Here is a 42,948-nt window from a genome sequence, read left to right as displayed (position 1 = left end):
ACCAGTTTGTCGTTTCAAATCAGCGACTTAATAGTTATATCATAACTCTCAAGTTGGTGTCAAGAACTTTTTTGAAGAAGTTCTTTCGCTGAAGCTCAGCGACAACTCTTATATATTACCAAGAACTCAAATCTTTGTCAACAACAATTTTGAGTTCTTGGCGTCGCCACCGTAGCGCTGAAGCTTTATCGCGGTGACAACGATTAATTACTATACACGTCTCGCCTTAATTGTGCAAGAGCTAATTACTAATTTTACAAATCAAACATTTTTGTAAACCCTTCCTTTGTTGCTACAACAAGCAAAAGAAATTTACACTTTTTTATCCTCGCCCCCTGTCCCCCCTCGGGGCAATCAACTATAATGAAGCGTGAAGACAAAATAATGATACAAAGGAATGAGCATTATGTACAAAAACCGGGTTTACCTGGCCAGTCCTTTTTTCTCACCAGAGCAAAAGGCACGGATTGAAAAAGTCGTGGCCGCCCTCAAGCAAAATCCCACGATTGATCCAGACGGAATTTATAATCCACAAGAACACCAAGAAGAAAGCTTAGAATTTGGTTCGCGCGACTGGCAAGATTCCGTGTTTAACACCGACATGCGACAAGTCAAACGGGCCGATGTCGTCGTGGCAATCACTGACTATAAGTATGAAGAGGGCAACTACGAACCCGACAGCGGGACAATCTTTGAAATCGGGGCGGCTTGGGCCTGGCACATCCCCGTCATCATGGTGCAATTCCATCCCGACAATGAATTGAACCTGATGTTGGCCCGCTCCCACACGGCCATGTTCACCGGCGATAAAATTGCAGCTGGACTGGCGGAATACGACTTTAACAACCTACCGACCCACTGGACTGACATGAAAGTCTTTTAACCCCACCATTACGAGAGAGGAGCCTCAGTTATGACTAAGTACAACATTCACGACCACCGGATCATCACGACCCACCGGATCTTAAACCGCGACTTGAACGAACACCAAACCCTCTTTGGCGGGCGGTTGCTCGAAATCGTCGACGCCGAACCATCCATCATCGCTTCGCACCTGTCCTTGCGCAAGGTTGCCACCGTCGGGATGGAAGACATTCACTTCTATCACCCCTTTGGTCTGCACGACGCTTTGACGATGACGGCCTACCTGACCGGGCTGGGCAATCGTTCCGCCGAAGTCTTTGTGAAGGTCACCGGCCAAAGCTTGGAAACCGGCGAACGTTTCCTGGGTTACACCGGCTTTAACACCTACGTGGTCGTTGATAAAAACTTCTCCTTCCCAGCCTTTGAACTGGTCGGCGAAACTGATGAAGAACGTTACCTGCTCAGCACCTACCAAGAACGGGTCGCCAAGCGCAAGCTGGCCCGCCCAGAAAATCAGGCGCTACTTGACCACATCAGTCTCGATTAACAGCTTAACCAACCAAAAAGGTGATGACCGTCCCCACTTGGTGTGGGAGGATCATCACCTTTTTCATTTACCGTTCATTGACTAATGGTACCCGGTTTAATAAGACCGAGCTGGTAACCACGGACAGCGAACTAAAGGCCATGGCCAAGCCGGCCAGTTCTGGGCTCAGGGTCAGCCCAACGCCGGCAAAGAGGCCGGCCGCAATTGGCAACCCGAGCACGTTGTAGATAAAGGCCCAAAATAAGTTGAGCTTAATCCGCCGGAAGGTCTTTTGACTGAGTTCAATCGCCAAGGGGACGTCGCGCAGATCATTTTTAACCAGGACGATGCCACCGGCATCAATTGCAATGTCGGTGCCACTGCCCATCGCAATCCCAACGTCAGCTGTGGTCAAAGCCGGCGCATCATTGATTCCATCCCCCACAAATGCGACCGGGCCGTGGGCTTGCAAGTTTTGCACGACCGTTGCTTTCTCGGCGGGTAAAACTTGCGCGACAACTTGGTCAATCCCGACTTGATGGGCAATCGCTTCTGCGACCGCTTGGTTGTCCCCGGTAATCATTACCGGCGTCAATCCCTGGGCTTTCAGCGCCGCAATCGCTGGAGCGGTCGTTTTCTTGGGGGTATCTTGCAGAGCAATTAACCCCACTACCTGGGACCCTTGCCCCACGGCAACGACCGTTTTGGCTTCCTTTTCCAGCCGTTGCCAGGCCATTTGTTGCTCAGCCGATAGGGTGGCAGGTCCCAGCGCCGGTTGGCCAACCCAACTAGCCTGCCCGGCAATCTGACCGGTCACCCCCTGCCCCTGGACCGCCGTGAAGTCCGTCACCGGGGGTAACGCCCCGGGGGCCGCCGCCACGATGGCCTGGGCCAACGGGTGCTCCGAGGCCTGCTCTAACGCGGCTGCCAGCCGCAACACTGCCTGCCGATTGCCCACCACGTCGGTAACGATCGGCTGCCCGTTCGTCAACGTCCCGGTCTTATCAAAGGCAACCGTTTTAAGCCGGTTCACTTGCTCCAAGACTTCGCCATCTTTGATCAGGATCCCCAACTTGGCACTACGCCCGGTCCCAACCATTAAAGCCGTGGGCGTTGCTAACCCTAAGGCACACGGGCAGGCAATCACCACGACCGCGACCGCATAAATTAACGCCGTAGCAAACGGGGCAGCTAATACTACATACCAGGCCAAGAAAGTTAAGATCGCCACGATCAAGACCACGGGCACAAAAATATCCGCCACCTGATCAGTTAACTTTTGGATTGGCGCATGACTGGTCTGCGCCTTTTTCACCAGGGCCACGATCTGGGCCAGCAGAGTGTCATCCCCCACCTTTTCCGCCCGAAAGGTCAACGTCCCGGTTTGGTTGACGGTTGCCCCAATGACCGTATCACCAGCTTGCTTGGTCACCGGCAGACTTTCCCCGGTGACCATCGCTTCGTTAACGGTCGAGGTCCCCGCCACCACTGTCCCGTCGACGGCGATTTTTTCCCCTGGTTTGACCTGAATCAAATCACCAACGCGCACTTGAGCCAACGCCACCGCCACGGGTTGGCCATTGCGCAGGACCGTGGCTGTTTTGGCCTGCAACTGACCGAGTTTGCTAACGGCATCGGAGGCCCGGTTGCGCATTCGTTCTTCAAAAACCTGCCCTAAAAGCACAAAGGTCACCACCAGCGCGGCACTTTCGAAAAAGACCGGGCGGTGCGTCGCCAGGGCGTAAAGACTGTAAAGGTAGGCCGTCAACGTGCCAATCGCCACCAAGGTATCCATATTAGCGTGGTGGTGCTTAAAAGCCGCCCAGGCAGTATGCAAAAAGGGCCGGGCACTGAGCGCCATCACCAGCGTCGTCAAAATCAGTTGCCCCCAGGCTTCCCCGGGTAAATGCACCCCTAGCGGCATTAAGAGCATGTTGACTAACAAGGGGACGGAAAGCCCCAACGACCACCAAAAGCGCTTGGTCACCGTCATGATTCCACCACCACTTGGCCCTTGACCATGTCCATCCCGCAGGCAAAGCCGTACGTCCCCGGGGTCGTCGTATCAATTGTGAAGTGGACTTCTTCATTCAATGGCAATTCCTGCTTAAAGCCCAATGCCTTGGACTGAACGACTTGCACACACCCGCGGTCGCTGACCCGCTTAAAGACCAGTTCCGCTGGTTCACCTTGCTTGAAGGTAACCTGGTTTGGTTGGTAACCACCATCAACGATAATTGTTTGCTTGGCCATGCTTAAATCCTCCTACTTGATAATGACTTTGCCGTGAAACATATCCATCCCACAGGCCCATTCAAATTCCCCGGGCTGGGAAGTGTCGATTTCAATCGTTTCCAGCTGGTTCTCTGGCAAGGGCCGGTTGATCCCCCAAGCCGGAAAGACCACCCGATCCAAACAGGCCGACGGATCCTTGCGTAAAAACTGCAAGGTCGCCGGTACCCCTTGCTTTAGGGTTACGACTTCGGGTTGGTAGCCCCCATCGACAATTACTGAAGCAGTTTGCTGCTGGGCATCCGCCGCCAGGGTTGCTTCAGCGGCCGCGGCTTCGTGGCGACCGAAAAACCACCAGAGAATAAAGGCAATCAACCCTAGACCGATCACCGTTGCGATTACGTGTGCCATCCTTATCCCACCTTTCGTTGACGTTTGTAACTTTATTGATCGTTTTTAGTATAGGAATTAGATTTACATTTGTCAACGTTCGGCGGGAATTTAAGGTTTTTCCCGCAAATTATGGTAAGAAAAAACACCCCCGTTGGTTTCCCAACGAAGGTGTCAAAGTTTGCTAATCTTGGTAAGCTTCCCCAGTTAATTCGGCTACTGGAGTGAAGACATCCGTGTATAAAGCGTCGACTTGGACCTTGGTCCGCGTCTTTTCAAAGTACAGGGGGGCAATCATCGTCAGGTATGGCATCATTGCCGCAAACCCTAAGACCAACAGCACCGCACCGATCCAAATGCATGGGTTCGTCGCCGTATAAACCCCGTAGAAAATCAGGCCCCCGGTCAAACCACCCCAGACTAAGGATGGGACCCCAGCAAAGAGCAGGCTGATCAAGAAGTAGTTAAACTTAAAGCCAGCCATGTAGCGCTTGGAGACCGTCAAGGCGTGCCGCATGGATTGCCCCAAGAATGCCGGCTGCTTAGCCCGGTAGAGGTAGAGGGCTTGGGAATATTGCAGCCCCTTCCAGATGGCGATTATTTCGTTTAACACATCCAGGGTGTTAACCACGATCGCATTACCCGCGAAGAACCCCGCTAAAATCCGCAGGGGCAATTGCCACAAGAAGATGAACAAGGCTGAATAAGCTACCAGCCGCAACAGTTGGTTCTTGCGCAGGTGCTTGAAGCGATTCCAGATCGAGCTGGCCGATAAGACCTTCGCCGAATTTTGGATCCGGTCTTGGTAGCCAAATTGCACGCCCACTTGCAGGCAGTAGAACAAGAAGAAGATCACGACCACGGCCACCAGCAGCAGCAAGAATTCCCCGACCGCAAAGAGCAGGGACGTAATCGTCATCATTCCGTACATAATCATCATGATGCTCATCGACAACGAGGCCAGCAGGCTGTAAGCAAAGTACAGCCCCATCCCCGTCAGGGCCAGCCAGATGATAAAGTAACCGGCTAAGGGCCACATCGTCGTCAGGTATTCGCGTTTATTTAATAACGGCTTGAGGCTGGCCGCAAACTCTTTGATGCCCACCCCATCTAATTTGGCCGCTTTTTCGGGGGTACGACCCTTGTTTTTGAAAAATTTCAAATTTCTTCCTCCCAACATTTAATCAATCCCATTTATCTTACCACATTGCACGTGGTTGGTAATCGTCATTGTCCCATCATACCAAATTCTGGCGCCGCCGGTCGCGTCTTTACCAAACCTTAACCAAGGCTTGCCCTTCCCTTCAAATTTTAACCGTTGATCGTCAGGGGAGTGATGAACTGTAAGAAGGCCGTTGCCGCTGGGGAAAGGGGCCGGTGTTTTTTCCAGGCCAGCAGATGCCCACTGGTCGTTTTGGGGACCAGGGGCACAAAGGCCAGGGCCGGATCGTGATACTGCGTGGCAACCCCGCGGATGCCGAGGTGGTAGTAGTGACCGGTCTTGAGCAAGGTGGGCACGGCGCCCGGTAAATTGGTGACGACCTTGAGGTTTAACTCGGCGGGCGATAGTTGCAGGGTGTCCGCCAAGGCATCCCGGACAATCGGCCGGCGCCCCATCACCAACGGCAGGGTGGCCACTTCCGCCGGCTGCAGGCCCGCTCGCTGGGCCAGGGGGTCATCTGCGCGCATCAAGATCCCCCATTCTTCGCGCACCGGCAAGGCCAAGAAATGATACTTAGCTGCTTCAACTGGTTCGATCAGCGCCGCCAAATCATCCTGGCCCTGATCGAGGCGGGGCCGCAGGCTGTCACCATCACCGCTAAAGAGCTGAAACTTGACCGCCGGGTGGTGGTCCTGAAAGGCCGCAACTTGCTCCAACAGCCAGGGAGCCACGGCCGATTCCACCAGCCCCAGGTTAACCGTCCCGCTCAACCCCGTTGAACTGGTTTGGAGCTCTTGTTGGGCGTGCTCTAAAAGATCCAAGATCACCTTGACCCGCTGGCGAAATAAGACGCCGGCCGCATTTAAATGCAGTTGGTGGTGGTGGCGGTCAAATAGGGGCCGGCCCACCGTCCGTTCCAATTCTTGGATCTGACGGGACAGGGTCGGCTGGGTCAAGTGAAGCTGGCGGGCAGCCTGGGTAATGTTATTGGTTTCAGCGACCACTAAAAAGTAGCGCAAGACACGGGTTTCCATCGTAATTGCCCCCTTGGTTTTTCCTTTAGCTTACACCATTAATTCAATTTTTGCATGACTAACCACTAGTAATAAGTATTTTTCATCAACGGCAAAGCTAACTATACTGAACTTAAACCAATGAAAGAAGGTCAGGAACCATGCAAAACGAAACCGCCATCAAAAACAATCCCTTTGGCTTCGGCGATCCCAACGTCGCCTACGCGCAGTATTTTCAAGGCCAAAGTTTCCTTAACGGGCTGGTGACCCCGGCAGGGTTAGTCGACTTTTCCATCAGCAACGTCAGCTTTGAACCGGGCTGCCGCAACCACTGGCACATCCACCATGATGGCTACCAAATCCTGCTGGTCACGGCTGGGGAGGGCTGGTACCAAGCAGCCGGCCACCCCGCCCAACTGCTCCACGCCGGCGACGTGGTGGTAATCAAAGCCGGCATCAAGCACTGGCACGGGGCGACGAAGGACAGTTGGTTTACCCACCTGGCAATCACCAAGGGGACCAGTGAATGGCTGGCTCCCGTCAGTGACGCCGAATATGCTCAGTTGCCAGCTCGCAATTAAGAAGGGAAGGATCATAATGGCTAACAACCAAACTGCCGGGCATGATCAACTGGGGGCCTTTGCGCCCCAGTTTGCCCACTTTAACGATGACGTCTTGTTCGGCGAGGTCTGGGCCGATGAAGATAGCCTGAGCCCCCGCGACCGCAGCTTTTTAACGGTCACCGCCCTGATTACCAAGGGCGCCTTTGAACAGTTGCCTTACCACTTAAGGGTGGCCAAGCAAAATGGGATCACCCAGCCAGAAATTGCCGCGATGATTACCCAGCTGGCCTTTTACGTGGGCTGGCCTAACGCTTGGTCCGCGTTTAACCTGGCAAAAGAAATTTGGGCTGATTAACCTCATAACCGCTGACTTAAGGACGCCCCTTCGGTCAGCGGTTTTTTTGCACCAAAAAAGGAGCTGCGTTAACAGCCCCTGTGCTTGCTTGAGCCGGATTAGTCGATGTCGTACTTTTCCTTGCTCAATACGTTCAGCTTTTCGTCGAAGTCGTAAACGACTGGTTGACCAGTAGCCATTTCCAGCCCCATGATGTCTTCATCTGAAATTTGTTCAATGTACTTGGACAGCGCCCGCAGGGAGTTCCCGTGAGCGGCGATGATAACGTTCTTGCCGTCCAACAGCTTTGGTGCAATTTCGTCTTGCCACAGCGGAATTACCCGTTCCAAGGTTACCTTGAGGTTTTCCCCACCTGGAATGGCGCGTGGGTCCAAGTCAGCGTAACGACGGTCCTTAGCAGCTGAACCTTCGTCATCGGCACTCAGCAGCGGTGGTAAAACGTCGTAGGAACGACGCCAGATGTGCACTTGTTCGTCCCCGTACTTTTCAGCGGCCTTTTGCTTGTTGTGGCCTTGCAAAGCCCCGTAGTGACGTTCGTTCAAGCGCCACGTCTTGAATTCAGGGATCCAGAGTTGGTCACTTTCTTCCAATGCGTAGTGCAACGTCTTGATGGCCCGCTTCAAAACAGAAGTGAAGGCGTAGTCGAATTCAATCCCGTGTTCCTTGATGGCCTTCCCAGCCGCCTTGGCTTGAGCGACCCCTTTTTCGCTCAAGTCAACGTCAACCCAACCAGTAAATTGGTTGGACAGGTTCCATTCACTTTGCCCGTGACGAATTAAAACTAATTTAGCCATGTTCAATTGACCTCTTTCTTCTTAGATACTCGGTAATTTACCATACTTGTCCATTTTAAATCAGATTCCCCCGCTTGCCAACCATTAGTGAAGAATTGCACCAAAGTCCCTTGGACAGCCCGGTCAGTCGTTGAGCTCAGGCCGTTGATAATTAGTTGTCATAGCTTGATAGCGCCCGCCCATCACGCGAACGAAACGGATTTTCCATGTTTCACCTACGTTGTGTATCTTCTTAAAAATTATTTTACTGAAGTCCTACCGCATACATATCTTCATTGCTACCGCACAGATCCACTAGATCCGTGCGGTAGTAATGACCTTCCGGGCATTTAAAAAGCCAAGCGCCCCCCAGCGCTTGGCTTTCCTCCCCAGCGTAACTCCTTAGCCGCACAGGACTAAGTTTAAGAATTTTTGGACGATCGCATCGTCCACCCCAGCCGTAACCAAGACCCGCAACGGCAAGTTTTCCATGATCTTGACCGTCGCCGGGTTATCCAGCAGCGGCTGGACCGCGGCCTTTAAGCCCGATTGCTCAAAGGCAATTTGCACCACCGGATCGGCGCTGGCTTCGATGTCATCCAAGTAACTGTCGGCCGTAATGACCGGTTGGCGGGTTTGCCCCAGCGTCAACTCTAGCGGCGCTTGCAGCCGAATATCACGCGAGGAGCTCCCGACTTGGATTTCATAGTGGCCATTGTCAGCTTGCCACTGTTTGTTGGCCGCGTTGTACCAACTAAAGGCCCGCCGGTCGAGTTCAAAGGTTACCGTCGTCGCTTCCCCCGGGGCCAGACTGACCTTTTCAAAACCGCGCAGTTCATGGGCCGGCATGGCCACCCGGCTGGCTTCGTTGACCACATACAGTTGGACGACTTCTTTACCGGCCCGGTCGCCAATGTTCCTAACCGTCGCAGTTACCTTCACCGTATCGGCCAACTCTTCGACTTGCAAATCGTCATAAGCAAAGTCGGTGTAACTCATCCCATGCCCAAACGGGAAGCGCACTTCCAATTCCTTGGTGTCATAGTAACGGTACCCGACAAAGATTCCTTCCCGGTAATCTTCTTTTTCCGCGTCCGCGTTAAAGAAGAGGGTTGCCGGGTTATCCCCCAAGTAGACCGGAAAACTTTCGGCCAGTTTCCCAGACGGGTTGACCGCCCCGGTTAAGACATCCCAGGTTGCTTCGCCGACCGCTTCCCCCGCCAGGTAGCTTTCCAAGATCGCGGTTACGTCACCGGCCCACGGCATCGTGATGGCCGCCCCGTTTTGCAAGACGACGGTCACGTGATTGTGGATGGCCGCCAGTTGGGCGATCAATTCATTTTGATTGTCTGGCAAGTTGATATCGTCATGGTCGAGCCCCTCGCTTTCGTATCCGTCTGGGTAACCGGCAAAGATCACCACGTGGTCGCTGCGCTTGGCCAGGGCCACGGCTTCACCGACCAAAGTTGGATCGGCGGTCGTTTGGTCCAGCCGGTACCCCTGCGCATAGGTGGCCTGCTTGGGCATCGCCGCCAGCGGCGTCACCACGTGGGTCGGGTTGACCTGCGAACTCCCCCGCCCCATGAAGTGTGGGTGGGCCGCCAGTTCCCCGATCACGGCAATCGATTCGGCCGGCTGATCCAGCGGCAATTCCTCGTCCCAATTTTGCAACAGGACCATGCTTTGCGCCGCCAATTCGCGGGCAAACTGGTGCTTAGCGGCGAAGTCAACCGTTGGCGTTTGGGCGGGGCGGGCCCAGTCGTGCATGACTTGCAAGACCCGCAGGGCGGCCCGGTTTAAGGCCATTTCATCTAAGCGCCCTGCCTTAACGGCCTGCACAATCTCTGCAACTGATTGGGCACCCTTCCCCGGCATTTCCAAGTCCAAGCCGGCCTTTAGCGCCGTCACGTGGTCGACCACCGCGCCCCAATCCGACATCACCATCCCGGTAAAGCCCCATTCATCACGCAAAATCCGGTTAAGAGCCGTTGATTTTCAGACATTGGCACCCCGTTAAGACGATTGTAAGCACACATGATTGCCGCCGGGCGGGCTGTCTTGACAATCTTTTCAAATTGGGCCAGGTACAATTCCCGCAGGGCCCGCTCGTCAACGTTGGATGAGACCGTGTAGCGGTGACTTTCCCGGTTGGTCACGGCAAAGTGCTTCAGAGCGATCCCAACCCCGGCGCTTTGGACCCCCTTGACAAAGGCAGTCCCCAGCCGCCCGGTGACCAGCGGATCTTCCGACAGATACTCAAAGTTGCGCCCTGCCAAGGGATTGCGCTTTAAGTTCACTTCTGGCCCCAGCAAGACGCTGACTTGCTTGGCCGCGGCGGCGGCGCCTAGTTGTTGCCCATAGCGGTGCAACAAGTCCTCGTCAAAGGAACTGGCCAAGAGGGCCGCGCTCGGGAAGGCAACGGCCGGTTCGCTTTCCGTCAGCCCCATCGTGTCCTGGGCATTGTTAGGCTTGCGAATCCCAGCCGGCCCGTCAGCAAACATTACCCGCTCAACGCCCGGCACCTGAGCGGTATACCAAAAATCCGCCCCCGTCACCAACGCTGCTCGTTCGGCCAAGGTCAGCCCCTGCACAAAATGTATATCAATCGTTGTCATCGTTACATCCTCCTGTCTGGTTAAACTTCTCTCTTGAAAATTGTCCCGCTAAGCGGCCGATTACTTGTAAGGATTATTATAGGGTGAAGAACTAGCCAAACTTAACCAAAATTGTTTAAAATGATCATATCTTGTGATAAGCAATTTGCTAAAAGGGTTTACGAAACCGCGCCGTTATCAGCAAAGGAGGCACTAACGATGACGGATTTAACGCAATACTTAACTGAGTTACACCGGGCCACCAAAGTCGGCTTCTTTGTCGCCGACCACCAGGGGCATTTGACGGAGCGCTTTAAGGCCCCGGCGATGCCCGACCTGCCAAGTATCTACCTGACCCGCCTGATCAAACATTCCCTGGCGTCGGGGGTCTACCTCTACCTCGCCAACCCCAAGGAATGCTTTACCGTCATTGTCAGTTCGGCCCCCCAAGCTACCTTGATTATTGCTTGGATGAGCAGTACCACCTTGGAAGAAACGGAATTTTACCAGGAGCACTTCCCCACCCTGAGCAGCCAGCGCCTCGTCGCCCTCAGTAAGACGAGCTATTTTACCCTTTGTCATACCTGGCCGACCGTCTACGAAAATAACTTCGTCGGTGATTTCAGTTTCAACCGGGAAGCCCACGAAAACGAACCGCGGCCCCGCCACCACAACAGCTACCACTTGGAAAAATGCCTGCTGGCTGCCGTTAAAGATGGAGATTTAGATCGCTTTAACCAGGGACTGGATGCCTACTTGCGGTCGGGCTCCTTTGGCCGGACGGCAATGCAAGAGTTGCGCAACCAAAAAAACATCGCTATTATCGCCATCTCGCTGTGTGCCCGGGCCAGCATCGAAGGCGGTGTGCCCCCGGAAATCGCCTTCAGCCTGGTTGATAAGATGTGTTTGTACGTCGAGGGGATGACGTCTATCACCAGCGTGGGCAATCTGATTCAAACCATTGGCTCGCTGTTTACCACCCGGGTCCAGCACAGTCGTCAATTGACCCACGCCGGGCAAAATTACTGGGTCAACCAAATCGAACGCTACGTCCGGACCCACTTTGCCCACGGCTTGACCCTGGCCCAACTCGCCCAGGCCCTGGGGCGTGATAAGCACTACCTGGCCCACTTATACCGAGCCGAGACCGGCCGGACAATCCACCAGTATCTCCTCTTGTGCCAGATCAACGAATTTAAATCCGAACTGCTGTGGACCGACCACACGATTACCCAGATCAGTACCCAACTGGGCTTTAGCAGCCCCGGCGCCGCCACTAGGGTCTTTAAACGCGAAACCGGCCTGACTCCCCGCCAATACCGCCAACGCTATCATATCTAAAAAAGAGCCCGCCCCCAGGCCAGCTCTCCGGTTAATTTTCTTCATGTAAGTACTTGGTTAATAAAATTGTCCCACCAATCAACGCCAAGACGGCCAAGGAAATCAACAGGGCATCTAGCGCCTTGCCATGGTTGGCAATCAGCCACCGAATCAGGGCGGTGATCCCCAGCCCGATCAGGAAGTTAACCGAAATATGGCCGCCATTGCGCAAAATATTGATGACCATCGCGATAAATTCGAAGAAGAGGAAGAAGGTCACGACCGCTTCTAAGAGAACATAGTAGTTATCTAACGTCGATGGCAGCGTACTTAACCGGACGATGGCCACCAATTCATCGACCATAAAGTAAATCAGTGACAAGCCTAACAAACCAATGCAAACTAGGCTGATGACCTGCAAAAAGGTCGCCAGGTGATCGGCCCATCCGTAAAATTTTTTCATTCATCTCACCTCATCTTTTCTTTATTATACGCGGCGCGGTAGGGGGCTGACCACGGATTTCTCGGGCAAATTGGTCCCGACCACTGACAAAAACTGGTATCATGAAAGTAATACGCTACGTTGCCCCTCGGGGCGTCACTATATTAAAGGAGGAATTGCGATGTACGATTACCGCAATGATTTAATGACCATCATCCAAAATATCGGCGCCAGCCCAGCCGAACTGGCGCAAGGCCGCACGATTCTGCAAGCAGCGCTGAACTTGATCAACGCCCTGCCAGTCGATAGGACCAGCCGGCCAACTCACCGGCGCAACCACCAACCCCCGGCGCACCAATTCCAGATCAAGCGCCACGAAACGGCCCCGCGCCGCACCCCGGTCGCCCCACCCGCCAGTCAGGCCCCAGCAAAATCAGCTGCGGTCGCCAAACCGAAGGCCGCCCTGGCCCCAGCCGTGCCGAGCGGCCAACCGACCCCAGCTAGTGCAACCACGGTAAAGCCGGCGCCTGCCCCGGTCATCAGCCAACCAACCGCGCCGCTGCCACCGTTGAATGGTGATCAGTATGCCGCCTTGAACAAGCTCAAGGGCCTGGCGCAGGAATTAACCGGTTTTATTAACCAAACCAACACTGCTGTCCCTGCTTTTGTGAACCTGACCAAACGGCTAGCCAAGCTCGAAGCGGACTTAAGTGAAGCTGACCAAACCGTCCTGGCCAGCCGGCTCACCCCGGTGAAGCAATTGCTGGCCCAGGCCCAAGCGGTAATGGCCCCTCGCCTGCCCAAGCCGGCGCCCCAACCCAAACCGAAACCATCCCCGGCTAAGGCGACCAAGCCCGTGCCAAGTGCCAACCCCATGGCGGCGGCCCTGGCCAAGGAAGATGTTAAAAAGGCCCCGGCGCCCTTTAACAGTCAAAAGGGGCAATACGTCGTCCAACGGGAGCTGACCGGAGCCCAACTATTGACCGACAGCGGCCAAGCAGCTGGTCACATCAGCGAAACAATCGTCCGCAAGTTTAACCTGGTCTCCGGGACGATCGTCAAGGCCGACATCAACCCGACCGATATTTTCGTCCACAAGGCCCTGCGCCAAATTGATCACCTTGGTGACCTGAAGTTTGACGATGCCCAGCAGATTCAAACCTTTGACTTTGGGGTGGTAAACAAGCATAAGCGGCACTTGCGGGTCACCTTTAATTCCAACAACGAACCGCTATTGGTCAACGGCAAGAAGTACGCCTTCTTATTAGATGAAGACAACTTGCAAGCCACCAACGGCTCGATCGTTGAATTAGCTTGGTACACCAACGATCCGGACTCCATGCGGATTCGCTGGACCTACCCAACGACGGCTGAAAAAACGGCGGCCAAGCAAGCTGCCAAAAAGCGTGCTAAACCGGCGACCACGCTCAGTGTTCCCACGGAAAAACGCTACCCCGGCATTGATTTGAGCGGCCAAACCGTCGCCGTCTTAGTCGGCAACCGCCAAGAACACGAAGACTACGAAGCCACCATCCGCCTGTACGGTGGGGAACCAACCGTGATCGATGGCTTCAAGACTCAAAAGAGCTACCTCAAGAGCAAATTGCGCGGCGCGGACCTGGTCATCCTCGTCAAGAGTAAGGCCCACCACGGGACTTCGAAAGCCGTAGTGGACTTCCAAAACCAACTGGGTTACAACTTTGCCGTGGCCAACACCCTCTCAATGGGCCAATTTGAAGACGCCCTCTACCGGGCGGCCAACGGCTTCCCAGCCGACACCGCCAGCTTTGCCAACCAAGACTTGACCGATCAGATCGGCGCGGCTTTGGATAAGGTGAAGAAGTAAATCATATTTCTAATCCCGGCGTGCTTTGCCACGCGGGGATTTTTTAGCTTTCATGCGCACGGGCCGCCACCATTTTAGCTGCCAACACCGCCGGAGCTGAAGGCGCCAAAGCGGTTGCCAAGCCTCCCTGCTGCAAGACGGCTTTGATTGGGTCCACAGCCAGTGGGACACCACTGAGCGCTTTTTCCAGGGCCGTGGCCTGGCTTTGATCAACGGTCAACAAATCGCCAGCCAGGCTGACCTGACTTAAGCGTTGCGCTTGTACCGCAAAACCAATGCCAAAGTTCCCCACACCCGGAAAATAGGCATCAACGTAGTACGGGGTCCGGTTGTGACCATAAATCCAACTGGGTTGCCCATACTTTTGCTGAGCCAGGGTTTGCACCGCTGCCCACTCCGTAGAGGTCAGCTGAGTAGTTTGAAGGTCGTTTACCCTTGCCACTTGCCGCAAAATCGCCACTTGCAAATCCTTAACCGTAAACTCCGCTTGCTTCAAATACGGCTTGAGATTAATGACCCGTTGGTGGACCGAATGAATCCCCCGGTTGGCCAACTTGGCTGGTGACGGCGTCAAGACGTGACTGGCCGTTGCCGTATCAACGTCAAACATCAACGTTCCCCCGTACGACATTTGCTTGCCGACCTTGGCAAAGGACATCCCGGAAAATTTTCGTCCCCGATACGTTAAATCATTCCGGCCCGTCATTTGAGCATCAATCCCCAGCTCCCGTAAGGCCGCTAAAATTGGCTGCAGGTACTGTTTCAACTGCGCGTTTTTGTCTGCGCCAGCTGGGGCAATATAGACATAGGTTAAATCACCCGCATCAACATAAACGGCCCCACCACCAGAATTGCGCCGCACTAATGCAATTTCGTGCGCGCGCAAGTAGCTCAGATCCACTTCACGGTACACGTTTTGAAAGTGCCCACAAATCACCGTTGGCCGGGCTGGCGAATAAAAGTACAGCAACGTCTGCCCCACAAAGCGCGGGTGTTGCTGTAAAAATTCCGGTAACGCTTGAAAGGTCAACATGTCCTTTAACAATTCGCCCCCGTTTTGTAAATCCAAGTACAGCATTGCTTTCATCCCCTCAATAACTATTGCCATTATTGTAAGCGTTCCGCCGGCTGATTTGAACTAATTTAAAAAAATGAGCAATTTTGTGATTTTATATACAAAAAATCACTAACGGAACCCCGGGTATGCCCTTTCACTTGGCCCGCCTAGTTTAGCCAATCGTTAGCGGCTTGAACTTAGCAGGAATCTTATTGTTCGTTAATTGCACTGTAATTTATTTTTTTATCTCCGTTTCAGCAATGGTTAGACTAAACTTAGCTCGTCCCTGTTATGTTCGCCTTTCTAAGGACATTCGACGAAAAATTCATACAAGAAACTTTGTCACCCTAATTTTTCATATAATTTTCCATAAATTGCTGACCCGCCAACTCCTAGCCGACGGGTTTAAATAGACATTTATCTAGTTTTCGTCTATCAAACTGTGAAAATAATTACAAATCACCCGCCAAGCCAACTGTTGAAATCGTTTTCAACAAGATTAAAATTAAAGCAATAACCATTAAATTTTTAAAGGAGTCTTGATCATGCACTGGAATAAAAAACGTTTCTTCACCGCCTTAGCCGCAACGGCGGCAGTGGTCGGCTTTAGTTTGGCTGGAACCTTGGGCTGGCAACACTTAAAAGCCGCCCAAGCGGCAACCAACGATAAAAAGACCCTGGTCGTTGCAACTCCTGGGGATATGTATGCTTCTTCATTCCATGATAAGAAGGGGCACCTGACGGGCTATGAAGTTGAAATCGCCCGCCAAGTTGCCAAGGGATTAGGGATGAAAGTGGAATTCAAAGAGTTGAATGTCGCGGGTGAACTAACCGCCGTCGCGTCTGGGAAAGCCGATTTAGCTGCCGGGAACTTTAATCTGTCCTCCGTTTATGCCAAACGGTACCTCTTTTCAACCCCGTACAAATACTCCTTTGGGGGATTGCTGGTCCGGGCCAAAGACCAATCCGGCATCCACTCTTGGAGTGATCTAAAGGGTAAGAAGTCCGCAGGGGAAGCCGGGACTTCCAACCAACGTTTCGCTCAATTCATGGGTGCGAAATTGGTCAACTACGATAGTGCCAATGGGTTAATGAATGACGTGGCCAACGGCAAGACCGATTTCATTCCAAATGACTACTACGGCTTAAGCACTGGCATGAAGCGCAGTAAGATCCAAGGCTTGACCATGGCCAAGGGACTGTACTACCGGACCAACCTGATGGGCAAAGGGATCGGCTTTTTGATCAACAAGCATGAACCCGGCCTGCAAAAAAAGATCAACAAGGAACTGGCCAAACTCCAAAAAGATGGGACCCTCTCTAAGATTATGATTAAGTACTACGGCCACGATCTAACGAAAAAGCCGGCCGATAAGGACGTGAAGTACTTTAAGGTGCCAGCTTCGGTCAAGGGGGAATAACCTATGCAAATCCAACGGGTCGAAATCTATCAACTACACTGGGCCCGGCTGAAGAAGTACTGGCATCCCGTCGTTGTGCGCCTCATTACTGACACTGGGGTAAGTGGCTTTGGCGAAGCGGGGATTGCTTATGGCCATGGTCAAACCGCCGCAGTCGCCGCCCTCAAAGACCTTGGGCAAATGTTAATCCACCAGGATCCACTGCAAATTGAGCATCACTGGCAACGCTTCTATCAGCATACCTTTTGGGCCAAAAGCGGTGGGGCGATCTTTTATTCCGCCATCAGTGCCCTGGACTGCGCCCTTTGGGACTTGAAGGGGAAAGTCCTCGGGGTCCCGGTCTATGAATTGTTAGGTGGGCAAACCAATGCTAAACTACGCGCGTATGCCAGCCAATTACAGTACGGTTGGGAAGCTCAGTCTCGGCTGGTTAAAACCCCCGCTGAATTTGCTCAAGTGGCGAAAACGGCGGTGGAAGAAGGTTATACGGCTTTCAAACTGGATCCGCTCCAGTTTGAAGAAGAGCAACGCTTTGTGGCGAACCGTTACCTCTTATCCCAACACCAGCTCCAAGCAGCCGTTGAGCGGGTTGCTGCTGTGCGTGAAACGATTGGCCCTAATGCTGATCTGATCGTCGAATGTCACGGCAAATTAGAACCCCAGGCGGCCATTCAATTTGCTCAGCGCCTCGTTCCACTGAACATTTATTACTATGAAGAACCCTTTAGTTCTTTAGAGCAGCAAGAATTTGCGACCGTCGCTCAACATACGGCGATCCCCTTGGCGACTGGTGAACGCTTAACGACCCGGTGGCAGTTCAAACCCTTCTTAGAACACCAAAGTGTCGGCATCGTCCAACCCGATCTTGGCGTTTGCGGTGGAATTTCTGAAGCGGTAAAAATTGCCCACCTCGCCAGTGCCTACGGCGTCGGGGTGCAATTCCACACCTGTGGCGGGCCAATTGCGACCGCTGCAACGCTGCAAGTTGAAGCTGCCATTAGCAATTTCGTGATCCACGAAGAACACGAGATTAACTTAAAGCCTGACAACTACCAAAGCGGCCGCTTCCACTACCAACCCGTTGATGGTTACTACCACGTACCCGACCGTCCTGGGATCGGTCAAGCCCTCAGTGAACAAGCGATGGAAAAGGCCAAGCTAACCGTCGTGGAATAATAAATCGGTCACCTTGCCAGCAAGCAAAGTGACCGATTTTTACGTTCGATTATTCCGCAACTTCCGCGATCCGAATCACGAAATCTTTCGTCAAATAGGAGCGGGCGTTTTGCAAGAAGTCTTGCAAGTGCGCCGTCTTGTTGTGGGCATCAATGGCAGCTTGATCCGCCCAATTTTCAACGATCATAAACTTATTTTCGTCGAGGCCATCAATCAAGTAGGTGTAAAAGAGGTTTCCTTGATCCTGGCGCGACTTTTCGACTAGGTTCTTTAAGTAGTCCTTAAAGGCGTCGCGCTTAGCTGGATCAACATCGCAGTGCACATTAATCAAAATCATCGAAAGACCCCTTTCTGTTTACCGAGATATCGCTTACATTACCATTATACAAGCTCAATCTGGTCAAGCTCAACTGATTTGCCAAGCAGTCAATAGCCACGTTGAAAATCGGTACACCGATACTCGCCCGCCTCTTCTTCCACGACCGCTTCAAAATGCCGTAAATGTCCGCGCAACTTAAAGAAGCCGGTTACCTCATAGTCGCCATCATCATTCTGCTCAATTTCCCATTCCCGTTGGTATAGGGCGGGAAAACGGGCCCTTAGGTACCTAAGCTTCCCCTTCTTGACGACAGCCCGTTTGATGGCCGTTTCTTGGGACGTGTCGGATGCTGCAACTAGTAACGCAGTTTGACTAAGGCCAAATAATAATAACCCCAGTACCAATAAAACCATTAAGCCAAACCGAGACTTCATAATCTCATTTCCCCTTTAACAGTCATTTCTTCTAAGTGTATCAAATTATCCTGCTCACCAACCGCCTTTTTAGTCATTCCGGGTCGCATACAAGTAACTAAGCCGAATCACCCCTGCTTCGCGGCGCGGGTTGCGAAAAATTTGAACCTTACGACTGGTCGGCGCCAAGCTCGGCTGCGTCTTCGTATAATCAGTAATCGCGTGCGGGACGCTATCGATCAGAATAAAAACAAAGTCGGCCGCCTGCATTGCCGTAAAAATCGCCCGCGGTTGATCCTCATAACCATCCATCAGCTTTACTTCCACGTACGGTTTTAATTCATCCGCAAAGGCTTGGGCCGGCTTATTGCCCACCACCAAGACCTTCTGTTGAGCCAGCCAAGCTAGCTGGGCCGGCTGAGTTAATTTGATCCCCCCTTGCTCGCTTTGACCAGGCTGGCGCTTTCGTTTGACCGTCGCGCGCAACTTTTGTTGATGGTGGTCAACCTGATTGATTACTGGCAGCACCCGCACCAGGGCATACGTTCCCGTCGCCAAATCACGCCGGGCCTTAATTGCCACCCCATCCGCCAACTTAGGATTTTGCTGTTGGCTATCACTGACCAACAGCGGAAATTCTCGTTGATGATTAACATCATGAATAAAATACTGATCATCAACAATCTTTAAGTAACCATAAACAAACTTAAGCGCCGCCGGCTGGCCGCCGAGGGTCAATTGACTGGTCTCACTAAACGTTGCCAACATTTTTTCATTTAATTCCGCCAAACGATCATATTGACTTAGCGTTGTCGGATCAAGGTGATTAATCAAGCGCCCCAGCCACTCTTCGCCCCGAGTATTGGCATGTTGAGCACGCTCCCAAGCCATTTCCTGCTTCAAGCGCTTTAGTTGGTGACGGGTACCGTCACTATTTTACTTGGCAGCCTTATATTTCTTTTCCCATTCTTTCCGCTCACGCCGGTATCGTTCCTGGCGTGCCAAGCTATCGGCAACCAGCCGGCGTTGCTCATAAAAACACCGGGCGGATGCTTGGTAAGCCAAGATCCACCAAGTCGTCAGCGCTGCCTGCCGTTCGTGAAGCGAATGCATCGTTTCTGAGCCATCCCAACCACACGCCGCTAAAAATTCCCGTTCTTTTTGCACTTGCGCCAATGCCTCCTGGGCACGGGCCAATTCAGCAGCACTTTGAGCTTGTTGTCGAGCTAGCTCAGCGTCCGTTTGATGCCGTAGTTGGCGATTAGCCAAACGTAACTGGTGATTGGTTTGCCGCAGTTTACGCAGTTGACACGCTTGCTTTTGAACTTGCCGAGCGGCTTGGGCGGTCTGTTGATTTAGTCGTTGCTTTAAACTTGCGATTTGCCGCTCCAAGTGCTGGACCTGTTGGTTAGACTGCGGGGCCGCTTTAACTTGGGGGGCGTGATCAACTGACGGCTGAGCCTGTTTTTGTTTCGCCCGTTGTAATAATGCCACCCGGCGTTCCTTTGCTTGCGCCACTTGTTCTTTGCGATTCCCTTCAAACTTCGGCCGTTTCATCTTTATGTTTCGCGACACGTTCCCCACTCCTTCCAATAAAGCAAACTTTTATTCATCATATCAGAACTAGTGAGCGTTTTCAGTTAATTCATCCCTGTAAAACAAAAACTCGGTTACCACTCAACATTATAATGAGTTGGTAATCGAGCTTAGTTTATGTCAGTAACACAGTAAAAATATCATCACTTAAATAGCTTAAATTTGCGACTAGTTTCTGTTAAGCCTAACAGGCCCACCATACTTAAGGCTAAGGCTCCCACTAAGGTTAAGTTGAACCGGCTGATCAGCTGTATCAGCTTGAGCAGTCTGAACGCCAATCACCGTTGTTCCAGCTAAGGCAGCAGCGGCAATAATCGCTTGTTTCTTATCCATAATCGAACCTCACTTAAATTTCATAATTTCTTAAATTCTTCAGAGAAGTTTTACCAAATTATTTTTATCTAATCTACATACATTTTGGTTTATCAGTGGATTCGATCTTTTTTTCATTACATAATTTCTACTAAAATACCCTCACGTCAGTTATCTGACGTGAGGGTATTTATAAGATTATTTCAGCGCCTTATCACCAATATCATGACGGTATTCACAGGCTGGTTCATCCAATTGCGCTAAATAATCGTACACTTGCCGTTGCGCCGTAGCTAGCTTCGTGGCCGTGCCGATCACCATCAGCAGCCGGCCGCCAGCGCCCGTCAAGGCGTCCAAACTCCCGGCGACGTTGGCATAATCAATTGCGATCCCCGGCGCTTCAGGGAATGGGCCCAAGGCTTGGCCATGAACTGGGGCTTGTGGGTAACCCTTGGCCGCTAAGACCACGCCCAAGACCGCCTCCGCCTTTTCTTCGATCACCGGCATTTCACGATCGTTTAAGCAGGCGTCGACCAGATCAAAGAGATCGGTGGCCAGCCGTGGCAGAATCACCTGGGTTTCCGGATCACCGAGTCGGACGTTATATTCAATCACCTTCGGTCCCGTTGGCGTCAGCATCAGCCCAATATAGAGAATCCCGTGGTAGTGATAGCCCCCGGCAATCAGCCCCTGAATGGTGGGTTCAACGACTTCATCAATCATTCGTTGCCGATCAGCCGGCGCCAATTGGGGCAGCGGACTGTAAGCGCCCATCCCCCCGGTATTGGGGCCCTGGTCACCATCGTAAGCCCGCTTGTGATCCTGGGCCATCGGTAAGATCCGGTACTGGCCGTTTTCAATCAGGACAAAGAGGGAATATTCCGGCCCCGTCAAGCACTCCTCCAGCACCAGGCGGTCCTGGCCGGCGGCAAACATCTCCTTGATCGTCGTTTCCGCCTTGGCCTGATCCGGGGCGATTACGACCCCCTTGCCACCTTCCAGCCCGTTGGCTTTAATCACCAGGGGGAAGCCGTACTGGGCTACGGCCGCTAAAGCGGCGGTCGCATTATCGTAGGTAGTGTGCTTAGCCGTTGGCACCCCGTACTTATTCATAAAGTTCAGGGCATAATCCTTCGACCCTTCCAGTTGAGCGGCCCGTGCCGTTGGCCCCAAGATCTTTAAGCCGGCCTGGTGAAATTCATCGACAATCCCGTCCACCAGGGCGGTTTCCGGGCCGACAAAGGTCCAGGCGACTTGGTGGGTCTGGGCAAAATCAATTAAACCAGCAAAGTCATTTTCCGCCAGCGGCACGGTTTGGACACCGACGCTGGCCATTCCGACGTTACCCGGGGCACAGTAGACTTCTGCCACCTGGGGGCTTTGCTTTAAGGCCTTGGCGATCGCAAATTCGCGGCCCCCCGCGCCGATTACCAACACATTTTGTTTGTTCATGATCATTCCTCCAGCCCCAATTTTAGTGGCGGAAGTGGCGAATCCCGGTAAAGACCATCGCGATCCCGGTCGCGTTGGCCGCGTCGATTGATTCTTGGTCCCGGACCGAACCCCCTGGTTGGACGATCGCCTTGATACCGTGTTCGGCCGCGAACTTCACGCAGTCGTCAAACGGGAAGAAGGCATCTGAGGCCATCACGGCCGTGTCGTCAATCGCCTCCCCAGCGTGCTTAACGGCAATCTTAAGCGAATCAATCCGGTTCGGTTGGCCAGCCCCGACCCCGAGGGTCCGTTCACCGTTGGCCACCACGATCGCATTGGACTTGACGTGCTTAACCGCCTTCCAAGCAAAGGCCAGCGTCTGCAATTGTTCTGGCGTTGGCTGGGTCTCAGTGGCGACTTGCCAAGTGGTCGGGTCTTCAGCTAAGACGTCTTCATCTTGAACCAACAATCCGCCCATCACAGAGACTAATTCAGGTTCCGGCGTTTCGGGCGCCTTGAAGTCAACTTGCAACAAGCGCAGGTTCTTCTTTTTGGTCAAAACGGCCAGGGCGTCTTCATCAAAGCTTGGTGCAATGATGATTTCCAAGAAAATTTGGTGCATCTTTTCGGCGGTGGCCAAATCAACCGGCCGGTTGAGGGCAATTACCCCACCAAAAATGGAGACCGAATCTGCCTGGTAAGCCCGGTCCCACGCGGCCTCTAACGTTTCGGCCGTCCCGATCCCGCACGGGTTCATGTGCTTCATCGCCACGACGGTTGGCGCCGTAAATTCGCGCACCGTCCGCATCGCCGCGTCGGCATCCTTGATGTTGTTGTAAGACAGCTGCTTGCCGTGCAGTTGCTTGGCGCTAAGCAGGGAGAAGTTGGTGGTTGGGACCGCATCCCGGTAGAGGGTCGCCTTTTGGTGGCTGTTTTCCCCGTAACGTAGGTCCGCTTCCTTATCAAAGGTCAAGGTCAGCGTCTTAGCTGGCGTGGTGGCGATCTGCTTGGTCAAGTAACCGGCGATCACGGCGTCGTAAGCGGCGGTATGGCGGAAGGCCTTCGCGGCCAAATCGGCCCGCAATTCCGCGTTGGTGTGTCCCGCCGTCTTTAATTCCGCCAGCACCCGGTCGTAGTCGTCACTGTCGACGACGACCGTCACATCGCGGTAATTCTTCGCCGCCGCCCGGATCATCGACGGGCCGCCAATATCAATGTTTTCAATTGCATCGGCCAAGTCCTTGGTCTGATCTTCAATCGTTTGTTTGAAGGGGTAGAGGTTCACGGCCACCAGGTCGATCGGGGTAATTTCCTTTTCCGCCAGGGTCGCCATGTCGTCTTCCCGATCACGCCGGGCTAAGAGGCCGGCGTGAACCTTCGGGTGCAAGGTCTTGACCCGGCCGTCCATAATTTCCGGAAAGCCCGTGACTTCTTCGATGCCGATCGTGGGCAGGCCCACATCATCCAAGGCCCGCTTGGTCCCACCAGTGGAGACAATTTCAAAGCCGGCTGCCACCAGGCCCTTGACAAAAGGTACCAATCCCGTCTTATCCGATACACTTACTAAGGCACGCATTACTTTTCCTCCTCATTTTCCAGTTGGGTCAAGACATCCTGCAATACTGCTGGGTACAGCTCATGTTCTTTTGCATGCACCCGGGCTTCCAACGTCGCTAAATCATCCGTCGGCAAAATCGGGACCGGCGCTTGGGCGATAATCGGCCCAGAATCCAGCCCGGCATCGATATAGTGGACGGTCACCCCGGTTTGGGCATCGCCAGCTTCAAAGGCCCGTTCTATCGAGTGCAAGCCCGGATAGGCCGGCAAAAGGGCCGGGTGGAGATTGACGATCCGGTTCGGGTAGGCCGCTAAAATCGTTGGCCCGACCACCCGTAAATAGCCCGCTAAGGCGATGAAATCAATTTGGTAATCCTTGAGCACCTGCAGCAAGCGGGCTTCATAGGCGTCTTTGCCACCACATTCCTTAACGGTAAAGCTGACCGCCGGAACGCCAAACCGAGCGGCCCGCTGCATCACCGGGGCGTCCGGGTGGTTGCAAAACAGCAGGGCCAATTCGCCTGGCAACGCATGTTGTTGGTAGCGTTCGGCAATGACTTCAAAGTTGGTCCCGTTCCCGGACGCAAGAACTGCTACTCTCATTTCTCTTCCTCTTTCTCTTCCGTGCCGTTCACCGTCACCCCTTTGATGACCAGCTTGGCCGCGCCAGCTGGTCGGGCCTGCAAGCGACCGACTTCAACGGCAGGTTCCCCGGCCGCGGCTAGGACCGCTTGCACCGAAGCCACTTGGTCCGGCGCCACCGCTAAGATCAGCCCAAGCCCCATGTTAAAGGTTGCAAAGGCATCAGCCAAACTCAAGTCGCCGGCTGCCAGCAACCAATCAAAGATCGCCGGGCGGGACCACGTGGCCGGATCAACCACCGCTTGGAGCGCGTCACCAAACATCCGTGGTAAATTCTCCGGTAGCCCGCCCCCAGTAATGTGGGCGATCCCGTGAACCTGACCGGCCTGAACCAATGGTAAGACGGCGGGCACGTAAATTTTAGTCGGTGTCAGCAGGGCTTCGCCGAAGCTGGCGCCAGCAAGGGCGGCCGGCCGGTCGGCATAGGTCATCCCGGCCTCCTGGACGATTTGGCGGACCAGGGAGAAGCCATTCGAGTGCACCCCGCTGGATGCTAATCCCAATAAGACATCGCCCGCCTGGGGCCGGTCAGCCGTCAACAACTGCTCCTTTTCAGCCGCGCCGGTCAGGGTTCCGGCCAAATCGTATTCATCTTGCGCGTACATGTCCGGCATTTCAGCCGTTTCGCCACCAAGCAGGGCACATCCCGCTTGCCGACAGCCTGCCGCTACCCCGCTGACGATCGCCGCCATCTTGGCCGGTACGTTCTTCCCGGTCGCAATGTAATCCAAAAAGAAGAGCGGTTCCGCCCCCTGGGCGAGAACGTCGTTGGCGCACATCGCCACCAGGTCGATACCGACCGTGGTGTGATCCCCCACGGCCTGGGCAATCATCAATTTGGTGCCGACCCCATCGGTGCCGGCGACCAAGACCGGGTGGTGGTAATTCAAACTTCCTAAATCAAACAACCCACCAAAACTGCCGATTCCGCCGCGGACGCCGGGCCGCTTGGTCGAGGCCACGTCGGCCTTGATCTTTTTTACCAGTTCATAGCCGGCGGTGACATCCACCCCGGCGGCTTGGTACCGATTCATGACTTGAGTTGCTCCTTTCGCATCCGTTGTTCCTGCGCATTAAATGACGCAAGGTAGCTTGCTTCGTAATCATACAGCGGCGTCGGGTAATCCCCATTGAAGTAGGCCACCGTCAAGCCTTGGTAAGGCGCATCGCCAGTGTCCTTGAGGTCGATGGCCTTAATCAAATTAGCCACGCTCAAGAAGTGGAGCGAGTCGGCACCGATCTGCTGGCGCATTTCTTCGATTGAGTAGTGGGCCGCCATCAATTCCGCCCGGGTCGACACGTCAATCCCGTAGAAGCACGGGAAACGGAACGGTGGGGAAGCAATCAGCAAGTGGACTTCCTTGGCCCCGGCGTCGCGCAGCATCTTGACCAACTTTTGCGAGGTCGTCCCCCGCACGATCGAATCATCAACGACGGCGACTTTTTTACCAGCCACGACCCCCCGCACGGCAGACAGCTTCAGCGCCACCGCCCGTTCCCGGAGGGCTTGGGTTGGTTGGATAAAGCTGCGGGCGACGTATTGGCTCTTGATCAACCCCATTTCATACGGCAATCCTGCCCCTTCGGCATACCCGGAAGCGGCCGACAGTGAAGAATTCGGCACCCCAATCACAATATCGGCGTCGACGGGGTGTTCTGCCGCCAAGAGTTTGCCCATCCGCTTGCGCGCGTTATGCACCGTCACCCCGTGAATGATCGAATCCGGCCGGGCAAAGTAGACGTATTCCATCGAGCAGATTGCCAATTGGGTCTTGGTCGTAAAGTGATCTTCATGCAAGCCAGCCCGGTCGATGACCAACAGTTCCCCGGGTTGGACATCCCGGAGCAGTTTGGCCCCGACAATATCCAAGGCACACGATTCACTGGCCACCACGTAGGCCCCGTCCGGCAGCTGGCCTAAGACCAAGGGCCGAAAGCCATTCGGGTCCAAGGCTGCAATCAAGCGGTCCTTTTGTAAGAGCAAGAAGGCAAAGCCCCCGCGCAATTCGTTCAAACTCTGCTTGAGGGCGGGAATGAAGCCCTGCTTAATGTGCTTACGAATCAGGTGAATCAAAATCTCGGAGTCCGAGTCAGATTGGAAGACGGCCCCTTCATCTTCTAATTGCCGCCGCAAGGTCACTGCGTTGGTCAAGTTCCCATTGTGGGCCAGGGCCACGTCCCCATCGTGAAAGCGGAATAAGAAGGGTTGGACATTGGCTAGGGTGTGGCGCCCCGCCGTGGCATAGCGCACGTGCCCAATCGCTGCCTCGCCCACCAAGTGGTCCAAGTCGGCCTGATTTTTGAAGACCTGGGCCAACAGCCCGCGGTTGCGGTACTGATACATTTCAGTGCCATCGGTCGTGACGATCCCGGCCCCTTCTTGGCCCCGGTGTTGCAACGTATGCAAGCCCAGGTAGGCTAGGTGGTTGGCTTCTGGCGCCCCGAAGACCCCAAAGACCCCACACTCTTCATTTAATCCTTTGATTTCAGCTGGCACGGAATCGCCTCCTCCCAGATCGTTTGCAATGCTTGAACGTTTTCGTTGACTTGCCCATCGGCCAGCCGAACTTGCAGCCAGTGACTGTTGGTAACTTCCCCGACCTTAGTGACGGCCGTCCCTAAGGCCGCCTCAAAGGCCGCCGTGTGTTCAACCGGCACCGTGACAATCATCCGCCCGGCCGTTTCGGCAAAGAACTGGTCCTTGGTCAAGGTTAACGTTAAGTTAACCCCCAGTTCAGTCTTAAAGAGGATTTCGGCTAAGCCGACCCCCAGACCCCCTTCAGCCAGGTCGTGCGCACTGGCGATGTGACCAGCTTGCATTTCCGCCAACAAACGGTGGAAGTTGTCCCGCGTGGCCTGCAGATCAAAGTCCGCTAAGGCCCCGGCAATGTCGCCGGTCAGCAGCTTTTGTAATTCAGAACCCGCAAAGTCGTCCCCAGTTTGCCCCAGCAGGTAAACGGCATCGCCAGCGTGTTGGGCGGCCATTGGGATCACCCGGTCCAGGTTTTTGATCAAGCCGACCATCCCCACCATCGGCGTGGGATGGATCGCCTGACCGTTATTTTCGTTATATAAGGAGACATTCCCGGAAATGACGGGGGTATCAAAGACCCGGCAGGCTTCCGCCATCCCCATGACGGAATGGTGAAGTTCCCAGAAAATTTCTGGATCGGTCGGGTCCCCGTAGTTCAAACAGTCAGTAATCGCTAATGGTTCGGCCCCGGTCGCAATCAAGTTCGCAGCCGCTTCGGTCAAAGCCATCTTGCCCCCGATTTCGGGATCGAGGTAGACAAAGCGCCCATTGCCATCGGTCGTCATCGCCAGCCCCTTGCGCGTGCCGCGCACCCGCAGAACCCCCGCATCCGAACCTGGCCCCACTACGGTTGAGGTCCGGACCATCGAGTCGTATTGTTCAAAAAAGACCGACTTATCAGCAATCGTGCTTTGCGCCAACAGTTGGCGCAAGGTCGCGCCGGCGTCCTTGATTCCCGGCACCCAAGCGGGCGCTTGCTTAGCCGCTTTTAGGCGGGCGGGCTCGCGTTCTTCACTGGCTTCTTCCAAGACGTCATCGGTCAAGGTCGAAACCGGAATGTGGCAGACTTCTTGACCGTCGTGGTGCAGCACATAGTCGTGACCGGCGGTAATCCGACCAATGACCACGGCTTCCAAGTCGTAGTTCTTAAAGATCGCTTGCACATCTGCTTCGTGCCCCTTGACCACACAGAGCAACATCCGCTCTTGCGATTCCGACAGCATGATTTCGTAAGCCGACATGTTGGGTTCACGTTGCGGAACCAAATCCAAGTTTAATTCCATCCCGGCTTGCCCTTCGCTAGCCATTTCGGCACTGGAGGAAACAATCCCGGCCGCCCCCATGTCTTGGATGCCGACCAGCCAGTCGGCGTGTTGTTCAATCAATTCCAAGCAGGCTTCCATCAACAATTTTTCCATGAAGGGATCCCCGACTTGCACGGCAGAACGCTGGGTCGCATTTTCATCCGAGAAATCCGCTGAGGCAAAGGTCGCGCCGTGGATCCCGTCCCGACCAGTCTTGGCGCCTACGTACATCACGGCGTTGCCAATCCCGTTTGCCGTCCCCTTTTGCAGGTGCTTTTGGTCCATCAACCCCACGCTCATCGCATTGACCAGCAGATTACCGGAATAGCAGGGATCAAAGGTCGTTTCCCCCGCAATCGTTGGAATCCCCATGCAGTTGCCGTAATCCCCGATCCCCTTGACGGTGTCTTGGACCTTCATTTTCATCGTGGGGTTATCCAGCTCGCCAAAGTGCAGCGAATCCAGTGAGGCGATCGGCCGCGCGCCCATCGAGAAGATGTCCCGCAGAATCCCACCAACCCCCGTGGCCGCCCCTTGGTAGGGTTCGACCGTCGACGGGTGATTGTGGCTTTCGGCCTTAAAAACGACCGCTTGGCCATCGTCAATGTCAACTACGCCGGCCCCTTCTCCCGGCCCTTGCAGGACGCGGGCGTTCTTGTTAGGGAACAGGCGCAAGACCGGCTTAGACTTCTTATAAGAACAGTGTTCACTCCACATGGCGGAGTACAGTCCCGTTTCCGTGTAATTTGGCAAACGGCCCAGCAACTCTTCTGCAATGTAATTGTATTCGCGTTCAGAGAGGCTCCAATCCAAGTACGGCTTTTGCGCCTTGATTTCTTCCGGTGTCATTGCTTGTTTCATCGGTCATTTATCCTTCCTGCGTGCTAAGCTAGTCGGCAGCTGCCGGCGTCAGTAACGATTTGAACAGGCGTAAACCATCCGTATTGCCCAAAATTGCTTCCACCGCCCGTTCGGGGTGGGGCATCATCCCCAAGACGTTGCCGGCTGCATTGGTAATCCCCGCAATGTTGTTTAAACTGCCGTTGGGATTTTCTTCGGCATAGCGGAAAACGACTTGACCGTTGGCTTCCAGTTGGTCCAAGGTCGCTTGGTCAGCGTAAAAACTGCCGTCGGCATGGGCAATCGGCAAGTTGATCCGTTCATGAGCGGTGTATTGGTGGGTAAAGCGGGTCTGGTTGTTCACGACTTCTAAGGCCACCGTCTTGCAGACAAAGCGTTGGCTGTCATTTTTCTTCAGCGCCCCCGGCAAGAGCCCCGCTTCCGTCAGGATTTGAAAACCGTTGCAGGTACCAAAGACCGGCGCCCCCGCCTTGGCGAGCCGAATGACCTCCTTCATCACGGGCGCAAACCGCGCAATCGCGCCCGCCCGCAGGTAGTCCCCGTACGAAAAGCCCCCGGGAATCATCACCCCATCAAAGCCGGCCAAGCTGGTGGCTTTATGTGATACGTATTCAACGTCGGCCCCGCAGACCGTGTGCAAGGCTTCATAGAGATCCAAATCACAGTTGGAACCCGGAAAAACAATTACCGCCAGTCTCATTACTTTTCCTCCATCACTTGGTACGTGTAGGTTTCCATGTTGAAGTTAACCAGCAGTTGGTCCGCAATCGCTTGGACGGCCGCTTCCACATCAGCCGTCTCGGGTGCAAAGGTCACGTCAAAGAACTTGCCGACCGTGACCCCGGTGACCCCTTGGTGGCCCAAGGCGTGGATCGCATCCTTAATCGTTTCCCCCTGGGGATCAAAGACTGATTGCTTGTAGGTAACAAAGATCCGAACTTTCATGCTAGGCTTCCTCCTTGAGTGCGGCTTGCAGCCGGGTAAAGACAGTTTCGTAAGTCGTAGTTAAATCGGCGAGGTGGCGCCGGTAAACATCCTTATCCAAGTGATCCTTGGTCGCAGTATCCCATAAGCGACAGTTGTCGGGCGAAAATTCGTCCGCTAAGACAATGTGACCATCGCCCAGGCGCCCAAATTCCAACTTAAAGTCAACCAGCTGCATGCCGGCCTTGGCAAAGAGCGGGGTCAATAAGGCGTTGACTTGCCGACACAAGTCCCACATCCGGTCCAATTCCGCCGGGGTGGCCAACTGCAGCCCGACCGCAGCGGAATTATTAATGAAGGGATCGTCCAATTGATCTGACTTATAGAAGGTCTCTTCTACTGGTGCCGCTAAAACTTGCCCTTCTGCTAACCCGTAGCGGGACGCGAAGTGGCCAGCGACCACGTTGCGGGTCACAAATTCGAGCGGGACCATTTCGCATTTTTTTACCAGGTCTTCCGTCGGCGAAAGCTGCTTAATAAAGTGGGTTTCAATCCCGTGGTCAATCAAGTAGCCGAAGACCAGGTCCGAAATGGCCTTAGCGGCTTGCCCCTTGCCGGCAAAGTGATCCTTTTGTTTCCCGTTTAGGGCCGTAGCTTGATCCAAATAAACCACCCGCAGCACTTCGGGATCTTCCGTTTGCCACATTTGCTTGGCCTTTCCGGTGTACAACAACTTTTCCATGAACGCGACTCCTTCATAATTTCCGAACATTAACAACATTCGCGGATCCTTTATTCGCGATTTCAAGCTAAGAATAGCAGAATCTAGCTAGCGGGTCAATTAAAAACCCGGATTTTAAAACTTAAAATAATTAAGTTCGTTCGATAATTACGGGAATTTAAATGGTTTTACCTCGGCAACCAAACAACAATAACGAACAATAGCTGGTCAGCCGATCACGATCACAAGCCTGGTCCAGCCGCCAAGAAAACGGCACCAAAAAAGCGACCCCCACCAGTTAATTCTGGTAAGGATCGCTAAAGTCAATCAGGCTTTAACTGAAGTTAATTTCGGGTTAGTTTCCGGCGCCAGCCAGGCACAGATTACCGTCCCCAGCAATAAGACGACTCCACAAACCAACATCGTGACGTATGGGCCGGCCACTTCAATAATTACTGGCAACACAAAGGTCCCAGCGGCCGCCCCAAACCGGCTCATCGTAATGACAAAGCCCACCCCGGTTGCGCGGACCTTAATGTCAAACAATTCAGTTGTATAGGTATAATCCAACAATAAGGACGCCGAAAGGGTCACGGCAAAAATAATGAAAATGGTCAACAACAACGGGTTGCTCATTTGCCGACCAAAGGTCATTAAGAATAAGCAAACCGTCGATACCCCAAAGGTCGTAATTAAAAAGACCCGCCGACCAAGCCGGTTAAAGGTCACCAGCCCCAAGACCGTCCCGCCGATTAAAGCCAGGTTGTACAAACTTCCCGATAAGAAGGCATTGGCCACCCCTAAACTCTTTAACAAGACCGGCAAGAAGATGCTGACCCCGAAGAAAGCAAAGGCTTGGGTGGCATAAAAGGCACTACCGACCAGCGTTCCCCGCCGGTACTGCTTGGAAAAGAGGAGTCGCCAGGAAGCCGCTTCCGCTTGTTTCACGTGGAACCATTGCTTCGGCAAGCCCCACTTTTTCCCCATCCGCTTTTGGACCACCCGTTGGGCGCGCTTAGGCTTCCCCTGACTGGCCAACCAAGCCGGGGAGGCCGGGATTTTGACGACCGTCCGAAAGAGGGCGGTAATCAGACTAAAGACCGCGGACGAGGCTAACAACAAGCGCCAGTCCGCCAACACGGACCCTAAGATAAAGGAAAGGGCAAACCCATACGCCCAATATAACAACAGGTTGGTTTGCTTTTGGGTACCGTGCTCTTTAGGTAACCACTCAATCAATAAGGCATTGCCGACCGTATAGTCGATTGCCATCATCAAACCTAACCCAATCCGCAGTAAAAATAACAGCATTGGTGACGTCGTGAAGAACTGCAAGAGTGCCAAAATGGTGAACAGGTACATATTTCCCATCAACATTTGCTTCCGGCCAAAGCGGTCGGCCAAGTTCCCCATAACTAAACTGCCGGCCAGCCCAATCAAGGCCCCGGCCCCCAGCAAGCCCAACCAAGCTGAACTAAAGCCCAACTCAGTTTGCGCCAGGTCAAAGGCCGTCCCCGCAATCCCCAGGGTATACCCACACGTGAATTGCCCAAGGACCACCGCCCAGTAGATCAGGGCATGGACCTTCAGAAAGGGGGCCAACTTAAAATTTTTCAGCTTTCTCACCGCTGCATCGATACGCATCTACTCCTTTACGTTCGTTTATTATCGTAATTGTTAATAATACCGTAACAGGATTTCTGAAACCAAGCAAATCAACGGTCCTTTCTCGAACAGCCCCTGACCGCATTAGCAATAGGGTTCATGCTAAGTTTTTAAGATTTTCTAAAGTGGTGAGAAAACCCTCATTTTCACGGCGATTTCTGAGAAATTCACGCCTTTTTCTTATTTTTGCCAATCGTCCGCTGGGCGGTCATCCCCAAAAGAAAAAAGCGGGGGGTGCCCCGCTTCCTTTTGCCTATTCCAACAGCATTCCCGCGCGCTTAGCCTTTAAGCCCCACAGGATGCAGACAGTATCCACCACTTCTTGCAGCATTGCCCCGACGATCGTTGGCACCCAGCCCGTCGAACAGATCAGCATTAACCCGGTACAAACCGCGATCCCAATCCAAACCGCCTGCTTGGCAATCTTTAAGGTATCTTCAGCGATTGACACGGCTTCGGCGACCTTTTGCAAATTATCGGTCAGAATCACCACGTCGGCCGATTCACTGGCTGCCGTTGAACCGTGCGCCCCCATTGCGATCCCCACATCCGCTACTTTTAAGACCGGCGCATCATTCACCCCGTCCCCGACCATGATGCTGGGCCGGTGATCCTGGGGCAAGTCATTTAAATGGGCGACCTTGTCCTTAGGCAGTAAATCGCCGTAGACCTCGGTAATTCCCACTTCACTGGCAATCCGCTCAGCAATCGCTTGGCGATCTCCCGTGACCATCATTAAATGAGCGACCCCAGCGGCTTGCAGGCGTTGCAAGGTGATGGAAGCTTCAGGCCGCAGCTGGTCGGCTAATTCGATCCGGCCCCAGTACTGACCGTCGACCGCGACGTAAACCGCGGTGGTTGCGACCTCTTGAACAGCCGGATCAGTGGTCACAAACGCCAGCTTGCCCACCTTTACTTCCCGGCCCGCAATGGTGGCCACAATCCCCTTGGCCGTCACTTCACTCATCGCCGTTGGTTCGACTAACTGCAACCCTGCTTCCTTAGCCTTGGTTACAATCGATTGGGCCAAGACGTGCCCGGAGGTCTGTTCCGCACTGGCTACCAACTGCAGCAACTCGCTTGCCTTTTGGCCAGCCGCCGGCACCACCTGACTGACCGCTAGATTCCCCTTCGTCAGGGTCCCTGTCTTATCAAAGGCGGCCGTCTTCGCCGTCGCTAATTTTTCAATCACGGCCCCGGTTTTGACCACAATCCCCGCGTGCGAAGCCCGGCTCATCCCCGAAACAAAGGCGACCGGCGCCGCTAAAATCAACGGACACGGCGACGCTACCACCAGGACTTGGGCAAAACGGACCGGATCCTGGGCAACCCACCAGGCAATTCCGGCAATCAAGTAGGAAACCAACGTAAACGGCAAGGCGTACCGGTCGGCTAACCGAACAAAGTCCGCCGGGGTTTGGTCGGCTTGCTTGATTAATTCCACCAGTTGCTGGTACTGACTGTCCTGCGCCGTCCGCTCAACGCGCATCGTCAGCGTCGCATCACCGTTGACCGAACCAGACAACAGTTGGTCGCCGACTTCCTTGTCCAAGGGCTTGGATTCCCCGGTTAACGAAGATTCATTAACCGTACTTTCCCCCTCCAGGACCGTCCCGTCGACTGGGACCAGCTCGCCCGGCCGTACGACCACTTCTTGGCCAACGGTTAACGCCTCAACCGACCGATCCACCAACTGCCCGTCAACCTTCACGTGCCCCGTCCGGGGACTGTTATCCAGCAAGGTCTTTAACTCACTGTGGGCCTTGGCATTGGCGTAGTCTTCCAGGGTGTCACCCCCGATCAACATCAGTAAAATCACCATTGCCGCCCAATATTCTCCCACGGCCAGGGTCGCCACGATGGCCGTTACCGCTAAGAGGTCGACCCCGTAGTCCCCGGTCCGCAACTTCTTGATCATTTCAACCAGCATTGACAGGGCGATGACCCCGCCGGCGACGGTATTAATCAATTGGGCCCCGCCCGGGTGGCCAAAGCCCCATTGGCAAACCGCCGCTACCACGGCTACCCCGCCTAGTAACATCAATTTTTGCTTGTGACCCATGATGGCGCCCCCCTTTTTAAATTCCAGTTGTTCTTTATCTACATTATAACGCATCTAATCTAATTACGCTGGCCTTTCCCGCTATTTCCGGACCAAGCAGTTACCCATTCTTGGAATATCTTAAAATTCTTTTTATCCTGATGCAGCATAGAGAACGTTTTCATACAAAGTGTATAATAAGTCTTAAAAAATGGAAAGGAACTCCTGATGATCAAACACATTTTTACCGACATGGACGGTACCTTGTTAAATCCTGCGGGACAAATCTCCGCCGCCACTCGCCACGCCATTCACCAAGTCGACCTGCCCGTCACCCTGGTTTCGGCGCGCTCGGCCGTTGACATGGCCCCCTTCGCCACCCAACTGCACCTCACTGGTCCCCAGATTGGCTTTAACGGGGCGCTGATCTACCAGTTACACCACCACCAAATTCACCCCCTGCACACCATCCCTTTAGCTGCCAATAGTGCCCTGCAAATCATTCAGGCGGTGCAACGTCACTTTCCGGCCGTCAGCATCAACCTTTACGATCCCTTCCGCTGGTATGCGCCCCAGGCCGACCGCGGGGTAGCCCGCCAAGCCGCCCGCTCCGCGGCGGCCCCGACCATCACCCCGGTCGAACCATTGCTGAGCCAAGCCGACTTTAACTTAATCAAAGTCACCCTGATCATGGAAGCGCCGCAAAAGCCGGCCCCCGTCGTAAAATTGATCGCAGGGCTTGGTTTGACCGACGTCAGCTTACAAATCCCCGCCAGCGAACAGGGCGTCAGCTTTATTGACATCACCAGTCGCCAGGCCAACAAGGCTCACGGGGTCCAAACGATCATGGCGGAGGCAGGGCTGCAGCGTACGGAGACGGCGGCTTTCGGGGACGGTGAAAATGACCTGCCTATGTTAGCGGCCGTCGGGTTGCCAATTGCAATGGGCAATGCCAGCGCCAAAGTCCAAGCCGCCGCAAAGTACGTCACCAAGCCGAATACGGCCGACGGTTGGGCCCACGCGGTCTTGACTCACCCGGCCTTTCAAAAGAATTGATCAAAAAAGCTTGACCTGTAACGCGTTCCACACCGTAGGCTAGAGACATGATCAAGGCAACCTTGATCCAAATTAAACTCACGGCCTAAGAGGAGGGATTTTTCATGATTAAACAGCTCTTTTTTGATCTCGACGGGACGTTATTAAACTCCCGTGGCCACGTCAGCCCCGCTAACCAAGCCGCCATCCAAAAAACTTCATGCGATATTTCCTTGGTTTCAGCGCGAGCACCGCAAGAAATGCTTAGTACCGTGCGTTCACTGAACCTAACTGGCCCCCAAGTCGCCTTTAATGGCGGGCTGGTCTTTATCGCGACCAAAAAGGGCTACCGCGTGCTGGAAAAAATGGCCCTCAGCCAGCTCAGTGCGCGAGTAATCATGGCCGCAGTGATGATGTACTTTCCGCAAGTCAGTCTGAGCTACTACGATCAATTCAACTGGTATGTGCCGCACTATAATGACATTGTCCGCCAGGAACAGGCCCGCAATGGTTTAGTACCCCGGCTAAAATCACCCGCGGCGGCCTGCGCGGAGCCAAGTTTTAAGCCCTTAAAAATCATGCTGACCATCCCAGATGCAATGTTGGTGGCACCCCTCCAATCCTTGTTGGCCGGCTTAAATTTACCGGACATCGCCGTCCAACAATCGGGGCACGCCTATGGTTATGATTTTATTGAAATCACGCATCGTAACGCCCAGAAAGCCCACGGGGTCCAATTCATCTTACGGCAAAAAAAGCTCAGTGCTAGCGCTGCCGCGGCCTTTGGCGACGGACAAAATGACCTGCCAATGTTAGAGAGTGTTGGTCTGCCAATCGTGATGGAAAACGCCACTCCCGTCGTCCAAGCTCAAGCCGCCTTCGTTACCAAGTCAAATGACGACGACGGTGTAGCCCATGCCCTGTTTACCCACCCAGCTTTAAAGGAAGTGAGTTAATGGCTAACATCAAAGACGTGGCTCAGCGCAGTGGCTACTCGGTCGCCACCGTTTCGCGCGCTTTAAATCACCACGGTTACGTGTCTGAGACCGCCCAAGCCAAAATTGAAGCCGCCATTGCAGACCTAAATTACGTCCCAAACGGGGTCGCCCAAGACCTCAGTCAGGGCAAGACTTTTACGATCGGGGTTGTTTTGCCCCACATGAACCATCCCTATTTCAATCAGTTAGTCCATGGAATTTTAACGGCGGCTTTTTCTTCGGCCTACCAAATCAGTCTCTTGCCCTCACGTTACGATGTCGCTGTTGAAACCAAATATCTGACCCAACTCAAACGCAAGTTATTTGATGGCCTGATCTTCGCTTCCCACGAAGCAAGTTTACAATATCTGACCGAGCGCCAAAGCTGGGGACCAGTGGTGGTTTGTGAAGACCCGGGTGACTTACCTTTGGCCGCGGTTTACCCGGATCGCCAAGCGGGGTACTTAGCCGCCCTGCAATGGTTAAAGCAAGGCGGGATCCACCAAATTGGTTTTTTGTTTGCCCGCCCCGCTGACCAGTCTGCGACCACTGCGGCTGCGCTGGCCGCCTATCGAACGCTTTGGCCCACCACCAAAGCGCCCCTGGTGGTGACCGATGTGTTAACCTACCAAGATGGCTACCAAATCGGGACCCGCTTGTTGGCACAAGGCAACTGGCCCCAAGCGCTCTTCACCAATGGCGATGCGCCCGCGGCCGGTTTGCAAGCGGCCTTTGCGGCGGCCCACCAGCCCGCTCCCCAGTTGATCGGACAAGAAAATCAGCTCGCTGGCCGCCTGCTGAATTTGCCCACGATTGACAATCACCTAACCGAGATCGGGCAGCAGGCCTTCCGGTTGGCAACCGAACCACGCAGCCCCCAGCCTCGGCTATGTATTCCAGCCCAATTTTTGTTACCATCGGAACGCTAATTTGGTGCGCCCCTGTGGCGCCTTTATCTTAATTGATATTGTGCAATAATTCACATAAGTGTATAATAAAGTTCATGTTACCGTTGCGTAAATCAGCCAGCTAATTTAAGGAGGAATTTTTCATGGCAACAACTGTTTTCGCCAGTCCGGCGACCTATGTGCAAGGTAGCGACGTGCTCTTTCAAAGCGCACCGTACCTACACCAACTCGGTGACCGCCTCTTGGTAATGGGTGGGCAGACCGTCTTTGACTTGTTAGGTGCTCAATTCTTCACTTATTTAAAGGGCCAGGGCTTTACCCTCCAAGAAGTTGAATTCCAAGGGGAAGCCTCAGAGGCCGAAATCAACCGAATTACGGCCATCGGACAAAAATTTAAAGCCAACGTAATTGTCGGTCTGGGCGGCGGAAAGACCCTTGACAGCGCTAAGGCGATCGCCGACAACCTCGGCTGCAAGGTGGCGATCCTGCCAACCTTAGCCTCCACCGATGCCCCATGTTCACGGCTTTCCGTGATCTATCACGAGGATGGCTCCTTTGCCAACTACCGCTTCTACAGCCATAACCCAGACCTGGTCTTAGTCGACACCAAGGTCATCGCCCAGGCTCCCGCCCGCTACTTCGCGTCCGGAATTGCCGATGCCTTGGCGACCAATATGGAAGCCCAAGCGGTGCACCAAGCAGCGGGCAAAACGATGCTTGATGCCCAACAAACCCAAGTCGGCCTTGCCATCGCTGAACGGTGTGAAGCAACCCTCTTTGCCTACGGTGAAATGGCCCTGAGTGCGGTCGCCAACCAGACCATCAGTCAGGCCGTGGAAAAGATCGTCGAAGCCAACACCTTGATGAGCGGCGTCGGCTTCGAAAGTGGCGGTTTATCGGCCGCCCATGCCATCCACAATGGCCTAAGCGCGTTGACTGGGCGGATCCACGAAATGACCCACGGCGAAAAGGTGGCCTTCGGGACCCTGACCCAATTAATGTTGGAAGGAGCGGACCAAACCCGCTTTGAAAAGTACCTCAAGTTAATGTTGGCGCTCGGGCTGCCCACCACTTTTAAAGCCGTCGGGATCGATGACCCGAGTGAAGCCAATTTGCTAAAAGTCGGGGAATTGGCTTGTGCCACTGGCGATACGATGGACCGGATGCCATTTAAAGTTACGCCTGCCGATGTTGCGGACGCGATGCGCGCTACCGACGCTTACAGTCGCGCCTACCAAGAAAAATAACCTCACTGACAAAAGGAGCGCCGCCCCGCAGGACTGCGCTCCTTTTCTTAATAGCTCGAATTTGGAAAAAAGTTAGGGCAAGTACCGATGGTTGGTACATCAAATGGTCTGCCCCTTACTTGGCCGCCTTAGGTTGGTCGCCGGCAGCCAAAGTCGCTCGCTTATTGATCATTGTGGGCGTGACGCAACTGCTCTTTAACGTGCACTTGCGCCGTTAACAACTGACAATACGGGGTCGCCACGCCCGCTGCCTGCCCGTGCCGGGCTACGTAGCCGTTAATGTAGTCAATTTCCGTTGGCCGGTTGTTGACCACCAGGTCCTGATACATCGAGGGATAATGCTCACCAATCACAGTGTAGCATGATTCCACGTGTGCGACCGCCTCTGCGACATCCAAGTGTAAGCCTTGCTTGGCTCCGACAGCCGCAAACTCTTTGACAATTGCTTCCACCAAGGCATGGGCCGGGGTGGTTTGCCCAAACTCCGCCACATTACATTCTAAGAGGGTGCACAAGGTATTGAGGGTCCCATTGACACATCCCTTGCGAAAGACGGAATAGCGAGGGTCATCAAGCAAGCGGGGCTTTAAGCCGGCTTGGGTGAACACGTCCACGACCGTTTGGGCCATCTGGGCCTGAGTAGGGTCCGCCGTCAGACTGCCCAGTTCACACGACCCATCATCTTGCAATAAGACGTGGTCGGGCCGCGCCATTTGAGCTGTCCACATCGTATTGCCTAACAGTAAGCGTTCTTGGGGAACGTACTTACCCAGGGTTTGCTCGTGGCCAATCCCGTTCATCAGGCATAAGACGTAGGTTTGTGGACCATACAGGGGTTGTAGGGTCCTGGCCAAGGCAGCTAGTTGCATACTCTTGGTCAAAAACAAGACCAGGTCAAAGCCTGGGGTCGCTGGGACTTCATCAGGGGCATAGGCCGGCAACTGCATGGTTACTTCTTGCCCGTCCAGCTTAGCTTGCAACCCCTGGGTTTTCAGGGCCTTCAGCCGCACGGACCACGTTTCTACCAACGTGACGTCATTGCCTGCCTGAGCTAACTTCAGCGCAAAGCGGGTGCCCATCCCGCCCACGCCGGCAACTGCAATTCGCATCTCTTTTACCTACTTAGCATTTACGACCACGTCACCCAATTCGTGGTCAAAGTGCACTTCCCACTTTCCGGCGGTCAGGTGAGGCGGCAAGACAAAGGTCCCCGAAGAAACGACTTGGCCCGCCTTAAAGCCCTTGCCTTGGGCTTCCAACTTGGTGACCAGCCACTTTAAGGATTCCAGTGGGTTGCCGAGCACTTCGGCTGAGGTCCCACTGGCCAATTCTTTGCCATCCTTAACCAGCGTGGCATTGACCGTTGCGGCCGCCGCAACATCACTAAAGACCAAGTCGGCATCTTTTTCCGTTCCTAACACCACCAGGCCCCCAACGGCACAATCGGACATCACATTGTACTTGCCCAGGCTCGGGAACCAATCCTTAAAGCGGGCATCCGGCACTTCTAACGCGCCTGCCACCGTTACCTTATGTAAAAGATCGTCCAGGGAATCATTGCTATGTAAATCTTCTTTTGCCCGGAAGGCGAGTTCAACTTCCACTAAGGGTTCATTTAAGTCCGCCAAGTTAACGTCGGCCGGCGCCGTTAAGAACCGTTCAGCCACTTGCTGACCATACAGCGGCGAATCCGCGTCAAACATGTCTTGGGTCTGCTTGCTGGTCAACGATACTTTGTAACCCGCAACTGGTTGCCCCTTAAGTTGCATAACCTGGTCTTGGACGGCATAGGCCGTGTCATCGTCAGTCACCACCCCTGTCCAATCACTTTCGGTTAACGGTTCGTTCTTGGCGTAAGCTTGGTACAGCGCGTTGGCAAATTCGGTTTGTTTGGCATTTAATTGAGTCATTATCATTACCTCCATAAAAGCTAAGTGTAAATAAAATATGTCATCAAAGATCGCAGCCAGTCCTACTAAGAAAGCCGCGCCGGGATATGTGGCTCTGGTGAGCGGAAAGATTAGCAAATATGTGATGGAGTGTTCTGGGCTCAATTCCTGGGGACCGGCGGAAAAACAAAAAGCGCTCCTATCATGACCATTGTCATTATAGGAGCGCTGCCGCGCGGTACCATCCCACTTAGTCGTCATTAACGACCATCTTACTACGGACTCTGATTGAATCCGCGACCACTGTAATGGGTGGCCCCCAACCAAGCCTACTGCAATTCAGCCGGTAACTCAGGAATGATATGTTACTGGAGATTTGGATCAACTCACACCAACCGTTGACTCTCTTAACCAAGGCACCAGAACGGGTTCCCTCCGCGTCTTTCTCATTGATCTTTAATTGTTGGTTAAGAGTATAGGGGCTTTTGACGGTTTCGTCAACCCCTTAACATGAGATTTTTTTAATTTAACTTTTCGTGGCCCAATGGGTCAGTGCCTACCCGGGTCAACTTATTTTTTTATCGTCAGCACTGCTACTTTTGCCGGTGATTAATCCCGTTGGTTAAGTGCGCCGCATGAATTTCTAAGGCCCGGTCAACATCCCGGTCCGTAATCGCCTTGGTTAACTGCCGGTGTTCTTCGATTCCGGGGGCAACCTTATGCCCCACCAAGGCTTGACTCCGAGACAACTCGCTTTGGTTCCATAAGCGCAAGCAGATTTTGGATAGGAAGCGATTGCCCGCACCTTCGACAATGGTCATGTGAAAGTGCTTATGGGCCATAAACCATTCCAGATTTAATTGTTGGGTCTTGGGCAGGTAAATCTCCGTATGGACTAATTTATAGTAGGCCGCCACCAGTTTGGCCTCCCATTCAATCGAGCCGCGTTCAATTGCCAACTTGATCGCCGTCCCTTCGTTAATCAACCGGGCCTGTTTGAGTTCTTGAATCCCCTGGGGACTGATCTGAGCCACCCGAAAGCCGACGTTGGGAGTCGCCGTGACAATTTCTTGTTCCGTCAGGCGCGTTAACGCTTCCCGGATGACTGATAAGGATACCTGATAGTACTTTTTCAACTCCGAAATCACTAACTTATCTCCCGGCCGGTACGTCCCCAGAATAATGTCGCGCCGAATACTGTGCATAATTGTTTCGGTATAGGTTTGGTCTTTTTTCACGTTCAACCGCCCCTCCCTTTCACCAAAGTTGTTGTTTTTATTATCGCACGTTAAATTTAAACTGAACACAATCATTTACTTATGAATAGTCAAAACGCGCCCAGCAAGCGAAAAAACGCTTTCCAGGCGCGTCCGTCAGCCTTGCGTTGACTTTTTAGTCCCCAGCAACAGCTTTGAATTCCATGACGTTTCCCTTATGAATTTCCTAATTCTATCCCTTAGGCTGCTTTTCCCGGTAGGCTAAGTACGCTACAAGCCCAAAATCCCCATCGGTTAAGATCGTGGTGTCGCGCCGCCCGGCAATCTTATGGGGGCCGCCGGTCACAAAGAGCTTCGCCAAATACAGTTGGTATTGCACCCGCGCATCATGCGCATCCGTTAAGCCCACCTTGGTAATGTGCCCCACCGGTTGCTTGTCCATCGCGTTCATCCCGGCGTAAATCGTCAAGCGGTGGCGAGCCGCTTCATGGACCAATTCATAATACGGCAGGGTTTGGCCCGAATTTAAGGCCGGGACTGGTTCATTTTTGGCCCGGTACTGCGCCAAAATTTCCGCTTCACTCAAACCATCATATTCGGCCACCAAAAGGTGCTCAGCCACCAGTTGGTCCACCAAGGCCCGCAAGTTGGCTTGTTCCGTGGCATCAATCGTTACCGCCGCCCGAACCGTGTCGTGGTCTTCGTAATAGCCCGCCGCTTGATTCAAAGCCGCTTGGCGCCTTTGCCGCGGCATTTTCCCGGTCGTCGCATCCGGGGCGGTCCCGGTCACCTTGCTTAGCCACGGCGATAAGAAGTCAAACCGCGAGGTCCGATCTAAGAAGTAGTAGACAAAATTTAAATACAGATAGTACGTTAAAAAAACCACGGCCAAACAATACAAGAGCCCCCGCAACCAAACTTGGTTCAAAAAGAGCCGGCAAGTAACGTAAATTAAGTAGCCATCCCCCAAGGTGGCAATGGCAATGTAAATCTTATTTTTCAGCGTCGGCTTGATGTTAAAGTAACTCAGCGAGCTGTTAATCATGTCTAAGAAGCTAAACATCGTCATCCCCCCTAGTTACTGGACGCGGTCGACGCGTTATTGGTGGCGGCTGAACTGGCCTGCGAAGCCGACGTTGACGTTGCGGTGGTATCGTCTGTTGGCTCTGAATGATCCGTCGTCGTTGTTTGCGACGTCGTACTGGTCCGGTCCGCTTGACTCGGCGCCGTCGCTGAATGATCCGCTTGGCTGTGATCATCACTTGCGTCACGGTCATCCTTGGGCCGATCCGAAGTACTCCGGTCACTTGGCGTTACTTGACGCTCTGAATCAGTACTGGTCGTGGTGGTCGTCACCTTCGCCCCTTCATTGGTATGAGTGGTTTTGTTAACCACCACGTTGGTCGCGCCAAGGGCCAACACTAATGATACCAAGGCAAAGGGGGTGACAAACGGTGGTGTCTTGGCCATTTTTTCCTCCCCAAGCACCTGACAGGCAGCCGCCCCGGTGCTTGCTAACTTTGTTTTATCCCTCATTGTACTAAATTCCCACCCGGGCAAACATTAAAGAAATCGTAAATCTTTACGACTTTTGCCGGTTGGCACACTTCGGACACTGG

42 protein-coding genes and 1 pseudogene (1 of these 43 running past the window's edge) are annotated in these 42,948 nt (G+C 53.7%); 12 read left to right on the top strand and 31 right to left on the bottom strand.

The window, feature by feature from the left end:
- Nucleotides 1-406: 406 nt before the first annotated feature.
- Nucleotides 407-883, top strand: a complete 477-nt coding sequence (locus tag BN54_RS08090; RefSeq protein ID WP_019206688.1) for a nucleoside 2-deoxyribosyltransferase — start codon at nt 407-409, stop codon at nt 881-883.
- Nucleotides 884-913: 30 nt separating this feature from the next.
- Nucleotides 914-1,411, top strand: coding sequence for an acyl-CoA thioesterase (locus tag BN54_RS08085; protein WP_019206687.1), 498 nt, complete (start codon nt 914-916; stop codon nt 1,409-1,411).
- Between the two features lie 67 nt (nt 1,412-1,478).
- Here the strand turns inward: BN54_RS08085 and BN54_RS08080 are convergent, their stop codons facing one another.
- From BN54_RS08080 to BN54_RS08060, 5 genes are all read right to left on the bottom strand, one after another.
- Nucleotides 1,479-3,383, bottom strand: a complete 1,905-nt coding sequence (locus tag BN54_RS08080) for a copper-translocating P-type ATPase (protein ID WP_019206686.1) — start codon at nt 3,381-3,383, stop codon at nt 1,479-1,481.
- Complete coding sequence (locus BN54_RS08075) at nt 3,380-3,643, bottom strand: cupredoxin domain-containing protein (RefSeq protein ID WP_019206685.1); 264 nt, start codon at nt 3,641-3,643, stop codon at nt 3,380-3,382. Before BN54_RS08075 ends, BN54_RS08080 begins: the two co-directional genes overlap by 4 nt.
- 12 nt (nt 3,644-3,655) lie before the next feature.
- Nucleotides 3,656-4,033: a cupredoxin domain-containing protein gene (locus BN54_RS08070; protein WP_019206684.1), complete on the bottom strand. Its 378-nt coding sequence runs from the start codon at nt 4,031-4,033 to the stop codon at nt 3,656-3,658.
- Between the two features lie 163 nt (nt 4,034-4,196).
- The gene (locus BN54_RS08065; protein WP_019206683.1) at nt 4,197-5,174 is read right to left on the bottom strand and encodes a hypothetical protein; all 978 of its coding nucleotides are present in this window, start codon (nt 5,172-5,174) and stop codon (nt 4,197-4,199) included.
- A gap of 149 nt (nt 5,175-5,323) precedes the next feature.
- Nucleotides 5,324-6,208, bottom strand: coding sequence for a LysR family transcriptional regulator (locus tag BN54_RS08060; RefSeq protein WP_019206682.1), 885 nt, complete (start codon nt 6,206-6,208; stop codon nt 5,324-5,326).
- A gap of 140 nt (nt 6,209-6,348) precedes the next feature.
- On the opposite strand from BN54_RS08060, the gene BN54_RS08055 reads away from it, so the two are divergent.
- The gene (locus BN54_RS08055) at nt 6,349-6,768 is read left to right on the top strand and encodes a cupin domain-containing protein (RefSeq protein WP_019206681.1); all 420 of its coding nucleotides are present in this window, start codon (nt 6,349-6,351) and stop codon (nt 6,766-6,768) included.
- 16 nt (nt 6,769-6,784) lie between these two features.
- Nucleotides 6,785-7,105, top strand: a complete 321-nt coding sequence (locus BN54_RS08050; protein WP_019206680.1) for a carboxymuconolactone decarboxylase family protein — start codon at nt 6,785-6,787, stop codon at nt 7,103-7,105.
- A 98-nt stretch (nt 7,106-7,203) separates the two neighbouring features.
- Here BN54_RS08050 and BN54_RS08045 read toward each other — a convergent pair whose 3' ends face one another.
- Together BN54_RS08045 and BN54_RS10655 are read right to left on the bottom strand one after the other, a co-directional pair.
- Nucleotides 7,204-7,899 (bottom strand): 2,3-diphosphoglycerate-dependent phosphoglycerate mutase, encoded by a 696-nt coding sequence (locus BN54_RS08045; protein WP_019206679.1) that lies wholly within the window; start codon nt 7,897-7,899, stop codon nt 7,204-7,206.
- A gap of 381 nt (nt 7,900-8,280) precedes the next feature.
- Nucleotides 8,281-10,493, bottom strand: a pseudogene (locus tag BN54_RS10655) (glycoside hydrolase family 3 C-terminal domain-containing protein).
- 198 nt (nt 10,494-10,691) lie between these two features.
- Here BN54_RS10655 and BN54_RS08035 point away from each other — a divergent pair.
- Nucleotides 10,692-11,813 (top strand): helix-turn-helix transcriptional regulator, encoded by a 1,122-nt coding sequence (locus BN54_RS08035; protein ID WP_019206678.1) that lies wholly within the window; start codon nt 10,692-10,694, stop codon nt 11,811-11,813.
- 31 nt (nt 11,814-11,844) lie between these two features.
- On the opposite strand, the gene BN54_RS08030 is transcribed toward BN54_RS08035, so the two are convergent.
- Complete coding sequence (locus BN54_RS08030) at nt 11,845-12,255, bottom strand: phosphate-starvation-inducible protein PsiE (RefSeq protein ID WP_019206677.1); 411 nt, start codon at nt 12,253-12,255, stop codon at nt 11,845-11,847.
- Nucleotides 12,256-12,415: 160 nt separating this feature from the next.
- Between BN54_RS08030 and BN54_RS08025 the strand changes: the two genes are divergently transcribed.
- Nucleotides 12,416-14,080 (top strand): DUF2325 domain-containing protein, encoded by a 1,665-nt coding sequence (locus BN54_RS08025; RefSeq protein WP_019206676.1) that lies wholly within the window; start codon nt 12,416-12,418, stop codon nt 14,078-14,080.
- Nucleotides 14,081-14,123: 43 nt separating this feature from the next.
- Here BN54_RS08025 and BN54_RS08020 read toward each other — a convergent pair whose 3' ends face one another.
- Nucleotides 14,124-15,188 carry a lipoate--protein ligase family protein gene (locus BN54_RS08020; protein ID WP_081583835.1) on the bottom strand — a complete coding sequence of 355 codons (1,065 nt, stop codon included), beginning with the start codon at nt 15,186-15,188 and terminating at the stop codon, nt 14,124-14,126.
- 494 nt (nt 15,189-15,682) lie between these two features.
- On the opposite strand from BN54_RS08020, the gene BN54_RS08015 reads away from it, so the two are divergent.
- Nucleotides 15,683-16,558, top strand: coding sequence for a transporter substrate-binding domain-containing protein (locus BN54_RS08015; RefSeq protein ID WP_019206673.1), 876 nt, complete (start codon nt 15,683-15,685; stop codon nt 16,556-16,558).
- 3 nt (nt 16,559-16,561) lie between these two features.
- Nucleotides 16,562-17,734: a mandelate racemase/muconate lactonizing enzyme family protein gene (locus tag BN54_RS08010; protein ID WP_019206672.1), complete on the top strand. Its 1,173-nt coding sequence runs from the start codon at nt 16,562-16,564 to the stop codon at nt 17,732-17,734.
- A gap of 49 nt (nt 17,735-17,783) precedes the next feature.
- Here the strand turns inward: BN54_RS08010 and BN54_RS08005 are convergent, their stop codons facing one another.
- The 16 genes from BN54_RS08005 to BN54_RS07935 form a co-directional block, all read right to left on the bottom strand.
- Nucleotides 17,784-18,071, bottom strand: coding sequence for a putative quinol monooxygenase (locus BN54_RS08005; RefSeq protein WP_019206671.1), 288 nt, complete (start codon nt 18,069-18,071; stop codon nt 17,784-17,786).
- Between the two features lie 89 nt (nt 18,072-18,160).
- The gene (locus tag BN54_RS08000) at nt 18,161-18,487 is read right to left on the bottom strand and encodes a hypothetical protein (RefSeq protein ID WP_019206670.1); all 327 of its coding nucleotides are present in this window, start codon (nt 18,485-18,487) and stop codon (nt 18,161-18,163) included.
- 69 nt (nt 18,488-18,556) lie between these two features.
- A complete protein-coding gene (locus BN54_RS07995; protein WP_019206669.1) occupies nt 18,557-19,357 on the bottom strand; it encodes a hypothetical protein in 801 nt (266 codons plus the stop codon).
- Nucleotides 19,358-19,402: 45 nt separating this feature from the next.
- Nucleotides 19,403-20,041, bottom strand: coding sequence for a hypothetical protein (locus BN54_RS07990; protein ID WP_155818355.1), 639 nt, complete (start codon nt 20,039-20,041; stop codon nt 19,403-19,405).
- A gap of 189 nt (nt 20,042-20,230) precedes the next feature.
- A complete protein-coding gene (locus BN54_RS10250; RefSeq protein ID WP_019206667.1) occupies nt 20,231-20,395 on the bottom strand; it encodes a hypothetical protein in 165 nt (54 codons plus the stop codon).
- 177 nt (nt 20,396-20,572) lie between these two features.
- Nucleotides 20,573-21,826 carry a phosphoribosylamine--glycine ligase gene (purD, locus tag BN54_RS07985; RefSeq protein WP_019206666.1) on the bottom strand — a complete coding sequence of 418 codons (1,254 nt, stop codon included), beginning with the start codon at nt 21,824-21,826 and terminating at the stop codon, nt 20,573-20,575.
- Nucleotides 21,827-21,848: 22 nt separating this feature from the next.
- Nucleotides 21,849-23,384 carry a bifunctional phosphoribosylaminoimidazolecarboxamide formyltransferase/IMP cyclohydrolase gene (gene purH / locus BN54_RS07980; protein ID WP_019206665.1) on the bottom strand — a complete coding sequence of 512 codons (1,536 nt, stop codon included), beginning with the start codon at nt 23,382-23,384 and terminating at the stop codon, nt 21,849-21,851.
- Nucleotides 23,384-23,968, bottom strand: coding sequence for a phosphoribosylglycinamide formyltransferase (gene purN / locus BN54_RS07975; RefSeq protein ID WP_019206664.1), 585 nt, complete (start codon nt 23,966-23,968; stop codon nt 23,384-23,386). The genes purH and purN overlap by 1 nt, the downstream gene beginning before the upstream one ends.
- A complete protein-coding gene (gene purM, locus BN54_RS07970; RefSeq protein ID WP_019206663.1) occupies nt 23,965-25,041 on the bottom strand; it encodes a phosphoribosylformylglycinamidine cyclo-ligase in 1,077 nt (358 codons plus the stop codon). The genes purN and purM overlap by 4 nt, the downstream gene beginning before the upstream one ends.
- Complete coding sequence (gene purF / locus BN54_RS07965; RefSeq protein WP_019206662.1) at nt 25,038-26,504, bottom strand: amidophosphoribosyltransferase; 1,467 nt, start codon at nt 26,502-26,504, stop codon at nt 25,038-25,040. The genes purM and purF overlap by 4 nt, the downstream gene beginning before the upstream one ends.
- On the bottom strand, nt 26,480-28,705 hold the full coding sequence (gene purL / locus BN54_RS07960; RefSeq protein WP_019206661.1) for a phosphoribosylformylglycinamidine synthase subunit PurL: 2,226 nt from the start codon (nt 28,703-28,705) through the stop codon (nt 26,480-26,482). The genes purF and purL overlap by 25 nt, the downstream gene beginning before the upstream one ends.
- A 28-nt stretch (nt 28,706-28,733) precedes the next feature.
- Nucleotides 28,734-29,405, bottom strand: coding sequence for a phosphoribosylformylglycinamidine synthase subunit PurQ (gene purQ, locus BN54_RS07955; protein ID WP_019206660.1), 672 nt, complete (start codon nt 29,403-29,405; stop codon nt 28,734-28,736).
- Nucleotides 29,405-29,650, bottom strand: coding sequence for a phosphoribosylformylglycinamidine synthase subunit PurS (gene purS / locus BN54_RS07950; RefSeq protein WP_019206659.1), 246 nt, complete (start codon nt 29,648-29,650; stop codon nt 29,405-29,407). Before purS ends, purQ begins: the two co-directional genes overlap by 1 nt.
- A 1-nt stretch (nt 29,651) precedes the next feature.
- Nucleotides 29,652-30,371 (bottom strand): phosphoribosylaminoimidazolesuccinocarboxamide synthase, encoded by a 720-nt coding sequence (purC, locus tag BN54_RS07945; RefSeq protein ID WP_040470103.1) that lies wholly within the window; start codon nt 30,369-30,371, stop codon nt 29,652-29,654.
- Between the two features lie 306 nt (nt 30,372-30,677).
- Nucleotides 30,678-31,994 carry an MFS transporter gene (locus tag BN54_RS07940; RefSeq protein WP_019206657.1) on the bottom strand — a complete coding sequence of 439 codons (1,317 nt, stop codon included), beginning with the start codon at nt 31,992-31,994 and terminating at the stop codon, nt 30,678-30,680.
- Between the two features lie 274 nt (nt 31,995-32,268).
- Nucleotides 32,269-34,077 (bottom strand): heavy metal translocating P-type ATPase, encoded by a 1,809-nt coding sequence (locus BN54_RS07935; RefSeq protein WP_040470102.1) that lies wholly within the window; start codon nt 34,075-34,077, stop codon nt 32,269-32,271.
- Between the two features lie 207 nt (nt 34,078-34,284).
- Here BN54_RS07935 and BN54_RS07930 point away from each other — a divergent pair, with 207 nt between their 5' ends.
- The 4 genes from BN54_RS07930 to BN54_RS07915 all read left to right on the top strand — a co-directional run bounded on the left by BN54_RS07930 (nt 34,285) and on the right by BN54_RS07915 (nt 38,223).
- Nucleotides 34,285-35,112, top strand: coding sequence for an HAD family hydrolase (locus tag BN54_RS07930; protein WP_019206655.1), 828 nt, complete (start codon nt 34,285-34,287; stop codon nt 35,110-35,112).
- A 104-nt stretch (nt 35,113-35,216) separates the two neighbouring features.
- Nucleotides 35,217-36,047 carry a Cof-type HAD-IIB family hydrolase gene (locus BN54_RS07925; RefSeq protein ID WP_019206654.1) on the top strand — a complete coding sequence of 277 codons (831 nt, stop codon included), beginning with the start codon at nt 35,217-35,219 and terminating at the stop codon, nt 36,045-36,047.
- A complete protein-coding gene (locus BN54_RS07920) occupies nt 36,047-36,997 on the top strand; it encodes a LacI family DNA-binding transcriptional regulator (protein WP_019206653.1) in 951 nt (316 codons plus the stop codon). The genes BN54_RS07925 and BN54_RS07920 overlap by 1 nt, the downstream gene beginning before the upstream one ends.
- Nucleotides 36,998-37,119: 122 nt before the next feature.
- Nucleotides 37,120-38,223, top strand: a complete 1,104-nt coding sequence (locus BN54_RS07915) for a glycerol dehydrogenase (RefSeq protein WP_019206652.1) — start codon at nt 37,120-37,122, stop codon at nt 38,221-38,223.
- 161 nt (nt 38,224-38,384) lie between these two features.
- Here the strand turns inward: BN54_RS07915 and BN54_RS07910 are convergent, their stop codons facing one another.
- The 6 genes from BN54_RS07910 to BN54_RS07885 form a co-directional block, all read right to left on the bottom strand.
- Complete coding sequence (locus tag BN54_RS07910; protein ID WP_019206651.1) at nt 38,385-39,332, bottom strand: 2-dehydropantoate 2-reductase; 948 nt, start codon at nt 39,330-39,332, stop codon at nt 38,385-38,387.
- Nucleotides 39,333-39,341: 9 nt separating this feature from the next.
- The gene (locus tag BN54_RS07905) at nt 39,342-40,133 is read right to left on the bottom strand and encodes a 2-keto-4-pentenoate hydratase (RefSeq protein WP_019206650.1); all 792 of its coding nucleotides are present in this window, start codon (nt 40,131-40,133) and stop codon (nt 39,342-39,344) included.
- Between the two features lie 572 nt (nt 40,134-40,705).
- Nucleotides 40,706-41,350 carry a GntR family transcriptional regulator gene (locus tag BN54_RS07900; protein ID WP_056954349.1) on the bottom strand — a complete coding sequence of 215 codons (645 nt, stop codon included), beginning with the start codon at nt 41,348-41,350 and terminating at the stop codon, nt 40,706-40,708.
- 211 nt (nt 41,351-41,561) lie between these two features.
- Nucleotides 41,562-42,392, bottom strand: a complete 831-nt coding sequence (locus BN54_RS07895; protein ID WP_019206648.1) for a DUF6681 family protein — start codon at nt 42,390-42,392, stop codon at nt 41,562-41,564.
- An 11-nt stretch (nt 42,393-42,403) separates the two neighbouring features.
- Nucleotides 42,404-42,799 (bottom strand): hypothetical protein, encoded by a 396-nt coding sequence (locus tag BN54_RS07890; RefSeq protein WP_019206647.1) that lies wholly within the window; start codon nt 42,797-42,799, stop codon nt 42,404-42,406.
- A gap of 112 nt (nt 42,800-42,911) precedes the next feature.
- Nucleotides 42,912-42,948, bottom strand: the 3' portion of a protein-coding gene (locus BN54_RS07885) for a Fur family transcriptional regulator (protein WP_019206646.1). 401 nt of this gene lie beyond the right edge of the window; the window shows 37 of its 438 coding nt (coding positions 402-438); its start codon lies off the right edge, out of view — the gene reads right to left on this strand; its stop codon occupies nt 42,912-42,914.

The organism is Limosilactobacillus ingluviei str. Autruche 4 (assembly GCF_000312405.1).
GTDB lineage: Bacteria > Bacillota > Bacilli > Lactobacillales > Lactobacillaceae > Limosilactobacillus > Limosilactobacillus ingluviei.
The sequence above is the reverse complement of the archived record's forward strand: the minus strand, read 5'-3'. Positions and strand labels throughout refer to the sequence as shown.

What these genes read in the sequence shown, in the direction of transcription:
- BN54_RS08090 (WP_019206688.1), top strand. Translation starts at nt 407, where the DNA reads ATGTACAAAAACCGGGTTTACCTGGCCAGTCCTTTTTTCTCACCAGAG.
- BN54_RS08085 (WP_019206687.1), top strand. Translation starts at nt 914, where the DNA reads ATGACTAAGTACAACATTCACGACCACCGGATCATCACGACCCACCGG.
- BN54_RS08080 (WP_019206686.1), bottom strand. Translation starts at nt 3,383, where the DNA reads ATGACGGTGACCAAGCGCTTTTGGTGGTCGTTGGGGCTTTCCGTCCCC.
- BN54_RS08075 (WP_019206685.1), bottom strand. Translation starts at nt 3,643, where the DNA reads ATGGCCAAGCAAACAATTATCGTTGATGGTGGTTACCAACCAAACCAG.
- BN54_RS08070 (WP_019206684.1), bottom strand. Translation starts at nt 4,033, where the DNA reads ATGGCACACGTAATCGCAACGGTGATCGGTCTAGGGTTGATTGCCTTT.
- BN54_RS08060 (WP_019206682.1), bottom strand. Translation starts at nt 6,208, where the DNA reads ATGGAAACCCGTGTCTTGCGCTACTTTTTAGTGGTCGCTGAAACCAAT.
- BN54_RS08055 (WP_019206681.1), top strand. Translation starts at nt 6,349, where the DNA reads ATGCAAAACGAAACCGCCATCAAAAACAATCCCTTTGGCTTCGGCGAT.
- BN54_RS08050 (WP_019206680.1), top strand. Translation starts at nt 6,785, where the DNA reads ATGGCTAACAACCAAACTGCCGGGCATGATCAACTGGGGGCCTTTGCG.
- BN54_RS08045 (WP_019206679.1), bottom strand. Translation starts at nt 7,899, where the DNA reads ATGGCTAAATTAGTTTTAATTCGTCACGGGCAAAGTGAATGGAACCTG.
- BN54_RS08035 (WP_019206678.1), top strand. Translation starts at nt 10,692, where the DNA reads ATGACGGATTTAACGCAATACTTAACTGAGTTACACCGGGCCACCAAA.
- BN54_RS08030 (WP_019206677.1), bottom strand. Translation starts at nt 12,255, where the DNA reads ATGAAAAAATTTTACGGATGGGCCGATCACCTGGCGACCTTTTTGCAG.
- BN54_RS08025 (WP_019206676.1), top strand. Translation starts at nt 12,416, where the DNA reads ATGTACGATTACCGCAATGATTTAATGACCATCATCCAAAATATCGGC.
- BN54_RS08020 (WP_081583835.1), bottom strand. Translation starts at nt 15,188, where the DNA reads ATGGCAATAGTTATTGAGGGGATGAAAGCAATGCTGTACTTGGATTTA.
- BN54_RS08015 (WP_019206673.1), top strand. Translation starts at nt 15,683, where the DNA reads ATGCACTGGAATAAAAAACGTTTCTTCACCGCCTTAGCCGCAACGGCG.
- BN54_RS08010 (WP_019206672.1), top strand. Translation starts at nt 16,562, where the DNA reads ATGCAAATCCAACGGGTCGAAATCTATCAACTACACTGGGCCCGGCTG.
- BN54_RS08005 (WP_019206671.1), bottom strand. Translation starts at nt 18,071, where the DNA reads ATGATTTTGATTAATGTGCACTGCGATGTTGATCCAGCTAAGCGCGAC.
- BN54_RS08000 (WP_019206670.1), bottom strand. Translation starts at nt 18,487, where the DNA reads ATGAAGTCTCGGTTTGGCTTAATGGTTTTATTGGTACTGGGGTTATTA.
- BN54_RS07995 (WP_019206669.1), bottom strand. Translation starts at nt 19,357, where the DNA reads ATGGCTTGGGAGCGTGCTCAACATGCCAATACTCGGGGCGAAGAGTGG.
- BN54_RS10250 (WP_019206667.1), bottom strand. Translation starts at nt 20,395, where the DNA reads ATGGATAAGAAACAAGCGATTATTGCCGCTGCTGCCTTAGCTGGAACA.
- purD (WP_019206666.1), bottom strand. Translation starts at nt 21,826, where the DNA reads ATGAACAAACAAAATGTGTTGGTAATCGGCGCGGGGGGCCGCGAATTT.
- purH (WP_019206665.1), bottom strand. Translation starts at nt 23,384, where the DNA reads ATGCGTGCCTTAGTAAGTGTATCGGATAAGACGGGATTGGTACCTTTT.
- purN (WP_019206664.1), bottom strand. Translation starts at nt 23,968, where the DNA reads ATGAGAGTAGCAGTTCTTGCGTCCGGGAACGGGACCAACTTTGAAGTC.
- purM (WP_019206663.1), bottom strand. Translation starts at nt 25,041, where the DNA reads ATGAATCGGTACCAAGCCGCCGGGGTGGATGTCACCGCCGGCTATGAA.
- purL (WP_019206661.1), bottom strand. Translation starts at nt 28,705, where the DNA reads ATGAAACAAGCAATGACACCGGAAGAAATCAAGGCGCAAAAGCCGTAC.
- purQ (WP_019206660.1), bottom strand. Translation starts at nt 29,405, where the DNA reads ATGAGACTGGCGGTAATTGTTTTTCCGGGTTCCAACTGTGATTTGGAT.
- purS (WP_019206659.1), bottom strand. Translation starts at nt 29,650, where the DNA reads ATGAAAGTTCGGATCTTTGTTACCTACAAGCAATCAGTCTTTGATCCC.
- purC (WP_040470103.1), bottom strand. Translation starts at nt 30,371, where the DNA reads ATGGAAAAGTTGTTGTACACCGGAAAGGCCAAGCAAATGTGGCAAACG.
- BN54_RS07940 (WP_019206657.1), bottom strand. Translation starts at nt 31,994, where the DNA reads ATGCGTATCGATGCAGCGGTGAGAAAGCTGAAAAATTTTAAGTTGGCC.
- BN54_RS07935 (WP_040470102.1), bottom strand. Translation starts at nt 34,077, where the DNA reads ATGGGTCACAAGCAAAAATTGATGTTACTAGGCGGGGTAGCCGTGGTA.
- BN54_RS07930 (WP_019206655.1), top strand. Translation starts at nt 34,285, where the DNA reads ATGATCAAACACATTTTTACCGACATGGACGGTACCTTGTTAAATCCT.
- BN54_RS07925 (WP_019206654.1), top strand. Translation starts at nt 35,217, where the DNA reads ATGATTAAACAGCTCTTTTTTGATCTCGACGGGACGTTATTAAACTCC.
- BN54_RS07920 (WP_019206653.1), top strand. Translation starts at nt 36,047, where the DNA reads ATGGCTAACATCAAAGACGTGGCTCAGCGCAGTGGCTACTCGGTCGCC.
- BN54_RS07915 (WP_019206652.1), top strand. Translation starts at nt 37,120, where the DNA reads ATGGCAACAACTGTTTTCGCCAGTCCGGCGACCTATGTGCAAGGTAGC.
- BN54_RS07910 (WP_019206651.1), bottom strand. Translation starts at nt 39,332, where the DNA reads ATGCGAATTGCAGTTGCCGGCGTGGGCGGGATGGGCACCCGCTTTGCG.
- BN54_RS07905 (WP_019206650.1), bottom strand. Translation starts at nt 40,133, where the DNA reads ATGACTCAATTAAATGCCAAACAAACCGAATTTGCCAACGCGCTGTAC.
- BN54_RS07895 (WP_019206648.1), bottom strand. Translation starts at nt 42,392, where the DNA reads ATGTTTAGCTTCTTAGACATGATTAACAGCTCGCTGAGTTACTTTAAC.
- BN54_RS07890 (WP_019206647.1), bottom strand. Translation starts at nt 42,799, where the DNA reads ATGGCCAAGACACCACCGTTTGTCACCCCCTTTGCCTTGGTATCATTA.